This window comes from Aggregatibacter actinomycetemcomitans DSM 8324, from assembly GCF_000372365.1.
Taxonomy (GTDB): domain Bacteria; phylum Pseudomonadota; class Gammaproteobacteria; order Enterobacterales; family Pasteurellaceae; genus Aggregatibacter; species Aggregatibacter actinomycetemcomitans.
Window position 1 is genome coordinate 57672 of record NZ_AQUU01000004.1, and the last position, 57671, is coordinate 115342.

Below are 57671 nucleotides of genomic sequence, written 5' to 3' on the forward strand. Positions count from 1 at the left end.
GTAAAAACTGGTTGCAGGCAAAAGGTGACCAGGTGGATTTGGCGGTGTAAGAGTATATTCGATTATTTTTAATAATTTCAGCCCATTATTAAATTGATATCGGATTTCGCCCGATAGGCGACCTACTTTTTCTTTGCTCGTGCAAAGCAAAAGTAGGCAAAAAGAAAACACGCCCTGCTTAGCCTTGTTTCCCTTGTTCCACTGAATTTCCTACAAATTCAACTCCACAAGGGCGGCAAAGAAGGGAACCCAATAAATAGCTCTAAAAGTGCGGTCGATTTTAAAATCATTTTTTAAATAAAAAAACATGCGAAAAAAATCAACTGCACTTTTCAGAATAACGCTCGAAATAATGGGTCCCCGTATAAATTGCCCGAACGTGCGTTAATTTTTAGGAAAATTTTGCTTTGTTTGAACCACGTAGTGGCGAGTTCAAAATTTTCCGTGAAGAAAATTAATGCTAAGAGAGGAAAAGCAATTTATCCGGGGTCGCCTTTCTTTTGGTTACTTTTCTTTGGCGAAGCAAAGAAAAGTAACTCGCCCCATCAGGCGAAACCGATTAACACAACCAAAATATGAACTACAAATGACAACAGAATCCATCAACTACGAAGGCATCGAACAAATGCCACTCCGCCACTTCACTGAAAGTGCGTACCTCAACTATTCCATGTACGTCATCATGGATCGCGCGTTGCCGTTTATTGGTGACGGCTTAAAGCCGGTGCAGCGACGTATTATTTACGCCATGTCCGAACTCGGGCTGAACGCCACGGCGAAGTACAAAAAATCCGCCCGTACCGTGGGGGACGTGTTGGGTAAATTCCATCCGCACGGCGATAGCGCTTGTTATGAAGCCATGGTGCTGATGGCGCAACCGTTCTCTTACCGCTATCCGCTGGTTGACGGGCAAGGTAACTGGGGGGCGGTGGATGATCCGAAATCCTTCGCCGCCATGCGTTATACGGAGTCCCGTTTATCTAAAATTTCTGAGATTCTGTTAGCGGAACTTGGACAAGGCACAGTAGATTATCAGCCGAACTTCGACGGCACGCTGGAAGAGCCGCAATATTTACCGGCGCGCCTACCGCACATTTTACTCAACGGCACCACCGGCATTGCGGTGGGGATGGCGACGGATATTCCACCGCACAACATTAATGAAATCGCCGACGCGGCGGTGATGTTATTGGACAATCCGAAAACTACGCTGGACGAATTATTAACCGTAGTGCAAGGCCCCGATTTCCCGACGGAAGCAGAAATTATTTCGCCGAAAGAAGATATTCGGAAGATTTATCAACTGGGTCGCGGTTCCATTAAAATGCGCGCCACTTGGAAGAAAGAAGACGGTGAAATTGTTATCAGCGCCTTGCCGCATCAATCTTCACCGTCGAAAGTCATCGCGCAAATCGCCGAGCAGATGAATGCCAAAAAACTGCCGATGGTGGAAGATATTCGTGATGAAGCGGATCATGAAAATCCGGTGCGCATCGTGCTGGTGCCGCGTTCCAATCGGGTGGATATTGACGCCGTGATGGCACATTTGTTCGCCACCACCGATTTGGAAAAAAGTTATCGCGTAAACATGAACATGATCGGTCTTGATCACAAGCCGGCGGTGAAAAATCTGTTGGAAATTCTCACCGAATGGCTCAGCTTCCGCCGCACTACAGTCACCCGTCGTTTGCAATATCATCTGAACAAAGTGCTCGCCCGTTTGCATATTTTGCAAGGCTTAATGATCGCCTTTTTAAACATTGATGAAGTGATCCACATCATTCGCTACGAAGACGAACCGAAAGCGGAATTGATGGCGCGTTTTAATTTAAGCGACGAGCAGGCAGAAGCTATTTTGAACTTACGTTTGCGCCATTTAGCCAAGTTAGAAGAGCATGAGCTGCAAGCGGAACAAGCGGAGTTGGAAAAAGAGCGGTCATCTTTGGAAGAGATTTTAGGCTCCGAGCGCCGTTTGAATACGCTCCTGAAAAAAGAAATTCAACAGGATGCCAAAATCTACGCCAGTCCGCGCCGTTCGCCGTTAGTGGAACGTGCAGAAGCCAAAGCCATTGCGGAAAACGAAATGCTGCCGACAGAACCGGTCACCGTGATTTTGTCGGAAATGGGCTGGGTGCGTTGTGCCAAAGGACACGATATTGATCCACAAGGCTTGAGTTATAAAGCGGGCGATAAATATTTGGCGCACGCCTACGGCAAAAGCAATCAAGCAGCGGTGTTTATCGACAGCACGGGGCGCAGTTACGCGCTGGATCCGTTGACGTTGCCATCCGCCCGTTCACAAGGCGAACCGCTCACCGGCAAACTCACTTTACCGGCGGGGGCGACTATCGATCAGTTACTGATTGAAAATGAAGATCAGCCGTTGCTCATGGCATCTGACGCAGGCTACGGTTTTATTTGTAAATTTGCCGATTTAATTGCCCGCAATAAAGCCGGCAAAGCGCTGATTTCCCTGCCGGAAAATGCCAAAGTCTTGCCGCCGTTAACGCTGAAAAATTCCACCGCACTTTTGGTAGCGCTCACTTCCGCCGGTCGCATGCTCATTTTCCCCGCGCAGGATTTGCCGGAATTATCCAAAGGCAAAGGCAACAAAATCGTTACCATTCCGTCCGCCAACGCCAAAGCCCGTTCTGAGCTGTTGGTGCACTTATTGCTGATTGAAGAAAATTCGAGTCTAGTGTTCCATTCCGGCAGACGCAAAATTGTACTGAAACCGGAAGATCTGCAGAAATTCCGCGCCGAACGCGGTCGTAAAGGCACGCAATTGCCACGGGGTTTACACAGTAATGTGGAAATTGAAGTGGTAACACCACAGCAGTGAAAATCTTAAATTGCACTTAAAGGCTGCTATTCGCATTCTTTCATGAGGAACTGCGGTTATTTTTACCGGTGTTTTTTTCTCTTACAATAAACAAGATAGAAAGAATTTTATTCACTACTGAGTGTAACTAAGCCGGCACGTTGTATATATCCATAAATGGAAATATCAATAGATTCAATCAGGTGGGCATATTACACAAATCTGCTACAATGTCCCTGATGGTTATTTATACCATCATTAAGCAGGCAAAAATTGTAATTGTCATTTTATTCAAGGAGTTAATATGAAACTATATTTTAAACCGGGTGCATGCTCATTCGTACCGCATTTCGCATTGGAAAAAATCAATCAGCCTTATGAAGCCGAAGCAGTGACACAAGAGTATATGAAGAGCCCGGAATACTTAGAGCTCAATCCACAAGGTGCAGTTCCTCTACTCGTTGACGGTAATCTTGTACTTTCCCAAAACTTGGCGATTTTAACTTATTTAGACGATCTTTACCCACAGGCAAAACTCTTTGGCAGCGACTCAGCCAAAGGCAAAGCTATAGCATTTCGCTGGTTGGCATTCTTGAATTCTGACGTACACAAAGCCTTTGTCCCACTCTTCCATGTACCGCCTTACGTTCAAGATGAATCCTTAAAACAAGCGATTCAAAAAACAGCGAAAGAAAATATTCTGGGTATGCTGGCGCAAGCTAATCACTGCTTATCAAAGCAGAATTACCTAGGCGAAGATGTATCCGTCGCCGATATTTATCTATTTACAATTTTAGGCTGGTGTAAATTTATCGATCTTGATTTTTCATCCCTAACACATTTAACCGAATTTGCGCAACGCATTGCAGCATTGGACATTGTAAAACGTGTACAAAAAGCCGAAGGGTTGATTTAACTCTTGTATTAAATAAAAAAATCCGTCTTTATAGAGACGGATTTTTTTATTTAGTGATAGTTCAGAATCTCTAACCGTTCACGGGCGGCATCAGAAAAATAACTTTGTTGTGCAATAAGATCCTTGTAAATAGAAATAGCGAGCGGGCGATTGCGTCGAGTACCTTCGCCATGTTCATACATTAGTGCCAGACGAAAGATCGCTTCTTCGTTGCCTTGTCGTGCGCTTCTTTCCAACCACTGAAATGCTTTGTTGAAATTCTTAATTTTGTTCTCGTTGTAATACAGCATGCCTAAAATCAACATGGCTTGCGAATCGCTAACTTCGGCGGCCTGCTCCAATAAATTAATGCCATATTCCAGATTCTTTTTAACGCCGTAGCCGCCTGTATAAAGAATGCCCAAATTGGTGAGCGCTTTCACACTCCCCTTTTCTGCCGCCTCACTAAACCACCAATAGGCTTTTTCGTAATTTTTCTCTACGCCGTTACCGCCAAAATACAAACGCCCTAAATCCAGTTGCGCGTTACTATCACCACGTAGCGCCAAAATACGCATCACATTGAATGCCGAACGGACATCGTCATTTTGATAGAAATATCTTGCCAGATTTCTCAATTCATCATTATTCAATTTATTCTGTGCAAACGCCGACATTTCTTGTACACGTTCCGCGACCGAAAACGCCACATTTTCCGCCGCTTGTACAGAAAAACCCAATAATCCCAATACTATCGCAAAATGTTTTAACTGTTTTTTCATCATATTCATAACGTTGCATAAAGCAAATTGGCAAAAAACAGCAGCGAAACGCCCATTTCGGTCAGCCCCACTTGTTTTACCGACATTTTTTTGTGCGGTAGCCAAATTGCACGAATTAACGACGGAACAAACGCCAGCGCCATTAAATACTGTTGTAACAAGATAAATCCGAGCACACAAAGCGCATGAAAACCGATAGATAACTTCAAATATAACGGATTTTTTCGCTCACGCATGACGGATTTGACATATAAGGTGGTACCGATAAAAAACAAGCTCGGATACAGCGCTACCAGCCAGATTTTGCCATCAAAAGTGCGGTCGGAAAAATAGTAGGATCCCATGCCCGCAATGGCAAAAATAATGATTCCCACCAGATCATTTAAAAAAGCACGCTCATCCTTTTTTTTCACATAATAAATATTTACCAACACTAACGGCATCATGGCGACCACAAAAAGCACCGTTCGCCAGTTATGCAATAACACCGGAATGGCAAAAATCACCGTGGCAAAGAAATAAATCCACGACCATTTTATGTACAGTTCTAAATTTCTGCCTTTGAACAAATTCAGAAACGGGTAAGTCATTAAATATAATGAAAACCATGCCAATAAAAAGAAAAGGTGCTGCCAAATAGGGTGAGCAAGTAACATACCGTACAGAAATGGCATGAGTGCCATGACGATTGCGCCGTGCTGATTAGAAATCAATAGCGTCATAATTGAGACTAGTTATCAGTTGAAAAGTTTAAGAATTTTAGAGGTTTTTCTGGAAGATTGATATAATCCTTACGAATTATTTTCATTACGGAGAAGAAATCATGACACAAATTCAACGTATCGATACTCACGCCCGCCTTGCCGAACTGGTGATTTATCATGGTGTCGCTTATTTGGCAGGACAAGTTCCGGAAACCACCTTAGCACAGGATGCTTACGCCCAAACGCAAGAAGTGCTAAATCTCATCGACAAATTACTTGCCAAAGCCAATTCCCACAAAAGCCAAATTTTAAACGCGCAGATCTATCTTGCCGACATGCAGGATTATGCCCTGATGAATCAGGCATGGGACGAATGGGTTGATCCACAAAAGCCACCGGCGCGCGCCACTGTAGAAGCCAAACTGGCAGATCCTCGCTGGAAAGTGGAAATTGTGGTGACGTCGGCGGTTTAACAATGCTATTCGGACCTAATATTTAGCCTTCATATTACAATTTATAACGCTTCATTTTCTTTAATTTTTTTAAACAGTAACCAAATCCTGTTGCTGATTCTCTAAAATGAATGTTTTACATCGAGGGTTTTCTGCCAACCATGTCGAAATCATTGTTGGTGATTCTTTTGTTTTCATCAATAAATAATCATAATCCTTACAATTATCAAGGCTAATAATCCAATCTTTATTAACCACACCTGAACGACTTGATATATTTGGCATTTTATTAGGTTTGAATCTAACTATTTGCGGTGAATAAACGGCAAAATCAAAATCGGACCACCCATGTTTTTGCGCCTGATACCAGCTACCAAAATGTAAATATTCTGTACTTGAAGTAAGCAATCCACTGGTTTCTGAAGATTGACTAAATAAAGTTAATATTCTTTTTTGAGACTGCATAGACTCTATTATTTTCGAATATGCTCTCATATTTGGATCATTATTAAATTGAATATTATTATAATAGACTTTTCCCATTAATAAGAAAACAAATATAAAAAACATTAAATTAAAGAAAATTATGTTACCGTTATTCTTTTTGATTGACCTTTTTTCAAAAATTAAATAATAAAAAGGAAGCATAAAAATGGAAAATCGTTCATATATAAATGCTGTTTGATTAAGTGCATGAGGTAAACTAAACCAAAGAATGAGAAAACCGATAAAAGGAATATAACGTTTAATATCCTTAGTTAAGGTATAGCCCATATAACTCGGTAAAATAAAAAAAACTATCCAAGCAACATTATATAATACGGCATAGTCCATATTCCAAGGATAGTAAATCAGTGTAAATACTTTATACCAAAAAGGTAGGAATACATAATTTTCAGAATAATCTTTAAATTGTAGTAAATCTGTTTTACCCAAATACCGAATTAATATTATTGCAAATAGCAGATAAGGGAGAGTAAATATTACCCCCCCCCCCGCTTTATAAGATTCTTGTCTAAAATGAATAGCTAAAAAATATCCATATGAAATAAAACAGAAGAATGAAAAAATTAAAACATGGCTACAGTAAGATAAAATACCTAATAATACTATACCTATAAAATAACGATATTTCTTAGTTTCAAGCCAATTTTTATTTAGAAAGAAAAAATAAAATACCGATAGGTATTGCTAAAAGAAATGTAACAAATCCCCATTGGAAAGCAAATCCAAAAAAGCTTGTTATCGCAGCCCATTCCAGAATACTTTCAGCTTGAAAGCTTTTTCTCAAAAGAAAAACCGCCCAAACATTAAATAGGAATATAAAAACCACCAACAGTTTAGAAGATGTAACAATATCCGTGAATTGATATAGCAACCACCAAACAAAATAGCCCGTTAAATAAGGAGTATCCCAATTCAGCTGAACTAAATCAGACCATTTACTCTGTTGTTTAAACAGATCATCTAACATAACTACTTGGGCTGCATGCTGCGGCAAATCAACCATGGGTAAATATGGTGGATAAAATAAAAAAAGAACAGTAACAAGCAGAACCAGATAAAATAAATTTCTTTCATTATTAGTTAATAAGGTAAATATTTTCATTATTATAATTCTTTCTCTATTATATATTTAGGTCTATCTTTGACTTCATCGAATATTTTACTAATATAGATACCTATAATACCTAAAGTAAAAAGTTGCACACCGCCTAAAAAATACATAGGCACAACAGTAGACGCCCATCCGGGTACTATACCACTGCCAAAAATTTTTATAATTAGTGCCCATCCTCCCATTGCCAGTGAAATTAAACTAACAATAATACCTAACCATAATATAAATAATAAAGGAATTGCACTAAATCCACATATCCCATCTATGGCTAAACGCATCATACGAGGAATGCTATATTTACTAAATCCGGCGATCCTTTCTTCACGTGCATAATAAACTGTAGTACTTGAAAATCCTAAAAGTGGAACAATACCGCGAAGAAATAAATTACTTTCCCTAAAACATTCCAAAGCAAACAAAGCTCTAGCACTCATTAGACGATAATCTGCATGGTTAGGAACAACGTTAATATTCATCTTTTTTAAAATGTTATAATATAATAAAGCAAAATTCCGTTTTAATAAGCTGTCTTTTGCACGCCTATTTCTCACAGCATATACAATTTCATAACCAGAAAAATATTTTTCTAACATCTCCTCTAAAGTACCGGGATCATCTTGTAAATCGCAGTCCATAGTAATACAAATATCTGTTTTTAACTGTTTAGCTGAAAACATCATTCCTGCCAACAAGGCATTTTGGTGCCCAAAATTGCGGGTTAACTTTAATGCTTTGATTTGCTGATATTGCTTAACCAGCATTTCTATTTCCAGCCAGGTATTATCTTTTGAACCATCATCAATCAGCAATAACTTACTATTCTTATAATTCTCTTATTATTTATTAAATTTAATAAGTGATTAAGAATAATCGGTATGGATTTAGATAAAACAGACTGTTCGTTATAACAAGGCAAAACAATTGTAAGTATAGGTTCCGACATAAAAGCCTTCATCATTTGGAAAAAATATTTAAAAATTATGATATAAACAGATAGTAATTATATCTAATGACAGGATAAGTATAGAAGTGAATAACTGTAAAGTACAGTAAAACACCAAAGAAAGATAATAAATAGAATGGATTCTATTTATCTGCTATTAGCTCCGCCTCCAGCAACAACGGCGCATGGTCGGAGCTTTCCGTTGGTTCTGTAGTGGCGTTGATGACATTTAATCCGCGAATAAAAATATGATCCAGCGGGTTACCCAAAAAGCGCAGACGATGATCTTGCGGAAAAGTCACCTCTTGTAAACCATATTCCGTAATTAACTCATGAATACGCGACATACGGTAACTGCTCCAAGAATTAAAATCCCCGGCGAAAATTAACGGTCCCTGATGGTGGGAAATAAGTTGCATGAGCGTGCGTAGTTGCTCGCCGTATGCGGTGGGGTTTAATTCAAAATTAATTAAATGCACGTTGACTAATAAGAGATTTTTTCCTCCCGCCAGAGGCAGACTCATGGCGGCGCCGACTTTCGGAATGCGGATCCAGGGTTCCGGTTTTGAACCGGCGCAATAAAAGTGCGGTGGAAATTTTGAGAGAATTTCAACGCCCGATTGCTGCTGTAAATAAGCAAAGGCAGAGGCATAAAGTGCGGTCGGAAATTGCGCTGAATATTGCGTCGCCAGATGTTGCGTATTTAACACCTCTTGCAGCAACACAAAGTCGCGCCCTTTGGCAAAACGGGAAAGCGCCTGCTGCCAACCGGCATCCTGCCCTTTGTGCAAATTCCAAACGAGTAAACGGAATCTATTTTGTGTCATTTCTTGCGGTTTTTGCGCCGCTTGGTAACAGGTTAAATCTTCGTGTTTTGCGAGCGGTTGGTAAGTCAGCTTGGAAGCACCGGAAAAATGGATTTTGACCGGCAAAAAAATCTCGATGCTGTAAAAAAGATAGGCAGCAACGCCTACTGCGACTATGCCAAATAAAGCGAGAAATTTGCGAATAAAATGCGTCGTTTTCTTTGCCATCATTACACCGGACGAATACTTTTCACATCAACCTGACAATCAAATTCACGCTCCAATAGTTGCAACTTTTCATCTTGCAACAAATCCTGTTTCGCCTGCTCACGCAATTGAGCATAGGTTTTACGGCGATAATCCGTCGGCGTCAGATATTGTTCGTCGTCGTTAATTTCCACGGTCAGTGCAATTTCTTTCTGTAACACCACTGAAAGTGCCTGTTGTAACAGCTTCCGATGCTTATCATGATTTAAATGCCCGTGGCTGGAACGCACACCAAGTTTAAACTCCGCGTCATTTTCCTGCCAAATGAAGGTATTTAAGGCGAACTCTTTGGTGAGATTTTCTACACCGCTTTGCTCAATCAGCTGCGCCCAGCGATCTTGCGTTTGAGTTAAATTGACGATTTTTTGCTGTAATTCAGGAGTGATGTCCTGCAAAATGGCGGCTTTGATTTCGGAGGGCTTAGGGCCTTGCTCAATATTGGCAAGCTCGGGGTTGCTCCACTCCCAACGATAATCCTCGCCTAACAACACATCCGCATCAGTTTCGTCGCTATCAGATTCACTCTGATTTTCTACCGCACTTTGGGCGTCAGAATGCGTGGTTGCATGGGAAAGTGCGGTCAGTTTTTCCGATGAATGTTGTGCTAAGCGTTCAGACTTTTTTTTTTCTTGAGAGGGCGTACTCGGCATGGCATCCAGCTGCTCCAGCCCGTTTAAGGCGTCCAGCACGGGGGAATTGACTAACGCCTCTGTCGATTGCGCAGGTTGTGCTTTTTCCATTTGAGTCGGCGCATTATCCGCCACCGATTTTTTACGGCTTTGATAATTGGCTTTGATCGCCTGTGAAACCACCGGCATTTCAATCGCGGGGGCGGTAGATTGCAATGGAGATTTAACGGGATTTTCCACCGCACTTTGTTGGCTTAACGGAGGATTGAATTCGTTCTGTTCTGCATTCGCAAAATCCCCCATTAATTTCGGGTGAAACGCCAACGCACGCAATAACACCATTTCAGCGCCCATACGCGCCGTTGGTGCGGCACTTAATTCTTTACGACCGGTGACAACGACCTGGTAGAAAAATTGAACGTCCTGAGGCGCAATATGTTTGGCTAAAAAGCCGATTTGACTGCTTTCATCCAAGGCAGCCTGCGGCAAGAGTTGTTGCATGGCGATTTTGTGCAAGTTTTCCGCCACTTCACGTAACAATTCATCCCAATCGCCGGCTTTATCCGCCACAGCATTCACTGCCTGCATCAGTTTTTCGCCGTTACCTTGCTGTAACGCATAAATCATCTCAATGGCTTGACTTTCATCCAGTAAACCGAGCATATCGTTAACGATATTGAGCGTAACATTGCCGTTGCTCATGGCTATCGCTTGATCGGTGAGGCTTAAACTGTCGCGAATACTGCCCTGCGCGGCGTTGGCAAGTTTATCTAACGCCAAGGATTCAAAAGGGATCTGTTCCTGATTGAGAATATACGCCAAATAGTCAGCGATTTGTGATTGCTCCAGGGCTTTCAAATGGAACTGCATACAACGGGATAAAATCGTTACCGGCAATTTATGCGGATCCGTGGTGGCGAGCAGGAATTTGACGTATTCCGGCGGCTCTTCCAGGGTTTTCAGCAACGCATTGAAAGAATGGCGGGAAAGCATGTGTACTTCATCGATAAGATACACTTTATAGCGCCCCAACACCGGTTTATATTGCACGTTATCCAGCAATTCACGGGTGTCTTCCACTTTGGTTCGGGACGCCGCATCGATTTCGATCAAATCAATAAAGTTGCCTTTTTCGATGGCGTTGCAATGCTCGCACACGCCACAGGGTTCGGCGGTGACACCGCTGACACAATTAAGCCCTTTGGCGAATAAACGGGCGATGGAAGTTTTCCCCACGCCGCGCGTGCCAGAAAACAAATAGGCATGATGCAGACGATTTTCACGCAAACCGTTAGCAAGTGCGGTCAAAATATGTTGCTGCCCCACAACGTCAGCAAAGGTTTTCGGACGCCATTTTCTTGCTAATACCTGATAACTCATACTATATTTTCCCGCTTGCCTAATCTGAAAAATTAATGACCGGCGAAATTAACCAAGGTATAAGGTTCCACGCCCAATCCAAGTAAACGCTGTTCGCCACCCAATTCCGATAAATTAATCACGAACGCGGCGTGCTTCACTTCACCGCCAAGACGTTGCACTAATTTAACGGTGGCTTCAACAGTGCCGCCGGTCGCCAACAAATCATCAATCACTAAGACATTATCACGTTGTTGAATGGAATCCGTGTGAATTTCCAAAGTGTCTTGCCCATATTCCAATTCGTAAGATTGTGCGATGGTCTCACGGGGTAATTTGCCCGGCTTGCGCACCAACACGAAAGGCACATTTAACGCCAACGCCACCGGCGCGCCGAAAATAAAACCGCGGGATTCGGTACCGATCACTTTATTAATCCCTTTGTCTTTGCAATGTTGCACGATGAGATCGATAGCCGCATGAAATGCCGCCGGGTTTTCTACCAGGCTGGTAATGTCACGAAAAATGATGCCCGGTTTCGGATAATCGGGAATGGATTTAATTGAAGAAGCGATAAGTGCAAGTTGTTTTTCCATTTTTTTACCTAAAAGTGCGGTTGTTTTTTTGCACGGATTAAAATTATAAATCGGCGCGCATATTATCATAAATCGACGGATTGCCGAACATTAATCATAAAGATCTTCACCATTTTTTCGGGTGCGCAGCAGCTGTAAAATCCACACATATTGCGCCGGCGTTTCAGTGACAAAACTTTCAATTTCTGCATTCATGGCGCGTGCACATTGTTCCGGATCATCACTTAATGCCATGGCGAGATGAATTTCCATCTGGTATTTGCCGGCCTCTGCGTTGTAGCGCGGAAACATGGGAATCACCACCGCTTTTGCCAGTTTCGCCATTTTATTAATACCCGGCAATGTAGCTTTGTAGGTGGCGAAGAAATCCACATACACACTCTGCTCTTCGCCAAAATCTTCATCCGGCAAATAATAGCCCATTTGCCCCTGCTTAATGTGGTTCAAAAACGGTTTAATACCATTTTGGCGGGCGTGCATTTTGCCGCCGAAACGCTGTCGGGTGATAGTCCAAAGCCAGTCCACCAGAGGATTGCGGTGCGGGTTATACATGGACGTCATGGGAATGCCGTGGGTGTGCAAAATAATCCCCGACGCATCAATCGCCCAACCGTGCGGCACCAGCAAAATCACGTTTTTACCCTGTTCTTTTGCCTGTTTAATATGTTCAATGCCGATAAATTCACTGCGTTTTTGCAAATGTTTTTTTGAACGCACGGCAACTTCACCGATGCCCAACATCACTTGCGCCAACACGGCGAACATTTCATCAATCACCTTCTCACGATGCTGTTCCGACCATTGCGGAAAGCAACATTGCAAATTAATTTGCGCCCGTTTACGTTGTTTTTTCGCTTTATGCCCGATAAACACACCGAGTTTCGCCGCCAGCTTATCGCGCAAGCGAAAAGGGATAAAGCCGAGCAAAAGCAGTACCAAAATACCGCACCAAATGCCCCAGTATTTCGGCTTTAAATACGACCATGAGAAACGTGGCTCATAGCCGACACGCGCCGTTAAACGGACGTTTTGTTGAGAATCTGTCATTTATCGTTCTTCGTTCAGTTTTAAGAATTAGGACACGCGTTAGAAAACGCACGCCATCAGGACGCCATCGGAATTCATAAAAAAACAATCAAAAAATTGACCGCACTCTATGCCGTTAAAAGTCAAACCAACCTTGATCAAACGCCATTTTCACCGTCATGATAAAGGACATTACGACCACCATAGGGCGAATCAACGTTTTTCCTTTGGTCATCACCATTTTGGCGCCTAAGTTGGCGCCGATGAACTGCCCTGCCAGCATAATCAAGCCCACTGTCCATAAAATTTGTCCGCCGATTAAGAAGAAAATCAAGGAAGCCAGATTAGAGGTAAAATTCATCACTTTGGCATGGGCAGTGGCTTTTGCCAGATTAAAGCCAAGTAATGTCACGCAAGCCAAGCTCATGATGGAACCGGTACCGGGGCCGAAAAAGCCGTCATAAAAGCCCATAAACGTACCGATACAAAATGCAAAAATCGGGTAAGAAAGACGCTGTTTGCGATCTTCGTCGCCGAGTTTAGGGGTGACCAAAAAATAGATACCGATAGCCAAAATCAAAAACGGGAGAATTTTCTTGATCAAAGACGCGTCAATTAATTGAATTAAAATGGTGCCGGCAACAGATCCGAGGAAGATCATCAACAAAATCAACCAAACTTCCGAAAATTTAACCGCTCTTTGACGCAGAAAATAAAGGCTGGCAGAAAAGGAACCGCCACAGGCTTGTAGTTTATTGGTACCGAGCGCAACCGCCGGCGGAAGCCCTGTCATCAGTAACGCGGGGATGGTGATTAAACCGCCGCCACCGGCAATGGCGTCAATAAAACCGGCAATAAAGGCAACAGCAAATAAAATGGCTAAAATATCAAGTCCGAATTCCATACATCACTCCAGCCACTCGCTTCGATTCGGCGAGCTTAAGACTTGCTGACACAAAAACGGTTCGGGCGGTGTAACTTTCGGTTTGCTCGGGGCTGAACCCGGTTTTGCCGGTTTAAACCAAGAATAGAGTTCTTCCCCACAACCGTCGCCGGCGGGCACCGGCGCTTGATTCTCACAATACTGCGCCCCTTGCGGACAAGTCAGACGCACATGGAAATGGGAGTCATGCCCAAACCACGGGCGGATTTTGTGCAACCAGGCGCGATCGGCGCCCGCGGTTTCGCAGAGTTTTAATTTGATCGCCGGATTAACGAAAATACGCGTCACTTTCACATCTTCCGCCGCCAGTTTAATTAGTTTCGCGTGGTTGGCATTCCAAATACTGTCGTCCACCCGCTGCGCTTTGCGATTCACCACCAACAAACCTTTGCCGTCGGAATTCAGTGCGTCGCTGTCGGACATACTGCCCATGCGCAGCCAAATATCCGCATCCAGCCCCATTTGATGGCTGGCGTGTCCCGTCAGAAAACGTCCGCCGCCCGGCATAGCAATATCGCCCACCAACATGGTCGGCAAACCCGCCGCCTTGGCGCGTTGCCCCAAACGTTGCAAGTAGCTAATCATGTCAGGGTGTCCGTAATAGCGGTTTTTATTCATGCGAATCACTTGATAGCCGTCGCCTTTATAAGGCAAAGGCTGGGCGCCTATGATACAACCGTTGGAATAACTGCCGATAGCCTGCGATTTCCCGTCTTCTGCGGGAATCGGACGTTTAATTTGTTGCCAATCTTGCGGCGCGGCAAAAGCGTTGGCGGCGTAAAAAACGCTGCTGAAAACGACCGCACTTTTGATGAATTGGAGAAAGGTTTTATTCATGATGGCATCCGTTTTTCAGGTTTATCGGCATTGCGCTTTAAAACGCAACAAATGATCCAACAATACAATCGCCGTCATAGCTTCCGCAATCGGCACGGCGCGGATGCCGACACAAGGATCGTGGCGACCTTTAGTAACAACTTCGACAGATTCATTGTCGAGATTCACCGAGCGCCCCGGAATGGTAATGCTGGAAGTGGGTTTGAGGGCAATCGTGGCGATAATCGGTTGTCCTGAACTGATGCCGCCCAAAATCCCGCCGGCATAGTTGGAAAGAAATCCTTGCGGGATCATTTCGTCACGATGTTGGCTACCTTTTTGTTCTACCACAGCGAAACCGTCACCAATTTCCACGCCTTTTACCGCATTAATGCTCATTAATGCGTGGGCTAAATCCGCATCCAAACGATCAAACACCGGTTCGCCCAACCCGACGGGGACGTTTTCCGCCACCACGGTCAATTTAGCACCGATAGAATCCCCTTGTTTTTTCAGATCACGAATTAATTCATCGAATTTTTCCACCGCACTTTTATCGGGGCAGAAAAACAGATTGCTATTTACTTCTGCCCAATCAATATGTTCCACGGATTGCGGCGCAATTTTGACATCGCCGATTTGGCTTAAGAAACCACGCACTTCAATGCCGAATTGTTCGCGTAAATATTTTTTCGCGATGGCACCCGCCGCCACGCGCATGGCAGTTTCGCGGGCGGAAGAACGACCGCCGCCGCGATAATCACGAATGCCGTATTTTTGTTGATAAGTAAAATCTGCATGTCCCGGACGGAAGCGATCTTTAATTTCGCCATAGTCCTGCGAGCGTTGATCGCCGTTCTTAATGATTATGCCAATACTGGTGCCGGTGGTTTTTCCTTCAAAGACACCGGATAAAATCTGCACTTCATCGTCTTCGCGGCGCGGTGTGGTATAGCGCGAGGTGCCGGGTTTACGACGATCCAAATCCGGTTGAATATCCGCTTCCGATAATGCCATGTTCGGCGGTACGCCGTCCACAATGCAACCCAAGGCAATGCCGTGGGACTCGCCGAAGGTGGTGACGCGAAATAATTGTCCGATGGTATTTCCTGCCATGCTGTTCTCTCTTTAATGCAATTAAGATTTTACTTCAATCAGTGGCATGACTGCACCGGTATCTTGATTTTTAATAAACACATCAAGCTGATTAAAGGCAATATCAATGTTATTTTCTGTAAATAATTCATTAATTCGTCGATTGAGCGAGTCGATGGTATTTGTTCGCTCGGAAAGTTGCCCCACATAAACACGCAATTCATGATCTAATGTGCTTGCCCCAAAGGATAAAAATAATGCACGCGGTTCAGGATCTTTAAGCACAGCCGGCTGTTCATTTGCCGCTTGAAGCAATAATTTTTTCACCAATTCAAGATTGGAACCATAAGCAACTCCAACGCGAATTACCAAACGTGTCATCGTATTGGATAACGCCCAGTTGATCACCTGCCCGGTCACGAAGGATTTATTTGGCACAATCACTTCTTTACGATCAAAATCTATCAACGTAATAGCACGAATCCGAATTTTCGCTACGGTACCGCTCACATCATTAATAGTGACGGTATCGCCGACCCGAATCGGGCGTTCAAATAATAAAATAATCCCCGACACGAAGTTCGCAAAGATTTCCTGCATACCGAAACCAAGACCGACGGAAAGTGCGGCGAATAACCACTGCAATTTCGACCACGACATTCCCAGCGTCGCAAACGCCCAGGCGCCGCCGATAGCTACTAAAATATAGGTTAATAAGGTGTTGATGGTATAAGGCGTACCTTGCGACAATCTTACCCGAGAAAATACGATCACTTCCAAAATCCCCGGAATATTGCGCACCAGAATGTAGGTAATGCTGATGATAACCAACGCCACCAGCAAGTTAAATAACGAAATACTTTCCGTTACTACGCCCGCTTCCGTGGTAGAAATTTGCTGCCACAATGTAATGTCGCGCAAATAGCTTGCCACAGTGACCAAATCCGACCATACATAATAGAACATGGCAAACAGCGCCGTCCAAATGAATAAATCGGCAAAGCTCAATAACTGGCTGCGCACTTGATTTAACGCCAAACCTTCTTCCTGCTCAGTAATCATTACCACATCGTCAGAAGGAGAACCGTCGTTAGAATCCGCTTGTTTTTGCTGACGTTTTTCCTGTAAACGACGATACGCCAAACGGCGGGACGCCACGGTAATGGCACGATAGACGGTATGGCGGGCAAGCGACCACACCACCCAGGCAATGTAAGTATTAATAATGTGTGAAATCAGATTTAACGCGGTGTAATAGTAGCCTAACACGACCAATACGATTAATCCGACCGGCGCCAAACGTAGCAAAATGCGTACGATTTTCAGAATAATTTTATCGCGATTATCCTGCGTGTTTGCGCCAAACGCCGTCACCGCGCGATTAAAGCGCGGCGCAATAATGAGGATACAGAACCCTAACGCAATAATGGTATTAATTTCACCAAGCACATCATTGGCTAAACCGCTATCCATCACGCTGCTGAAAATCGAAGTATTCAACAATAAAACCACGGCGACAATAATCCGCTTGGTAATGGATTGGAATTTCTCCGCCGTTTCCTGTGAAAAGCCGAAGTGGCGCACTAAAATACCGTTCGGGCGCAATACCGCCAGCAGGAAACTAAAGAACCACCAATAGCCCGCCATACTCAGCGACCACTGCCAGAATTCCGCTGGGTTACGGAAGAAGAAAAAGCCGACAAGCTGACAAATTGCCAAAAACCATAACGTTCCTGACAGGGACAAAATTGCTGTGTAAAACAACGCAATCGGCGTATGCCACTGGCTGTCGGAGCGCAACGTATTGATTTCACCGTTCATTAACGCAAAGCGGTGTTTAATTGCCGGTTTGAATTTAAAAATAATCCCGCCAATGACTACCAGAATAAACACATAAGTCAATAAATACGGCAGATTGTCAAAATTACTCGGGAAACCTAATTTTTTAACGATGCCGTCAAATTGCGTGCTCAATGACATCGGCAAGGTTTTAATCCAATCCAGGTTGAGCGGGTTGTTACTTTTTACCCAGAAGCTTTGCTGATCCAGTTTAGCCTGAATTCGATCACTGATTTGCGTAATCTGCTGTTGGGTCAACTCTAAGGAAATCGCCAAATTCAGCTGATTATTTAATGATTTAATCACATCGGAAGCGATTTTACGGCGTTCCGTCAACAAATTAGTTAATTGCGTTTTTTCCGTATCGGTGAAGGTTTGATTTTCATCAGATTGTACCTTCGTAATATAAGCATCTAAATCGTACAACTCGTTACGGCGCTGGGTAATATCAAAAATCTGCACGCGCAAATCGGCAATTTGTTTTGATAAACCCTGAATATTTAGATTGGTAGGCAGTTTTTGTTTTTGTTGCTGGATAATTCGTGACAACACCAACGTGCCCTGCAAGGCGCTGATTTGCTCGTCAATGGTGCGCTGAGTTTGGGTTAAATTTTCCAACACGTTGCGCATACGCAATTCATCCTGAGTCAGCGTATTGGTTTTTTCCGTTTGTTCAAGTAAAAAGCGGCTCAACTGTGCATTACGCTCCAGTTCTTGCTGAATAAAATTATTTTTGACCGCACTTTGCTGTTGCTGCTGCGCCTGCTCCACCTGATTTTGCGATTGCACCAAATTCTTTTGGTTAATCACTTCTTGAATCAGCGCAAGCTGTTGCTGCTGCACTTGTACTCTTACGCTCAATAAATCGTAACGGTTTTTATACAATACGGTAAGTTGATCGCTGTTTTTCAACAAAAATTGATTGTTGGCATTGCGCAGTTCGATCAGTTGTAACTCTAACTGATATTGCTGTTTCAGCGTGCTGCTTGTAGAAGACTCGGCAAGTTTTTGATTGAGTTCCTGCGTGCGTTTTAAATTCGTCGCCAACGCCGTTTGCGCCCGTTCGGACACGGAACTTTGCCCCGCCAACAAGCCATTCGCTACATTTAATGCCGCTTGCGTGTCTTGTTGTTGTGCATTTAGCTTTTCAAAAGCGGATTGTAACGAGGTCAAGGTGGCGGATTTATAGTCATCGGCACTTGCCGTATTCAGTTGTTTTTTCAGATTTTGCAGATCCGTGCTATCTTTTTGAATTTCCGCATCGGCGCCGTTAATGGTTGCCTGTAGCTCATCATTGGCTTTTTGCTGTGCCTGAATTTGCTGTAACAAATCCAAAGACGTTTGCAGGTCGGCGACCAATGTTTTTTTCTCATCGCCATCGGGCAGTTTCTGCGCATTCGCCAAATCGGCTTTTAAGGATTTTTCCGTCGGTAACGCATTATTCTGATCGGCAAATGCACTTTGCGAAACGGCAACGTTTAGCAACAATGCCACACAAAGTGCGGTCAAAAAAGCGTTTATTTTCATACTTATCCTCATTGCTGCGCCAGCCAATCCGCCAACGTTTTCCGTGAAATCTTAATAGCGCCGTCGGTTAAATTTAACGGCAGATCATAACAGGCAACAGGCTGTTTAAATCGTTCCAACCGCCCTTGTAAAAATTCGCGCAGATTTTCCACCGCACTTTTGGATTTTTCCAACCACTCAATGATTGCAACCGGTCGCTGACCGAATTCCAAATCCGCCATAGGCAACACAAAAACCTGCTTAACTAAATCAGACTGCAATATCACCTTTTCAATCTCTTCCGGCTGAATATTTTCCCCACCGGAAATGAACATATTATCAATTCGCCCCGAAATCACAAGCTCGCCATTCTGCCATTGCCCTTTATCTTTGGTAGCAAACCAACCCTGTTCATTCAGTAGCGAAACAATTCTCCCCTGCTGCCAATAACCGAGTGCCAATCCCGCGCCACGTAGCCAAATTTCGCCATTTTGCAGGCAATATTCACGCCCGGCTAAGACGTTTCCCACACCATTTTTTTCGTCACTCTCTTTGGCAAACACTGTGGATGCCATTTCCGTCATACCGTAACCGCAATAGCTTTTAATACCCAACTGTTGCAACGCCCGGGTAAGCGTTAAGGAAATATGCGCGCCGCCAAGCAGCACCGCCTTGATTTGTAACGGCGCCGGGTTTTCCTGCAAATATTGCAACCAACGTTGAACCTGCGTCGGCACCAACGAGACATGGGTCACTTGATTCACTGCCGCATAAAAATCTTCACCGGGTAACACCAAGGTGGCGCCGCCGGTCAACCAACGCCACACAATCCCCTGTCCGGAGACATGGTATAAGGGCAAGGAAAGCAGCCACGAATCCGCTGCGTCAAAGTTCATTAACTCACACACGCCTCGGGCGTTATCCAAATGGGCTTGTACATTGTGCACTACGGCTTTCGGTAAGCCTGTGGAACCGGAAGTGAGCGTCATGGTGACGGGTTGAGAAAAATCAATATCAACATCCGAGTAAGCGTGAATTTGATTTGCCTGTGCCATGGCGTCGTTCAGGGTTAAAAAACACTTGAAAATTGGACCGCACTTTTGTTGCTCGCTAGCAAATGCCTTCTGCTCTGCCGTAAAGTAAAAATCCGCATGATTAGATTGACAAAGAGCAATGCGTTTTTCCAACGGGAACATCGGATTAAGCATTAACACCCGCGCCCCCGTCTGAATCGCCGCCAAATAAAATAGCAGCAGTTCAAGACTATTTTTTCCGCATAGCGCGACACCACATTGTTTTTCTACGCCCAATTGCTGCAGATATGCGGAAATTTGTAGCGTTTTTTCAACCAGTTGGCGCCATGTAAAAGCGTCGCCTTGCAATACTTGCAAGGCGATTCGTTCGGAGAATAAAGAAGATTGTGCGAATTTGCTACCAAGAGCCATGAGATTTAATTTGCCGTAAAAAATAACCGCACTTGATCAATTAACGATTCCGGCAAGTGCATGGATTGCATCGCACCTTCCAGCATGAGCATTTTACGACCGCTGTTGGTATTGGTGATCACCCAATACGGCGTATCGGGAATTTGTTTCGGTTTGGTGTGATTGCCCGCCATCAGCAATGTGCCTTCATCTCTGGCAAAATACACGCGGGTGCGCCCTTGTAACGATTCGGTGGCAAGCGCAAATCCTTCCGGATTGGTGCGATACAAAATGGTCAAAATCGCTAAAAAACGAATAACCGCTTTGTTTTCCTGTTTGAATTCTTCGGAATGTAACAAGGTTTCCAATTTACTGATGGTTTTCTGCATCACTTCATCAGATTGTTTTCTCGTCACCGGCTTATTGATTTCTTCTTCAAAAATCGTGGTTTGTTCCGTTGCTTCTGCTTTGGCGTCTGATGGAGAGGTGACGATCGTCGGTTGATTTTCCGGTAAACTGAAATATGTGTTGTGCGGGGAAAGGTTTAATAAGCGCCGTAAAATATCGGATGCACTTTCGCCAATAGATTGCGTGTTACCGGCAATATATTGATAAAGTTCTTCGTCCACTTCGATAATTTTCATTTTCTCTCTCCACTTGCTTGATCTATTTAATCTTTTGGCACATTATAGCGAGCTATTAATAAATTCTCTAGCCAAAAATTTACCCGATGCAAAAATTACTCAAATTTCAATTTAATGAATTAAAACAAGCAATTAACAAGCCGACTTTGGTTTTTATTCACGGTTTATTCGGCGATATGAATAATTTGGGTATTATTGCCCGCGCATTTAGTGAAGATTATGCCATTTTACGGGTAGATTTGCGCAATCACGGCGCGAGCTTTCACAGTGAAGAAATGAACTATGATTTGATGGCGGAAGATGTGTTTCATGTCATTCAATCCTTATCACTGCGCGAAGTGATTTTGGTGGGTCATTCTATGGGCGGCAAAACCGCCATGGTACTGGCGGCGAATTCTCCTGATTTGGTAAAAGGACTGGTGGTGATTGATATTGCGCCCATTGCCTACGGCGAACATGGGCATGATGCGGTTTTCAACGGGTTATTTGCGGTGAAAAACACGCAGCCTCATACCCGTCAGGAAGCCAAACCAATTTTGGCACAACATATTTACGATGAAAGCGTGCAACAGTTTATGCTGAAGTCTTTTGATGCCACAAGCGTCGATTATTTTCGTTTTAATTTGACCGCACTTAAACGCAATTACCCTAACCTGATGGGATGGCAAACCCGCCACATTCAACAACCCTGCCTGTTCATTAAAGGTGGCAATTCGTCCTATATTCTGCCGGAATATGCCGATCGCATTTTGGCCCAATGCCCGCAGGCAAGTTCCTTCACCATTAACGGCAGCGATCACTGGGTACACGCCGAGAAACCACAATTTGTAATTCGTGCTATCACGAACTTTTTAAATAAAATTAATAGCGAATACAAGTCTAAATAGAGTTTCATTTAGTGCCAAATTTATGGTATAGTTCGACGCGGGTTTCACTGTGGCTTATCATTATCACTTTAATTATCACTTTACAAATAATTCTCTTTATTGAAATGTGAATTGACAAACCAATAATCCACAATATAGCAAAACAAGATTCCGACTGTATTACTTTAGATTTATTTAGCGAGATCCGTAAAGTTAAGCATGCAAAAACCAATCTATTTTAGGCGGGAAAAATCAATTCGAAGTAATAAATGCTCTCAGTTAAAATGCGGTAAATCCTGTGGGTAAAAACGTGTGAAGCTAGAGTTGCACACGGGTTTGGTTCAGCAGTTATGAGGATGTGTGCCAACACGAAACCTAAACCGTTTCGAGTTAATCGTAACAGTTTTACAAGATGATTTTAGTGTTAAGAAGTTAAGAAAATAGGGAACAAAATGGCTGTTGTCGGCTTATTTTATGGTAGTGACACAGGCAATACGGAAAATATTGCCAAAATGATTCAAAAACAATTAGGTAGTGAATTAGTCGATATTCGCGACATCGCAAAAAGCAGCAAAGAAGATATTGAAGCTTACGACTTTCTGCTATTCGGTATCCCGACTTGGTATTATGGTGAAGCGCAATGCGACTGGGATGATTTCTTCCCGACATTGGAACAAATTGATTTTACGGATAAACTCGTAGCAATTTTCGGTTGTGGCGACCAAGAGGATTACGCAGATTATTTCTGTGATGCCATGGGAACAGTGCGCAACATTATTGAACCGCACGGCGCCATTATCGTAGGCAACTGGTCAACCGAGGGCTATAGTTTTGAATCTTCACAAGCATTAATCGACAATGATACCTTTGTCGGCTTGTGCATTGATGAAGATCGCCAGCCTGAATTAACATCCGAACGTGTAAATAAATGGGTTAAACAAGTCTATGAAGAGATGTGCTTAGCCGAATTAGCTTAATAGCAAAAAGGAGCTGTTATGTCTGAAGAAAATATTAAATTATTAAAAAAAGTAGGATTAAAAATTACCGAACCCCGTTTAACCATTCTCGCTTTAATGCAAAAACACAGAGAACACCATTTTTCTGCTGAAGACGTTTACAAAATGTTATTGGAAAATGGCGAAGACATCGGTCTAGCAACAGTATACCGTGTATTAAACCAGTTTGATGAAGCAAAGATTCTTATTCGCCATAACTTTGAAGGCAATAAATCAGTTTTCGAACTGGCGCCAACCCAACATCATGACCACATTATCTGCACCGATTGCGGCAAAGTCTTTGAATTCAATGACGAGTTAATCGAAAGTCGCCAAAAAGAAATCAGTAAACAACACGGTATTGAGCTTTCCAGTCACAACCTGTACCTTTACGGCAAGTGTAGCGACATTAATCATTGCGCAGAAAATAACAAAAAATAACCATGCAAAAGGCGGTCTCAAAACCGCCCTTTCTATCTCTGAAAACATCTGAAAAATCAACCGCACTTTTCGCCTATAAACCGAGATTTTTCTTAGGGAAAAGTACCTCTCCGTGCTATAATCACGCCAATTTTTCACTATTAAATTCAATCATTAGGAAATTCTAAATGTCTGATTTAATCCAAGATATTACGCCGGTAAGCCTTGAAGAAGAATTGAAATCTTCATACCTTGATTACGCCATGTCCGTTATTGTGGGGCGCGCCCTGCCCGATGTGCGTGACGGCTTAAAACCGGTACACCGCCGCGTGTTATTTGCGATGCATGAAGGGGGCAATCTCTACAACAAACCTTATCGTAAATCCGCCCGTATCGTCGGTGACGTGATCGGTAAATACCACCCGCACGGCGACAGCGCGGTATATGACACGTTAGTACGTATGGCGCAGCCGTTCTCCTTACGTTATATGTTGGTGGACGGGCAAGGTAACTTTGGTTCGGTGGACGGCGACGCGCCGGCGGCAATGCGTTATACGGAAGCCCGTATGACCAAAATCGCCCACGAATTATTGGCTGATTTAGACAAAGAAACCGTCAATTTCGTGCCAAACTACGATGGTTCCGAAATGATTCCCGAAGTGCTGCCGACCAAAGTCCCGGCGCTATTGGTAAACGGTTCCTCCGGGATTGCAGTGGGGATGGCAACCAACATTCCGCCACACAACTTGGGCGAAGTGTTGGACGGCTGTCTGGCTTATATCGAAAATAACGACATTACCATTGATGAATTAATGAGCCACATTCCCGGCCCGGATTTCCCGACGGCGGCATTGATCAACGGACGTAAAGGCATTGAAGAAGCCTATAAAACCGGACGCGGAAAAATTTACGTACGCGCCCGCGCAGAAATCGAAACCGATGAAAAAGGCCGTGAAAGCATCATCGTGAACGAAATTCCGTATCAAGTGAACAAAGCGAAACTCATCGAAAAAATTGCCGATTTCGTCAAAGACAAAAAAATTGAGGGGATCAGCGGGTTGCGCGATGAATCCGACAAAGACGGTATGCGCATCGTCATCGAAATCAAACGTGATGCGGTCGGCGAAGTGGTGTTAAATAACCTGTATGCGTTGACACAAATGCAAGTCACTTTCGGGATTAATATTGTCGCACTTGACCACGGTCAGCCCAAACTATTGAATTTAAAACAGCTCATTGAGGCGTTCGTATTACACCGCCGCGAAGTGGTGACCCGTCGTACGATTTTTGAATTACGCAAAGCCCGTGAACGTACGCACATCTTAGAAGGCTTGGCGATTGCCTTGGCAAACGTCGATCCGATTATCGAATTAATCCGCAAAGCACCAAATCCGGAAAACGCCAAACGTGAATTGCTCACCCATCCATGGCAGCTGGGTCATGTCGCCGATATGTTGGCGGCAAGCGGTGTCGATGCCGCTCGTCCGGAAGATTTGGACGAACAATATGGCATTCGTGACGGTTTATATTATTTAACCGAAGTGCAAGCACAAGCCATTTTAGATTTACGTTTGCAAAAATTAACCAATTTAGGTCACGATGAAATCCTGGACGAATACAAAAAATTATTGGATGCCATCGGTAAATTATTGTACATCTTGCGTAGCCCTGAGCGTTTAATGGAAGTGATTCGTGAAGAATTGGAGCAAATCCGCGAGCAATTTAACGATCCGCGCAGAACCGAAATCACGGCGGCTTCCGGCGATATAAATCTGGAAGATTTGATTGCCCAAGAAGATGTGGTGGTGACCCTTTCCCACGAAGGTTATGTGAAATATCAACCGATTACCGACTACGAAGCACAGCGTCGTGGTGGTAAAGGTAAATCCGCAACCAAAATGAAAGAAGAAGATTTTATCGAAAAATTACTGGTTGCCAACACCCACGATACCATTCTCTGCTTCTCCAGCCGCGGACGTTTATACTGGCTGAAAGTATATCAACTACCGCAAGCCAGCCGTGGCGCGCGCGGACGACCAATCGTGAATATTTTGCCGTTAAATGAAAATGAACGGATCACCGCTATTCTACCGGTCGCCGCCTACGAGGAAGACAAATTCGTCGTCATGGCAACCGCCGGTGGGATTGTGAAGAAAATCGCATTAACAGAATTCAGCCGTCCGCGTTCCAGCGGGATTATCGCCCTTAACTTGCGTGATGAAGATGAGTTAATCGGCGTGGATATTACCGACGGCAGCAATGAAATCATGTTGTTCTCCTCTCAAGGTCGCGTGGTGCGCTTCAGCGAATCCGCCGTGCGTGCTATGGGGCGCTTGGCAACGGGTGTGCGCGGGATCAAACTCGCCTTAACCAATGATCTGAATGACGACGAAAGTGCGGTGGAAATTGAAGACGTTTCTGATGATAACGCAGAAGAAACCTTGGATTTAAATATCGACAAAGTCGTTTCTTTAGTCATTCCGAAAAACAACGGCGAAATTCTCACCGCAACGCAGAATGGCTACGGTAAACGGACGAAACTGGATGAGTATCCAACCAAATCCCGCAACACCAAAGGGGTAATTTCCATTAAAGTGAGTGAGCGTAACGGCAAAGTCGTGGCGGCGGCACAAGTGGAAGAAAACGACCAAATCATGTTAATCACCGATGCAGGCACCCTTGTTCGCACCCGCGTAAGCGAAGTCAGCATCGTTGGACGTAACACCCAAGGCGTTCGCTTAATCCGCACCAGCGAAGCAGAACACGTTGTGAGTTTAGAACGTATCTGCGAAGTGGATGACGAAGAAAGTGAAAATCCGACAGAAAGTGCGGTAGAAAATAGCGAAGAATAACAAGTTTAGGTTATTTCTATTTTAAGGCAGTAGTGTTTTACTACTGCCTTTACTATTGGAGTGAAAAATGGGTATTTATCTGGTTTATTTGCACATTGTTTGTGCTTTTCTAAGTTTAGGGTTGTTAATTGTGCGTGGGGCAATGCAGTTAACACAGAAAAACTGGCGCGCGGTAAAACTCTTGAAAATCCTACCGCACTTAACGGACACCCTGCTTATTTTGAGCGGTGTCGCCATGTTATTTGTGTTCAACTACGGATTACCAATTTGGATCATAATGAAAATTTTACTGCTTGCAGGCTACATTGTCTTCTCGGCAAAATTCTTCAGTAAAAAACAATCTCAAATTCGACCGCACTTTTTCTTCTTCGCCCTTGCGGCACTGACTGCCACGATGTTATTAGGCTATTTTCACTAGAAACAAAAAGTGGGCTCAAACCCACTTTTTGTTTTAACCTCCCGCCAACTTTACTTTAAAGCCTTTTTGCTCCAGTAGTTGTTTCAGCAAATCACGTTTTTCGCCTTGAATTTCAATGGTATGATTTTTCACCGCACCACCGCAGCCACAGCGTTTTTTTAATTCCGCCGCCAAGGCTTTCAACTCAGGCTCAGCCAGTCCAAGCCCGTTAATAATACTTACACCACTTCCTTTACGTCCAGTTTTTTGCAGCTGAATACGCACAATACCGTCGCCCTGCAGAATTGGTTCCTGCGGTTTGTCGGCTTTAATGCGCCCGACGTCGGTGGAATACACTAAATGACTTGTCATACGTATCACGCAATAGACGCATTAATGGCGTTTAACACTTCTGCCGGGTTTTCCGCCTGGGTAATTGGACGACCAATCACCAAATAATCGGAACCGGAACGAATTGCTGCCGCCGGTGTCATCACGCGGCGTTGATCACCCAAATCGGTACCAATCGGACGAATTCCCGGTGTCACCAGCAGGAAGTTCTCACCGCAATTACGACGCAAAATTTCCACTTCTTGCGGTGAACAAACCACGCCGTCCAGACCGGCTCGTTGGGTCAAATGCGCCAAACGAATAACTTGTTCCATGGGTGAGGCGTTAATGCCGATTTGCAATAAATCCAAATCTTCCATGCTGGTCAGCACGGTAACGCCAATTAGCAACGGAGCATCTTTGCCATAAGGCTCGAGGATTTTCTTGGCTTCTTCCATCATACGCAAACCGCCGCTGGCATGTAAATCCACCATCCAAACGCCTAAATCGGCCGCAGAACGCACCGCTCTTGCTACCGTGTTCGGAATATCATGGAATTTTAAATCAAGGAAAACATCAAAATGACGCTTATGTAACTGCTTTACAAAATTCGTGCCAAGCGTCGTAAACATTTCCTTTCCGACTTTTAAACGGCATGAATTCGGATCCAGTTGGTCAACCAAAGCCAAGGCTTCAGCTTCCCTTTCATAATCCAATGCAATAATGACTTTATTCGTCATATTTTTCTCCTTATAAAGCAAAGTCACGGTTAATTATGTTCAATCGCATTAACCGGTTTAATGGTTTCCCATTGACGACAGGAAGGACAGCACCACATTAATTTATGGGTTTGAAAGCCGCAATTGCTACAGCGGTAATCAAAAGTCTGTTTAATCCGCTCACCTACCATTTTATGCAATAAAATCAAGCTGTCTTTGCCTCTGCCCTGCTCTGCATCATCAATTTGATATTGGATAAACCGATGAAAAATCGGCGTGCTCGGATTTTGTTGCAATTGTTGGTATAACTTCAATTGGGCGGCAGAATAACCGTCTTTTTCTTCAATCAGTTCTGCAAGCATTAACACCACTGCGCTGTTGTTATTTTGGCGGCTGGCTTTGATTAAGAATAGCTCAAAATTATCTAACAGATTTAATTTTTGATAACAATGTTTCAACGCCGGCAAGGCTTCACTAATATACGCCGGGCTCTGATTTAAAATTTCTTCTAAAAAACCGACCGCACTTTTATAGTTTTCTTGTTGAATTGCCAAGTCCGCCAACATCATTGAAGCACGAACGCAATTCGGAGAGACTTTAAGCGCTTGCAATAAGATTTGCTGCCGATTTTCTTTACTGTCTGCCGGCAAATGTTGCACATATTCACAATAATACTGCGCCAGTTCCACATTATTGGCTTTCGGTGCTATTTTTGCCAGTTTCTCCGCCACATTAATGGCTTTTTTCCACTCTTTGGTTTTCTGGTAGATCACCGTCAGTTGTTGTAACGCGCCTTCGGCAAACTCCGGCTCATCTACCATTAAAATATACAGATTTTCCGCCCGATCAAAAAAACCGACGGTCATAAAATCTTTGGCTAATTGTTGTTTGGCTAACAGTTTTTGTTCAAAAGAATAATGAGGGCTGTTATCGAGGGCTTGATGGATACGCAACGCACGATCCACTTCGCCACGGGAGCGAAATAAATTCCCTAAAGTTAATTCCGCTTCAAATTGTGAGGTGCTATCGATTTCATTCTCAGTTTCCTGCTTTTGCAGCATATCCAAAAATAAATCAACAGCTTTTTCCGTTTGATTGGCAAGTAAAAAATTCACCCCGGTGACATAATCCCGAGAAAGCTTGTTGCTGACATCATCCTGATCTTTTTTAGCACTACGGTGCCCCATATACCAACCGTACGCGGCGGCTATCGGCAAAAGAAGGAAGAGGAGTTCAAGCATTATTGAGAAACCTTATCTCTGCTGGTCGTTAATTCGTTGATTTGTTGCGTTTGGCGTTTGATTTGGCGATTCAGCGCAATATTTTTTAACTTTAATTTGAGATAGAAGAATCCGGTGATAAACCACCCTAGAATTAATCCCAGGCCGAATAAAATAGCAACTAAGGTAGAAAGCTGGAATTGGCTTTGCGCCACAATATAATTAAAGGTAATGATTTGATCATTGTTGGTACCAATGGTAACGGCAACCAGCACAATGGCTAAGGTAATGATCAATCCCAAAATATATTTAATCATTTGTTTCTCCTTTAGATAAATGTGTGAGCATTATGCCAAAAATACATATAAAAAACGACACTTAGAAGTGCCGTTATGAAAAGTTAGTTAGTAAAAAATTATGCTGCATAAACGTCGACACGTTCTCTTAATTCTTTGCCTGCCTTAAAATATGGCACACATTTGGCATCCAATTTTACTTGTTCGCCGGTTTTAGGATTACGTCCGATGCGCGGTTGGCGACAATGCAAAGAAAAACTACCGAAACCACGCACTTCTATACGTTCGCCATGTTCTAACACATATGACATTTGCTCTAAAATTGCTTTTACCGCTTCTTCAACATGCTTAACAGGAATGTTGCTGTTTTTTTGCACCAGAAGTTCAATAAGTTCTGACTTTGTCATATATTCTCCTAACTCTTTATGACCGGCATATTGCTATGCCGGTTTATTAGTAAAAAGTGAATTATTCACCTTTAGCGGCTTTGAAAGCTTCTGCCATTGCATTTGGAATAGCAACATCTTCTTGCTTATTCACGCTTGCAACTGCCGCGGCTTCTTCAGCTTGATCTTTCGCACGAACAGATAAATGAACGATACGGGCTTTACGATCTACGCCTGTGTATTTCGCTTCAACAACATCGCCGGCAACCACTTCGTTAGTTAAATCAGCCGCGCGGATATAACCTTCAACACCGCCGTCTAATTCAACTTTAGCGCCTTTAGCGTCTGCTTCAACAACTTTAGCGTTTAATACTGCGCCTTTTTTGTTGATTGCAACGAAGTTATTGAACGGATCTTCTTCAAGTTGTTTGATACCTAAAGAAATACGTTCTTTCACTGCGTCCACTTGCAATACAACGGCAGCGACTTCGTCACCTTTCTTGTAGTTGCGTACGGCTTCTTCGCCTTGAACATTCCAAGAAATATCGGACAAGTGAACCAAACCGTCGATACCGCCTTCTAAGCCGATGAAGATACCGAAGTCGGTGATGGATTTGATTTTACCGACAACTTTGTCACCTTTGTTGTGGGTTTCGGCGAATTGTGTCCATGGGTTAGGTTTGCATTGTTTTAAACCTAAAGAAATACGACGACGTTCTTCATCGATTTCCAGTACCATCACTTCAACAACATCACCTAAGCTAACCACTTTAGATGGGTGAATGTTTTTGTTAGTCCAATCCATTTCGGAAACGTGAACCAAACCTTCAACACCGTCTAAAATTTCAACGAAACAGCCGTAGTCGGTTAAGTTAGTCACTTTACCGGTTAATTTGCTGTTTACCGGGTGATTTTCAGCGATTGCCGCCCAAGGATCTTGACCTAATTGTTTTAAGCCTAAAGATACACGGGTACGATCTTTGTCGAATTTCAATACCTTAACAGTGATTTCATCACCAACATTAACGATTTCACTTGGGTGTTTAACACGTTTCCAAGCCATGTCGGTAATGTGTAATAAACCGTCAACACCGCCTAAATCAACGAACGCACCGTAGTCGGTTAAGTTTTTAACGGTACCTTTAACTTCTGCACCTTCAGACAAGTTCGCCAATACTTCTTCGCGATCTTGGCTGCTTTCGGATTCGATAACGGCACGGCGGGAAACAACAACGTTGTTACGTTTTTGATCAAGTTTGATTACTTTGAATTCTAATTCTTTGCCAAGTAAGTGATCTGCATCACGAACAGGACGGGTATCAACCAATGAACCCGGTAAGAATGCGCGAACACCGTTTAACTCAACTGTGAAGCCACCTTTAACTTTACCGTTAACCAAACCAAGAACAGTCGCTTGTTCGTCGTATGCTTTTTCCAATACAATCCAAGCTTCGTTGCGTTTTGCATCAGCACGGGAAGCTACAGTTTCACCGAAACCGTCATCCACCGCTTTAAGCACGACATCAACAACATCACCCACTTGAACTTCCAATTCACCTTGTGCATTAAAAAATTCTTCGGCAGGAATAGCTGATTCGGATTTAGATCCAGTATCTACAAGTACGAAGCCTTTTTGGATAGCAACGATGGTACCTTTAACGACCGCACCTTGACGGGTTTCAAGGTCTTTCAATGATTCTTCAAAGAGTTGAGCAAAAGATTCTGTCATAATTAATCTTCAATTTTAAGTAAATAACGTCCACTTCTAATCCATAAAAAGTGGGGCTGATAATAAAGTTCATTCATCCATGAACAAACCGTGAAATTTAAGCTTTAATATCAATACGTTGCTGAATATAATCGAGCGCCTGACGAATCACTTCATCAATACTCAATGCGGTGCTATCAAGTAAAAACGCATCATCAGCAGGTTTTAAAGGGGCGACGGCACGATTTCTATCGCGCAAATCACGCGCTTTTATCTCGGCTAAAATCTGTGCAAAGTTACCACTAATCCCTTTATTTTGCAACTGGTTATAACGTCTTTTTGCACGTTCCTCCGCGCTGGCGTCTAAAAATAATTTGACTTGCGCTTCGGGGAACACCACCGTGCCCATATCCCGACCGTCCGCAATCAAGCCTTTTCCCGTTGCAAAATCGCGCTGACGTTGCAGTAACGCCGCCCGTACCTGCGGGAAAACCGCGACTTTTGAGGCGGCATCGGCAACCTCCTGCGTACGAATCTGGCCGCTGACATTTTCACCATTGAGCAAAATTTGTACTTCACCGTCTTGCGCCACAAATTCAATGTGTAAATGTTGTGCCAACTCGGCAAGCGCAGATTCATCCGCCAAATCCACCGCACTTTTTAGCGCCGCTAACGCCGTCACCCGATAAATCGCACCGGAATCCAACAAGGCAAAGCCCAGTTTTTCCGCCAACGCATAACATAATGTGCCTTTACCGGCGCCGCTCGGGCCGTCCACCGTAATAATTTTATTCATGATTTTCTCTATTAAAAAGGGATTGAATTTCTGTCATCATTTTGTCGAACATATCGTAACGTTTGCGATACATGGAACGTTTTTTACTCTGAATTTCTTCTAACGGACGACGTTCAAGTGCGGTCGAAATTTGCCAATAATTTTCCGCTAATTTGCCCTCGTTTTCCTGCCAAAATTCATCATAGTTAAACAACAATTTCGCCGAATCGTTCCAACGGTATTTCGCCTGACGCTTATGCGGAATGCCTTGCAAGCGACAATGTAATACTTCCGCCAATACCTTAAACGCATTCACCAACATAAACATCGGGCGCACGCCATGCAATGCTTTTGTTGCCTGACGCACCAAATCCTGCGCTTCATCGCCTTTTGGTCCCTGAATGGAAGCGATCAATACGCGATTATTCGCTAAAAAGGTAAAACCGGCAGAATAAATGCTGCGTTGATTTGCATCTGTTAAACCCATGGCAAAAAAACCTTCGTAAGGGTCGATATGATTCAGCGTTAAATTTAACGCTAACTCATCGGTTAACTGTGATAGCAATACCGGCTGTTGCGCGATTAACGTTTCGCATAACGCCTTACCGAATTGTTTTTCCGCCACGGCAAAATTGGTTTCAATCGCCTGTAAGCGCTGAGTTACGTTAAAACCTTTATCGCAATATTGGCTCAATAACGTATTCACCCGATAAGGATGCTGCGTAAAAATCGGCTGCCACAAGGGATTGTCGTGAATAAACTTGACCAACGCCGAACATTGCCCGACAAAAAACAAACGACGCGCCCCATAGCGCAACCCTTCCCGCAATAATTTTAATTTACGTTTTTCAACGGGAAACATTTCATGAAATGTCGGAAAATGGAACGTTGCCACCATAAACCCCATAAAAATCGATTCAATAAATTAAGCGCCGGATTATAGCAAAAAGCCTTGTTATTTTAAATGCGCCCATGCGCCGTAAAAACACGAGGAAAAACCACCGCACTTAATCTGTCACTTCACTAAAACATGAACCCAATTAATTAACTAAAAAGCTACCCTGGATATTTCGCTACGGAAGGTAGTCAAAGTTACAAAATTTTGTATCAAATATTTTATAAATTTATTCTTTACATTAAACCAAACAAAAATATAATGCGAATCGTTTTTATCTATGGTCAGAATCTGAGGAAATACTATGTATAAAAAAACCAAGATCGCATTTTTCATTTGTACGGCGCTGTATGCACAGCATGTTCTTTCGGAAGAAAAATCAACAAATAAATCCAATATGTTACCGGAAATTATAGTATACGGAGATAGTAATAAATCCCTTTCCTCCACCCAGGCTGTTACTTCCAATGAGATGGAAAAAATACCGACAACCAATAATAACATCACCGATTATCTACGTTCCAATCCGCACATTCGTTATGAAGACAGCGACCAAGATGGTTTTCAGCGTGGCGAAATTAAGCCGCAAAATATCTCAATTAATGGAGCCGATGCAAACCAAACTGCTTACTTTGTCGATAACGTAAACGTAAATAATGATTTAACCGTCGATAACGAAATCTTTGATGGAGCCATGCAGGTTGTTCCGGGTATTAGTAATACGCAAGCTTATTTTTTTGATGCATCTATGCTATCAAAAGTCGAAGTTCACGATAGCAACATTTCCGCAAGTTTAGGTGGTTTCATGGGAGGTGCAGTCGTAGCTAAAACCAAACAATATAATGGTAAAGACGGTGTTTCACTAAAATATCGCACCACCAACTCCGGTTGGGCAAAAATTAATGCAGATAGCTCAGCAAAAACTCTTTTAGATAAAATTAGGCCTGATGCAGGCGGTGTTGCCGAATTTCAACCTAAATACCATAAACAGACGTTCAGCATCATGGCAGAAAAAGGCTTAACGGAAAATTTGGGCATGGTGATCGGTTACAGTAAACGCCACGCCCGCATTCAACAGAATAGATTAATTGGTTATGCTCCCGACGCTAAATTAGACAAACAAAATCATAAACGCGATTCAGATAATTTATTGTTGAACTTCAATTTGGCGGCAAGTGAAAAAGATCGTTTTGAACTGGGCTTCCGTTATTCTAATTATAAAGAACAAAAATATTATGCTACTAATATTGATAGTAACGTCAGTGATTATCATCAAGCCCTCGGTTCAACATTAGCTTGGGTACATTCTTTTAATTCAGGCATTTTGACAAATACACTTGCTTACGATCACTTTAAAGACAAGCGGAAATCCTCCTCTGCCAATGTTGAAATCGTTTCTGTTTTCGATGAAAACTTTGATCCGCTTTATGATTATGAAAAAGGTGGTTATGGTAATAGTTCTCTTACGCAAGACAACATTCATTTCTCCACAGAATTTGCCGTAGATCCCTTTAATTTAGGTTTTGCCAACCATTCTATTTCTATAGGTGGAATTTATCAGGCAACCCATTATAAATTTAATCGCCCGCAGGATGTACATTCCAAAATTATTCAAAAATATCCTAACCTTAGCCCAATTGAGACAACAAATATTACCCACCAAGGTAATGCCCAAACCCGTTATCAAAACTTTGTTTTTTATACCGAAGATTTAATTAAGTGGAAAAAATTGGAGCTACGCCCGGGTGTACGTATTGAACGTGATGACTATCTGCAAAACAATAATATCGCCCCGCGTTTTGTTGCACGCTATAAACCGTGGGAGGAAACCGGATTCACATTAGGTTTAAACCGCTATTATGGACGCTCTTTCGCTTCATTAAAACTAACGAATGAGATTTTAAAAATAAACCGTGATACCAGTCGTAAATACCAAGAATTTCATTCCTTAAAAACCCCTTACGCTGATGAACTTAGTATCGGTTTTGATCAAGAATTCAATAATCTGGTATTTAAACTTAATTATATTCATCGCAAAAATAAAAATCGTATTGTGCTAAAACGTGATGCCAATAAAGTTAATTTTTATCATAACGGCAGTGACTTCAGCGTCGACGTTTACACTTTCCAAATGAATAATATTGAACCTTGGCAATTGGGTAAAAGCTACTGGACAAGCTCTCTGGGATTTGATTGGTTAAAAACCAAACGGGCGGATATAGGTCGAGATCTTGATCCCAATGAATTAGTTTATCTCGATGGTAAATTACTTACCCGCAGAGAAATGCTGAACAAAGTCAATAGTTCTACAGAAGACTGGATTGCCCGCTTCGGCTTGGATATGGCAATCCCCGATTACAACATCACTTGGTCAAACAAATTGTATATAAAAGCACCGATTCGCAGTTATGACGTTTTGGAAGGTGATTTTAACGACGGAATTTCCCGTTATCGTTCTTATCACTACGGCCGACACACCCAATGGGACAGTAGTATTCGTTGGCAACCGACCATTACCGGTAATCACAGTATTTATTTGCAAGTTGACATACTAAATGTATTAAATAAAACCCGTAAATCAAAAACCGTAAAACCAATTTCAAGTAACGATGAATACGGTATTTACACGCCCGGCCGCGAGTTTTGGCTGGAAGTCGGCTACAAATTCTAGTTCATAATAATTACTTCATACTTCTACGCTAATGTGAATTAGCGTAGGTTTTCTTTGTTACGTCCAATCAAAAAACGATGAAAAAACTGACCGCACTTTTCGTACTGCTCTGCTCTTTTCACTTACTCATTGCTTGTCAAGCCGGAATAGATCCTGATGCCTTAGCTTTCGATCCCGATATTAAACACGGCAAACTGACAAACGGATTGCAATATTACATCTTGAATAATCGTGATCCCAAAGATCGGGTGTATATTCGTTTAGTGGTAAATGCCGGTTCAATGCACGAAGATGATGATCAAAAAGGCATCGCCCATTTAGTAGAACACATGGCGTTTAACGGTTCGAAAAAATATCCTGAAAATACCATCATTAATGCTCTTGAAAAATTGGGTATGAAATTTGCCCGCGATATTAATGCATTCACTGATTTTGAAAATACCGTTTATACTCTGAATTTAGACGGTAATAGCCCGCAAAAACTATCCCTTGCTTTTGATGTTATCAATGAATGGATGAATCATCTCACAATTTTACCCAAAGACCTTGATGGTGAACGCGGCGTGGTACAAGAAGAATGGCGACGTCGATTAAGCCCAATGTTACGTCTCGGAGATAAAAAAAGTGCAATTGAAATGGCAGGTTCGCGCTATGTGTTACGTGACCCGATTGGCGATATGAATATTATTCGTCACATCTCCCGTGATCGCGTAACCGATTTTTATCATAAATGGTATAGACCGGATAATATGTCCCTTATTGTCGTCGGTGATATCGATGCGCACAAAATTGCACAGTTAATATCACAACAACTAGATAAACCGAGTTCTCGCACACAACGCCCGTTAGATAAAATTGATTTTAGCATTCCGCTGATTCATCATTGGCGGGTAGCAAGTATTGCCGAACAAGGCACCAATATCCCGGCACTGGAGTTGAGCTTTTTTGAAGAAGATAAACAAAAAGAAACGGTCATTGGCTACAAACAAGATCTCATTCAACAAATTGTGACCCGTTTAGTCAATTTACGTCTGCAAAAATGGGAAAAAAGCCAAAACAACTGGTTGGATTCGGCGAATTTCTATCGTTCTCATCTTGGTAAACAAACCCTGCAAAGTGTCTTTTCCTTGCAATTAATCGATACCAATTATTTAAAAAATATCACCGCACTTTTTGCTTTTATCGCCGAAATTAAACAACATGGATTTACCGCCGACGAGCTTAACGGCGAAATTGCACGACTACATAATCTCAATGAAAAACAACAAAATATTCGTCCTGGCAGCTTAAAAATTGCTAATGATTTGATTGCAATCGCGGCAAATCATCAAATCATGTTAAGCGCTAAAGAACGCTATAATCTAAATCGACGTTTTTTGAATGAAATTAAAGTAACTGACTTAAATGCAACATTTAATCAAATGTTAGCGTTAAACGCTAAGCTATTACTGATAACACAACCGCTACCGGAGAAAAAACTTCCTTTTGATGCAGATTATATAGAACAGCGTTGGAACCAAGCAATGCATTCCGGTCAAAATCAATGGGAAAACAAAAAACACATCGTAAAACAACCGCACTTTGAATTCAAAGACGGTTCATTAGTATTAGAAAAACACTGGGATAAAGGCGATATTGATGAATTTCGCCTCAGTAACGGGGCAAAATTAATTTATCACTACAGCAATAAAACACCGAACCAAGTCCATTTTCGAGCAGTAACAAGCGGTGGATTACGATCTGTACCAAACCAAGATTATCATTTATTGCGAACGGCGATTACCTTAGTTGATGATACCGGCACAGGTGAACTAACGCAGGCAGATGTCAACAACCTCTTTGGTCAAAGCCCACTTGTGTTGGCAACGGTTATTGATGACGATAAGCAAGGTTTTACCGGTGTGGCAAAACCGCAAGATCTCAGTAGTTTGCTGACACTTTTCCGTCTGAAACTCCAATCCGCTCCCGTTTCAGATAATGTGTTACAAAAATATCATCGGGAAACACAGGATTATTTTAAACAAATTGATGCCGAAACAAAGTTTATGCAATCTATTTCCTATTTGCGCCGACCTAACACTGCTACAGTTTATACCCAAAATCAAAATGAACAGCTTAGCTTTACAGCTGCACAATTAAGTCAAATTTATCAAGAAAAGATTTTAGGTAAAACGGATTTCACTTATTTCATTATTGGTGATATTTCCCGATCCGAGGTCGAAAAATTGGCAAAGCGATATTTAGCGACAGTGGAAATAAAAACACAGGCCCGTGCTTATCAGCCCGGTTATATTCATACTCCTAAAAAAGCATTCATTATGCGCGGATTAAGTGAACCACGTGCTGATGTGGAAATTTATCTTACCGCTGAAAATCAATGGCATCCGGAACAGAAATATGCCTTAGAAATCCTTGCTGAAATTGTACAAGAAAAACTTCGCCTTGTTTTACGTGAAAAAGTATCGGGCATTTATTCCGTCAATAGTTGGTTCAGCCAAGATCCGCATACGCCGCAAATTGAAGGGAAAATTGCGTTCAGTTGCGCACCTAATCGTGCTGAAGAATTAATCAAATTGACCCATCAAATTTTGGATGAAATTATTGAAAACGGTATAGATGAAACACTACTTCGCAAAAAACAAGCTGAGCAACAGCAATACATCAAACGTCAGTTTGATTCACTCGTCTCTGTGGCAGGCATGATTGAGGACAGTTATTGGCAGCAAAGCAACCCACAGTCGGTTTATTTGTATCAACGATTGGAACAGATTGCCGACAAACCTCACCTTGAGGCATTAGCAAGAAAAGTTTTAGTCAAAGCTGCCCGTTTTGAAGCAATTTTACGTCAATAAAAAACACCTAAAAAAATAACCGCACTTATCATGTCAGAAAAAGTGCGGTTATCTCGAAGAACGTTTTTATGTCACGAAAACCTGTTGCACCAGCAACATATACAGCATGGTGCCGGCAGCGATAGAAAGGAACATATTGCGTTTCCAAAAATGCAGCGCCAACACCACCGCACCGGCGATAAATTCCGGCAAGCCGTGAAAACCGATCAATACGTCAATATTCTTATAGCAATACACCACCAGCATACCAAACATGGCGGCAGGTAACACTCTGCCCAAATAACGGATATATTCGGGAATCGGGCGGTTGGCGGGGAAAATCCAGAACGGCAGCCAACGGGTAAACTGCACCGCCAATACTGCGATAGCAATGGTGAGAATCTGTTCGGTTAAGCTCATTTATTTCACCCTCTCCAATTTTGATTTCGGTTTCGGGCGACGGAGTGTCAGCACCGTCCAAATACCGATTAGCGTCGGCAGCAGGAAGTAATCTTTGCCGAAAATTAACAACGCAATAAACGCAATTGCCAGCCCCAACACAGAACTTTCATGGGATTTTTCCCGCGACCAGTTTTCGGCAAAAATCACTAAGAATAATGCCGTCATAGCAAATTCAATGCCCTTTAAATCAAAAGGAATAATGTTGCCGAACAAATTGCCGAGTACCGCGCCTGCCACCCAATAAACTTGTAAATAAAAGCTGACGAAAAACATATACCAGCCGCGATCCAAGTGCGGTGGAATTTTTACCATATAATTGAGAGAGAAGGATTCATCCACTAGGGCAGCGATGAGATATGGACGTTTCTTGCCCAAATATTTACCGTATTTTTCCAACATGGAAATGCTGTAAAAAAGTTGTCGTCCGCTGACCATCAGTGTAATCAATAACACATTAAGCGGAGCGAACGGTAAGGTGAGCGCGCCGGCAATAATAAATTCCACCGAACCACCGTAGATCAACAGTGCCATAAAAAACGGATACCACGCACCAAATCCCAGGGATTTCATATAAATGCCATATGCCATACCAAGGAATAAAAACCGGCAATCATCGGTGAACTGTACGGTAACGCTGCTTTGGCGGCAGCAAATATAGGATGAGGAGTTGTCTTAACATCAGACATATGGCTAGCTCTCTTCTAATATAGATAATTCAGGTAAAGTTGAAAAACTTTGTACTTTAACGGTTTCATAAAAATCATCAACAAAGGCGATATGCGCGTCTGTTTCACGAAAGGCCGCATAGAGATTACTGTGCAAACCTTGATGAGTGATTTTGCGCGCCACAATATAACCGCGATCCAAATAAGGTTTTGCCGCCCAAAACGGCAAAGCCGCCACGCCACGTTTACTTGCCACCAGTTGAATAATCGCAATGGTGAGTTCGCTGGTGCGACGGGTCGGGTTAATGCCTTTCGGATACAACACTTTACGCAGTAAATCCAGCATATCGTCCGGCACAGGATAGGTAATCAGAGTTTGATCGGAAAAATCTTCCGCCTGCCAAATATCTTTCGTCGCCAGGGGATGATCTTTCGCGCATAAGCCGACCATTTCATACGAAAACAATGGTTTATATACAATACCCGAATTTTCTTCCACTTCTTGAACCACCGCCCAATCGGCGCGATGGTTCAGCAATAAGCCGACGGCATCGGTGTGGAATCCGGACACAATATCCAGTTCCACCAATGGCCAGTGCTTGCGGAAAGAATCCATTGCCGGCATCAGCCAGTCAAAACAGGTATGACACTCCACGGCAATCCGCAACTCGCCCGCATCGCCCTGCTTCACCCGCGCCAGATCGCGCTCCGCTTCAATCACTTTCGGCAGAATCTCATTGGCAAGCTGAATCAAGCGCTCCCCGGCCGCGGTGAAATGCAACGGTTGGGTTTTCCGCTCAAATAACGGCAAGCCGTATTGTTCTTCCAATAATTTAATTTGATGGGACAGCGCCGATTGGGTGAGATAAACCCGCTTTGCCGCTAAGGAAACGCTACCGGTTTCTTTCAGGGCAAGTAAAGTTTTGAGATGTCTGAGTTCAAGGAAGATCGGTTTCATGAGAAAGATTCATCTAAATTCGAAAAAGAATGAAGCCGTATCATACACGAAAACGGCCCGCACTTTAACGTTACATAGAAGAAATCCATAAAATCCATAAAGAAATCGATGAAAAAGTGCGGTCGTTTTTAAAAGCGTTTTTTATAATTACCACCGCAAACTAATAAAATACAGGATCATTAATTTCTTTCATAAACTTTTAGAAAATTATTAATTTGCATAATACCCCCGTTTTCGTCATTCTAGCCCACGTATAGACGTTTAGCCGTCTAAATCATTTAACACATTGAGGAATTAGTATGACAACTTTTCATTTATCCGGCTTTCCGCGCGTGGGCGCAAAACGTGAACTTAAATTTGCACAAGAACGTTATTGGCGCGGTGAAATCGCAGAAGCCGATTTATTAGACATCGCCAAAGCCTTACGCGAAATCAACTGGAAACACCAAGCGGCAGCGAATGCGGATTACGTCGCCGTGGCGGATTTCACCTTCTACGATCACATTTTAGACTTGCAAGTGGCAACAGGCGCGATTCCGGCTCGTTTCGGCTTTGACAGCCAACATTTAACCCTTGATCAATATTTCCAACTGGCGCGCGGTAACAAAGCACAATTTGCCATTGAAATGACCAAATGGTTTGACACCAACTATCATTACCTCGTGCCGGAATTCCACGCGGATACCCAATTCAAAGCTAATCCGGCGCATTACGTGCAACAAATTCGCGAAGCCAAAGCCCTTGGCTTGAATGTTAAACCCACTATTGTTGGTCCATTAACGTTCTTGTGGTTAGGCAAAGAAAAAGGTGCGGCATTTAATCGCTTTGATTTATTAAATAAACTCATACCGGTTTATGTAGAAATCTTAAACGCATTGGCAGCAGAAGGCGTGGATTATATTCAAATTGACGAACCTGCTTTAACTGTCGATTTGCCGGCTAAATGGGTTGCGGCTTATAAAGACGTGTACGCCACATTAAGCACACAAGTAAACGCAAAATTACTGTTAGCCACTTATTTCGGTTCTGTCGCGGAACACGCTGCGTTATTAAAAGCCTTGCCGGTTGCGGGCTTACACATTGATTTAGTGCGTGCGCCTGACCAACTTTCCGCCTTTGCTGATTACGACAAGATTTTGTCTGTGGGCGTGATTGATGGTCGTAACATTTGGCGTGCGAACCTGAACCAAGTGTTGGATGTGGTGGAACCGTTAAAAGCGAAACTGGGCGATCGTTTGTGGATTGCGCCAAGCTGTTCTCTGCTTCACACCCCTTATGATTTATCGGTGGAAACACAGTTACAAGTAAACAAACCTGAACTTTACAGCTGGCTTGCATTCTGTTTACAAAAAATTCAAGAATTACGCGTCATTAAGACCGCACTTGAGCAAGGCAGAGCCGCCGTACAAGCGGAACTGGATGCCAGCCAAGTTGCCGCCGATGCCCGTGCGACCTCAAAAGATATTCATCGCCCTGAAGTGGCGGAACGTTTGGCGAACTTGCCAAAAGGCGCGGATCAACGTAAATCCCCGTTTGCGGAACGTATCAAATTACAAAATGCCTGGTTAAATCTACCGTTATTGCCAACCACGAATATCGGTTCTTTCCCGCAAACTACTGAAATTCGACACGCGCGCGCCGCCTTCAAAAAAGGCACATTGTCCCTTGCGGATTATGAAGCGGCAATGAAAAAAGAAATCGAATTGGTGGTGCGTGAGCAAGAAAAATTGGATTTAGACGTGCTGGTTCACGGCGAAGCGGAACGTAACGACATGGTGGAATATTTCGGCGAATTATTAGACGGTTTTGCCTTCACCAAATTCGGTTGGGTACAAAGCTACGGTTCCCGTTGTGTAAAACCGCCGGTGATTTACGGCGATGTGGTTCGCCCTGAGCCAATGACGGTACGCTGGTCGCAATATGCCCAAAGTTTAACGCAAAAAGTGATGAAAGGCATGTTGACCGGCCCGGTAACGATTTTACAATGGTCTTTCGTGCGCAATGATATTCCGCGTTCAACCGTATGTAAACAAATCGCCGTGGCACTTTCCGATGAAGTGTTGGATTTGGAAAAAGCCGGCATTAAAGTGATTCAAATTGACGAACCGGCAATTCGCGAAGGCTTACCGCTCAAACGCGCCGATTGGGACGCTTATTTACAATGGGCAGGAGAAGCATTCCGTTTAAGTTCAATGGGTTGCCAAGATGATACGCAAATTCACACCCACATGTGTTATTCCGAATTTAACGACATTTTACCGGCAATCGCAGGCTTGGACGCAGATGTGATCACCATCGAAACCTCTCGTTCCGACATGGAATTATTAACGGCATTCGGCGATTTCAAATACCCGAACGACATTGGCCCGGGCGTGTACGACATCCACAGCCCACGCGTCCCAACCGCCGCCGAAATCGAACACTTGCTACGCAAAGCGTTACAAGTGGTACCGAAAGAACGCTTATGGGTCAACCCGGACTGTGGTTTAAAAACCCGCGGTTGGCCGGAAACCATCGCCGCATTAAAAGTGATGGTGGATGTAACGAAAAAATTACGCGTGGAATTAGCGTAATAAATAGATAAAAAAAGCTGGATCTAGAGAGATTCAGCTTTTGTTTTATGAAAGGAAAAGTGCGGTTGATTTTTAAGGTGTTTTTTTGAATTACCAATATGTTGAATAAGATTAAAAAAGGATTGTATAAAATCGTGCAGGGTAATAAATCGTGAGCTTGGCGAGTATCGAAGTCGCACAGAGCATTTTGTTAAACGCTGCCCCACCATTAGGCAACAAGCTCACATATTTTTAATCGGTTAAATACCCATAAAAGCGTATGTCAAGTAGTTTCAGCACATAGTCACCCGAAGATGGCTGCTACCTAGACCGTCTGGTATATTAATTGACTTCTATATTTCAACACACAGCCACCTGAAGGTGGCTGCTTTATACTGATAACCTATCAATTTTAGTTTCAATCCACGCACTTTACGGATGCGAACCGTTTTCAGACGATCTTTTTCTCAAATCTTAAAAAATCCGCCAATCTTTTCGATTCGTTGACTTCATCATGCGGAATCAAAACATAACGCCAAGGCTTGCCGCCGTGTTTTAAAGCATATTCGGAGGCGTGTTAGCAACAAGACGTTATGCCCCCACGGCAATTGTGCAACAAGCTGTTGCACAATTTCAAAATCCAGCCAAGCCTCAGCAAAAGCACGCATATATTTTAGATTGCGGGTAGAAAACCCTTTCATTTCGGGAAACGCTTCGCGCAAATCACGCCCCAAGCGGTCAATGACTTTGCTACCCCAGCCCTGTGTCGCCTGACGCTGCAAAATATCGCGCCCGATATGCCAATACAGTGAAACCAGTTCGGCATTCACCGCCAATGCCGCTTTTTGTCGCGCTGTCAAAATTCTGCTTTTAATGTCCACCAACCATTGCGCGTAGTCGGCAGGTATAGTGGCTTGTTTATCCAAACATATCTCCTGACTTATTCGATGCCTTACTCACGACAACCATTAATCCACTTCGGACGCTTTTAACCACTTGCAACACAATGACGCTGCTAATTATTGCTGCAACTAATAAGCCAATTCCGATTTCTGGAGAATTAAAATAGTTTGGACTTGTCAAATCTATTTGTTTAATTGCCATAATCACCATTAATGGAGAATATGCACTAATAAAAAGAATTAACGAGACCCATGGTCTTAATCTTAAAGATGAATCAGCCATATTTATTTTTCCTTTCAATTTGACTCATATCACACCATCTCCCACTCAATAAAAAACAATTCTTCCTCTTCAACCTCTTGTTTCAACTGTTCTTCCAGCTCTTCAATCAATCGGTTGCGCTGTTCTTCGATTTCGTCTTGTCTGTCAAAAAGCTCGCGGCGTTGGCGGCTGCGTTTGTTTTCCAGTTCGCGCTGTTTTTTCTGCCAGCTTAGTTTTTCTTCCAAGGTGGCGGAAGTGGCGGCGGTGCGGCGAGCCTCTTTGATTTCGCGATCGGTTTCTTTGATTTCTTGTTCCAAACCTTGTTTTAAATCATCGACCCAATCATCCAGTTTTTGCACTTCCTGCTCGAAGTAGCCGAGGTTGCGTTCGGTGGTTTGGTTGAGCAGGGTTTGAAGACGTTGCGCCATATCGTTGGTCAAAGTCGTCTGAAAATTGGGATTGACGGCGGATTCGGCGATATGGGCGGGCAGGCGCAGGAGTTTTTCGGGGTCGTTATCTTGCCGGGTTTCGCCGTTTGAGGTGACGGCGGAAATAAGGACGTGCTGCTCCATGCCGCCCAGAGCGCTGACGCTGATGAGTTTGGCGGCAAGCTGTCCGCTTTGTCCGCGATAGGGTTCCAGCGTGCTGATTCTGCCGTTGCCTACTTGGTAATCGAAAATCAAGCGTACAGGCGGGCAATCTCGATGTTTGGCGTGTTCGATGATGGCTTGCGCTAATGGGTGGGTGATGCGGTAGAGGTAGGCTTCGCCGCTTTTTCTCGGCAGTTCGTAGCGTCCGATTGGGATGCTAAGGTCGTCTGAAAGATTTTCAGGTAGCCCTTTTAGCGTGAAGCCGCCGTTGTCGAAATCGGCGTAGCTGCCCAATTCGCTTCGGGTCAAGTCCAGTAGGATTTTTTCGTATTTGTCGAGCACAGCCTGGCTTTCTTCGGCGCGAATCCGTAGTCTTTCGCGGACTTCTTCGTCGAAATTATCCAGCAGGGTTTGTCGGGCTTTCATCATGTTTTGGTTGATTTCGTCCGATAATTCGCTTTGCAGGCTGTCAAAGGCGGTTTTGATGTCTTCGGGTTGGCGGCATCGGCGGTAGATGTCGGCAATGCGCCGTTCGATGTCCACGCCACTACCGATGGCGCCCAATACTTCGTCGCTGGCGCCTAAGACGCCGTTGAAGAGTTGGAATTTTTGTTCGAGCAGTTCGTAAACGCGCTGGTCGGCTTCGTTGGTTTCATCGACAAAGTTCACGACGACTACATCGTGTTTTTGCCCGTAACGGTGGCAGCGTCCGATGCGCTGTTCGACGCGCTGCGGGTTCCACGGCAAATCGTAGTTGATGATGAGCGAACAGAATTGCAGGTTGATGCCTTCGGCGCCCGCTTCGGTGGCAATCATGATGCAACCGCGATCTTTGAAATGCTCGACCAGGGCGGCGCGGGTATCGGCGGTTTTGGAGCCGGTGATTTTGTCGCTGCCTTCGTGTCGCTTGAGCCAGTCTTTGTAGATTTTTTGCGCTTGTGCGTCGTTGTTGGTGCCGTTGAATAATACGATGCCGTCGCCGTTTTCACCGGCATAAAGGGTTTGGGTAAGGCATTCTAAGAGGTAATCTTGGGTGCGTTTGGATTCGGTGAAGATGATGGCTTTTTGTGCGGCGCCGAGTTCTTTTAATTTGTCGAATGCGGTGGAAAGTGCGGTCAATAATGCGCAGCTTTTTGCGTCTTCACGGATATTTTCCGCCAATGTTTTGAAATGTTTAAGCTCGTCGATTTCATCGGCAATGGCGTGATATTCGTCGGTGGTCAGAAGATTGGGTTCGTTTTCTTCTTCCCATTCTTCGGCGGTTTCATCCAGGCTTTCATAATCTTCGTCCAGCGTTTCAACCAAGTCTTGCGGCGCAGATTCCTCCAACACACCTTGCAGACGTTTGGTCATGGTCTCCAATGCGCCGGCAATGGCGCGGCTACTGGAAGCAAGCAGTTTCCACAATACCAATGAAATCAACTGCCGCTGCCCTTCGGGCAGGGCTTGCAGATTCGGACGGCGCAGATATTCGGCAACCAAAAAAGAAAACTCCCGCTCCTGGTCGGACGGGGTGAATTTTTGCACAATGGCGAGACGCTTGGTATAGGGAACATATGCCTGAACTTGTCGGCGCAAGGTGCGCTGGCAGACGGCACTTAGCCGTTGGCGTAGATGAAGTAAAGTTTGTTCGGTCGCTTTTGCACCGAATTGGGTGCGAAAACTGTCCAAGTCGCCGAAAACGCGCTCGTCTATCATGCTGACCAAGCCATAGAGTTCCAACAGGGAATTTTGTAAAGGCGTGGCGGTGGGCAGGACTTTGCTGGAAACGTTTGCCAGGGCTTCTTTTAGGGTTTTACCTATGACGTTGTTTTTCTTATAGACATTGCGTAGGCGGTGCGCCTCGTCCAATACGACCAAATCCCAGCCGATTTGTTTGATGTCGTCCGCTTTGGATTTGGCGAACTGGTAAGAACAAATAACGGGGCTTTCTTGACGGAATGGGTTTTTGCCCGTTTTCTTGTCAGCGTTGTAGCTTTTGGCTTCCAAAATCATGCCTTGCAAACCGAATTTTTCTTGCAATTCCTGATGCCATTGTTTGCGCAGGTTGGCAGGCGTAATAATCAGAATTTTGCGTTTGCGCTCCGCCCAACGCTGCAAAATCACCAAGCCCGCTTCAATAGTTTTACCCAAACCGACCTCATCCGCCAGAATCACGCCTTTTGACAGGGGATTTTGGCAGGCAAACAAAGCTGCATCCACTTGGTGCGGATTCAAATCGACTTGGGCATCGACTAAGGTGCTTGCTAAAGATTCGACGTTGCTCCCCTCGGCTTGACGGGTAAGTAACCAGGAGTAGTATCGGGCTTGATAGGGAGTAAGCTGGTGATGGGGCATGGGTCTTGGTTTTCTCCGAATATGTTTTTAAATCAGACTGATGATATGCGCTCTAAAAGAAAAATGCAAACTTTCATCGTAAAAATAATAAGTTAGCTAAAACACCAAGTTTTCTTTCTTCAAAAACTCCGTATCTTCCGAAGAAAGCTCCGCCACCTCGTCATACAAATCCAGCCCAATCAGTGTATAAAATTGTCTACCGAAGGTTTTCTCGTTTATCGGCTCAATGCGTCCTGCCTTATATAAAGCCTCAAACGCTTTTTCAGGGATTTGCACGGTGTAGGGCTGGAGTTTACGTAGCAGTCCGTCGATTTAATCAGCGTGGTGCAGGCTGTCGATAAAGGTTTCAGTGTCACTGCCAAACAGGATAGTCAATAGCTGCGTAGCTTTCTATCATTCCGAAACAGTAGGCAATAGTTTAATTGGATAAAAAACAGCACTAAAAAGTAGCGAACGCTAAGGTTCATAACAGGAGAATTGACATAATAAGGATCATTTTCTAAACAAGACATGATAGCTTCCCTTAGATTTTAACACCGAAGATGATCTTCGGATAAGTAGATAGCATTATTGTCATTCATTTTTTTGAATAATTTACCCGTCCATCTTCCATAGTCAATAGCAGAAAATTATTTAATCTACTGAAATTATTAAATTTATTTAATCTTCTTATTGAAGCATAAAAACACCTACTTTTTAGACCGCACTTTTCACTCCGCAAGCGCATCCATAAAAAATATTTACTGCCAAGAATTGACTTTTCCCTTCTCAACCCTTACCTTACACAAAGGTTTTAACCTGTTATTTTCTTTAATTTAAAGGAGCTTTTATGCAATCTCGTATTATTGTTAGCACGCAGGAAGAATCGTTGCTGAGCACACATAAAGTGTTGCGTAACACCTATTTCCTATTGGCTTTGACGTTAGCATTTTCTGCTGTGGTGGCCTATGTTTCCATGGCGATGAATTTACCAAGACCGGGGTTAATTCTGATGCTTGTGGGTTTCTACGGTTTACTTTTCTTAACCAATGCGTTGGCAAACAGTGCGTTGGGGATTTTGTCCGCTTTCGCCTTTACCGGCTTCTTGGGTTATACCGTCGGACCGATTTTAAATGCGTATGTGAGTGCCGGTTTGGGTGATGCTATCGTGTTGGCATTGGCGGGTACTGCGGCGACCTTCTTCGCATGCTCTGCCTATGTATTGACCACGAAGAAAGATATGTCTTTCTTGTCCGGCACCATTTTAGCCTTATTCGTGGTGTTGTTACTTGGCATGATCGCCAGTTTCTTCTTCCAATTCCCGGCGCTTTATGTAGGTATCAGTGCGTTGTTCGTGATTTTCTCCACCATGGGAATTCTGTATGAAACCAGCAACATCATTCACGGCGGCGAAACCAACTATATTCGTGCCACAGTAAGTTTATTCGTATCAATCTATAACTTATTTATCAGCTTGTTAAACTTACTTTCATTCTTCTCTTCCCGAGATTAATTATTAATTTAATAGATAAATGCAGCGCCCCTTTTTTGGGGCGTTTTTATATAACCAAATCCGTATAAATCATGAGGTCTTGCCGATGCTCGAAGTCAATAAAAAACGCATTGAAACCGATGCGTCGGGGTATTTACTAAATATAAATGATTGGACACCGGACGTCGCCTTAGCGATTGCAAAGTTAGAAAATCTGGAATTAACGGATGCCCATTGGGAAATTATCCATTTTGTGCGTGATTTTTATCAAGAATATAAAACCTCTCCTGCCATTCGTATGTTGGTGAAAGCCACCGCGCAAAAGCTGGGAGAAGATAAAGGCAATAGCCGTTATTTGCAACGTTTATTTCCCGATGGTCCGGCAAAACAGGCAACCAAGCTGGCGGGTCTCCCCAAACCGGTAAAATGTCTATAATTTTTTTGAGAATCATTTGCATTTAGAAATAGAAAGAATATAATGTCCGCGCAGCTTATGTTGTTATTTTATAGTTAAAAAGCCAAGGAGAAAAAATATGCGTTTATTAGCCACATTAGTCAGCGTACTTGCGTTAAGCTTAAGCAGTAGTCTTGCTTATGCGAAATTTAAAGTTGTCACTACGTTCACTATTATTCAAGATATGGCACAAAATGTCGCCGGTGATGCGGCAACCGTAGAGTCCATCACCAAGCCCGGAGCAGAAATCCATGATTACGAGCCAACCCCGAAAGATATTGTCAAGGCACAATCTGCCGATTTAGTGTTATGGAATGGTTTGAACCTTGAGCGTTGGTTTGAAAAATTCTTCCAAAACGTCAAAGATAAACCGGCGGTCGTTGTAACCGAAGGCATTGAGCCGATGTCAATTCATGAAGGTCCGTACACCGGCAACCCGAACCCGCATGCCTGGATGTCACCTTCCAATGCGTTAATCTATGTTGAAAATATTAAAAATGCGTTGATTAAATACGATCCGCAAAATAAAGAAACATACGAAAAAAATACCGCACTTTATATCCAAAAAATCAAAGAACTTGATCAACCGTTGCGTGAAAAATTAGCACAAGTGCCGGAAGCACAGCGTTGGTTGGTGACCAGCGAAGGCGCATTCAGTTATTTAGCACGTGATTACGGTTTTAAAGAGGCTTATTTGTGGCCGATTAACGCTGAGCAACAAGGCACGCCGCAACAAGTGCGTAAAGTAATTGAAACCGTCAAAGCCAACAATATTCCGGTCGTATTCAGTGAAAGCACCATCTCCCCGAAACCGGCAAAACAAGTAGCAAAAGAAACCGGTGCAAAATACGGTGGCGTGCTTTATGTTGACTCTCTTTCCGGTGCCAAGGGTCCTGTGCCGACTTATATTGATTTATTAAAAGTGACTGTTTCTACCATTGCTAAAGGATTTGAAAAATAATGTCATCAAATATTGCCTCTATTTGCGTTGAAGACGTAGTCGTTCGTTACAACAATGGTCATACCGCCATTCATGATGTTTCTTTTAAACTAGAAGGCGGTACGACCTGCGCTTTAGTCGGCGTGAACGGGAGCGGTAAGTCAACCCTGTTTAAAAGTCTGATGGGGTTAATTACACCGCAACGAGGTAATATTTCTCTTTGCAATCTCACAATTAAACAAGCCTTAAAACAAAATTTAGTGTCTTATGTGCCACAATCGGAAGACGTGGACTGGCAATTTCCGGTCTCTGTTTACGATGTGGTGCTGATGGGGCGCTATGGTTACATGAACTTCCTGCGCCGTCCGAGTGAAACGGACAAACAAAAGGTGCAGGAAGCCATGCAACGGGTGAACATTGAACACCTTGCCCATCGCCAAATCGGCGAGCTTTCCGGTGGGCAAAAAAAACGGGCATTTCTTGCTCGCGCGCTCGCACAACAAAGTAAGATTATTTTATTGGACGAACCTTTCACCGGCGTAGATGTACAAACGGAAAACGCCATTATTGATTTATTAGGTCAGTTACGCAGTGAAGGGCATTTAATTCTGGTTTCCACGCACAATTTAGGTTCCGTGCCGGATTTTTGTGATCGCGTGGTAATGATTAACCGCACGGTAATCGCTGCAGGTTTGACCGAAACTACTTTTAACCAGCATAACTTGGAATTGGTTTTTGGCGGTGTGTTGCGCCACATTAAGCTATTAGGCGAAGACTTGCATGATGACGAGGACCCACGCGCCGTTACGGTATTAACCGATGATGAGCGGGCAGCGGTATTCTATGGTAAAACTAAAATTGATCCACCGGCACCTACTGTCAGATATACCAAACCGAAGGAAGACGCATAATGTGGGACCTGTTATTAGAACCCTTTTCCTACGATTACATGGTGAAAGCCATTTTAATCAGCTCGGCGGTGGGTGGCATTTGTGCGTTTTTATCCGCTTATTTAATGCTGAAAGGTTGGTCACTGATTGGTGATGCCCTTTCTCATTCCGTCGTACCCGGCGTTGCCATTGCTTATGCCCTCTCCCTGCCCTACGCGCTTGGTGCATTTTTTTCCGGTATCCTCGCCGCCATCGCCATTCTTTGGATAAAATCCATTACCAAACTCCGTGAAGACGCAGTCATCGGCTTTATTTTTACCACTTTCTTTGCCCTTGGCCTACTGATTATTTCCCTTAACCCGACGTCGATTAACGTACAAGACATTATCTTAGGCAACATTCTGGGCATTGCCGATGAAGATATTCTGCAAGTCGGCATTATCATCGGCGTTTGTTTAGTATTACTGCTGATCTTTTGGAAAGATCTTTTGCTGATTTTCTTTGATGAAGTGCACGCCACTTCCGTCGGCTTTTCACCGATTTACTACAAAATCCTGTTTTTCACCTTGCTCAGCGCCTGCGTGGTTGCCGCGTTACAAACCGTCGGTGCCATTTTGGTTATCGCCATGGTTATCACACCGGGCGCAACCGCTTACCTGCTCACCGATCGTTTTAAAACTTTGGTCCTTATTGCCGTAGTTTTAGGCATTTCTTCCAGTTCCGTAGGCGTTTATATAAGCTATTTCTTAGACGGTGCAACAGGTGGCGTTATTGTTTGTATTCAGACCGCTCTTTTCTTGCTGGCATTCATTTTTTCACCGAAGTACGGTTTGCTCCATCAACATAAACCCATCGCACAAGAAGAGGTGCAAAAATGAACGCCATTTATCTTTGGATTACCGAACCTTTCAGCTACCCTTTCATGCAAAACGCGTTAATTACCGCGCTGTTGGTGTCCGTTATTTGTGCTATGCTGTCCTGCTATTTAGTGTTAAAAGGCTGGTCGTTAATGGGCGATGCCATTTCACACGCCGTGTTACCGGGAATTGTGGTCGCATTCTGGTTGGGATTACCGTTAAGTATCGGCGCTTTTATCGCGGGCTTGGTTTGTTCTATTAGTGTGGGCTATTTAAAAGAAAACAGCCGAATTAAAGAAGATACTGCAATGGGTATTGTATTTTCAGGGATGTTTGCCTTAGGGATTGTACTGTTTACCAAAATTGAAACAGAACAACATTTAACCCATATTTTATTCGGTAATTTACTTGGTGTCAGTGATGCCGAGGTTTGGCAAACCTTCTTTATGACTGCGCTGATTTTTCTTGTCATCTTTCTCCGTCGAAAAGATTTCCTACTTTATTGTTTCGATCCCAACCAAACCAAAATTGTTGGTTTATCGCCGCGTCTGCTACATTACAGCTTATTGATTTTACTTGCCTTAACCATCATTAGCGCCATGCAGGTGGTGGGGGTTATTTTAGTAGTCGCCATGCTCATTTCACCGGGTATTACCGCCTTTATTTTAACCAAGCGATTTGATTATATGATCGCCATTGCCCTAATAACTTCAGTCAGCACGAGCATTTTAGGCACGATCATCAGCTATTATATCGACGGCGCAACCGGTCCTTGCATTATCTTGCTACAAGCGACCGCATTTTTGACCGCACTTATTTACAGCAAAATCCGCCTGCGCTTTAATGCAACACTTGAAACGTCGTAAATACTTTACTGCTGAGATAATCTTCCGCAAAAACCTGTTGCACCGTCGCCGTGCGCGGACCATGGTGCAGCCAGTCACTTAACGCCTGAATTTGCACCTCAGAACCGATGGCTACCACTTCCACGGAGCCATCAGCAAGGTTGCGTACAAAGCCCGTCACGCCGATTTTTGTTGCCTGTTGCCAAGTGAAATAACGGAAGCCGACACCCTGCACGCAACCATAAACCAAAAAACGTTTTTTCAGCATTTTCGTCTCCTAAAATCGAATAAAAACAAAAAACCAGCCATTAAATACAATTTTCTATTTGCATTTCCGCGAATTTGGAATAGCATACAGCCAACGCTTTATGCTATAAAGTGTCACTTAATTTTACTCAAAACAGGAGCAAATATGAAATTTCGTTTAGCTGCATTAGCTGCAACACTTTTAGCCAGTACCGCCAGCTTTGCAGGTATGATCACCAGTTCATCCAACATCGACTTCCTCGCCTTTGACGGTCAAAAACCGTCAAAATCCTTATTGAAGGAAGCCCGCAGTTTCAATATTAATGACACCCAAAAGCACCAAGTGGTAGTGCGCGTATCCGAGATTATAAAAACCAGTTCCGACAGCGCCTTACTTGAAACCGATCCAATTGTCGTTACCTTCCAAGGTTCAACACAAGACATCATCATTTCCGCCCCGAAATTATCTAACGAGCGTGATTTCAATGCCTTTAAAAAGGCCCCGGTGATCAGCGTAAAAACCGCTTCCGGCGCGAACATACAAACTCAACAAGAATACTTAAAACAGGAAGGTTTCTTCCCAACCGTTAGCCTGATTAAAGACTTAGGCGAATACAACGCTTCCGGTGCAGCCGCCGCCGTGCCTGCCTTTGCAACCGCTTCAACTGCCACGCCGACCACTACCGTGGTAGCCGGTGGTGCGGCCACAGGTAAAGTAGCAAAAGGCAAAGTCACCTTACAAGGCGAGAATGTTGCCGAGCAAATGCTCCAATACTGGTATCAACAAGCCGACAAAGAAACGCAAACCCGTTTCATTAATTGGGTGAAAAAACAAAAATAAAATTAATTTTAGATACATTTGAAAAGTGAGCTTCCCGCTCACTTTTTGTTTAAGGAGAATTTATGCAAACCACTTATCGTGCGCTACCTAAAAATAAACATATCACGTTAGTGGCACATGATCACTGTAAACAGGACCTCATAAACTGGTGTAAAAACCACCGCACTTTATTGGCAAATCACACCCTGTACGGCACGGGTACGACCGGCAATCTGATTCATCGGGAAACGGGCTTAACGGTAAACAACCTATTGAGCGGTCCGATGGGCGGCGATCAGCAACTAGGCGGATTGATCGCCGAAAACAAAATTGATTTAATGATTTTCTTTTGGGATCCGATGAATGCCGTGCCCCATGATCCGGACGTCAAAGCCTTAATGCGTATCGCAACGGTGTGGAATATTCCGGTAGCCATGAATATCGCCAGTGCAGACTTTTTAGTCACTTCTCCGTTATTTAATGAAACTGCCGACATTCGCATTCCAGATTACCAAGGCTATTTAACCGAGCGACTGAAATAATGAACGGAAATAACGCAACACTTGCACTCGTTTTAAATATTCTGAATTTTGTCCTGGGTGGCTTCGCCGTCACCTTGGCATGGCTTTTGGCCACCGTGATGAGCGCCGTTTTGATCGTCACCTTGCCATACACCCGCAGCTGTTGGGAAATCACCAAAATGACATTCGTGCCTTTCGGCAATGACATTATTCATGTTAAGTATTTAGAACCGAAAAGTGCGGTGGAAAATTCCATCGGATCCGTACTTAACATTGTCTGGTTCATTTTGTTCGGCTGGTGGCTTTGTCTCAGCAATGTGTTTTGCGGTATCTCTCAATGTCTGACCATCATCGGTATTCCGACCGGCTTGGCGCATTTCAAAATCGCCGCCATCGCATTATATCCGGTGGGACAACGCGTGTTGCCGAAAGACACTGCCGCCTTAATCCGCCAACAATTCACCGAACAACAATACAAGCAGTTTTATAAATAAGGTTAAACATGAATCGCTGGTTTAACGCCAAAGTTATTGCGTCCATTCCGATTTTTACCGCTGTAAATCTCGCGGTGCTGGCAATTTGGTATTTTAATATTTCCGAACAAAGCATGCCTTTGGTGCTGGGCATTATTGCCGGCGGATTAGTGGATTTGGATAACCGGTTAACCGGCCGTATTAAAAACGTATTTTACACCCTGCTCGCTTTCTCCGTTTCAACCCTAAGCGTGCAACTGAGCATTGGGCATAACCTGCAATTTATGCTGTTAATGACGCTCATGACCTTTGCCTTCACCATGATCGGCGCTTTGGGGCAGCGTTACAGCACCATCGCTTTCGGCACCTTAGTAGTAGCGTTATACACCACGCTGGCCTATTTGCCCGATACCCTTTGGTACATCAATCCGCTGATGATCCTCTGCGGTACGCTGCTTTATAGCGTCACTACCCTATGCGTGCATTTATTTTTCCCTAATCGCCCGGTGCAGGAAAGCGTTGCCAAATCCTTTTTGGCATTAGCCAATTATCTGGATGCCAAATCCATGTTTTTCGATCCTGATGAAATCGATCAAATCGAAAATAAACACATTGCCATGGCGATGAAAAACAGCGAACTCATCAATGCCTTCAACGGCTCCCGCACCGCACTTTTTTACCGTATTCGCGGGCAACATCGCCACAGCCACACCACCCAAATGATTCGTTATTATTTTGCCGCACAGGACATTCACGAGCGCATCAGTTCCAGCCATTTTAACTATCAAAAATTAGCGGAACATTTAAAAAACACCGATTTAATTTTCCGCATTCAACGTTTATTGGAACTGCAAGCCCAAGCCTGTCGCGACATTGCTTTAAGTTTACAGCGCAATAAAACCTATCACTACGACACTCGGGTAGAAAAAGCCATTCACGGTTTAAACCAATCCTTTGAGTTTTACAGCGCCGCTCATAGGGAAGAAAGCGAAACTCTGCTCAATCTGCAAACCTTACTGGATAACCTGAAAAGCGTGGATTATCAGCTACGCCACATTGATCAGGAAGCGGACAATACGGAACAAACTGAACGGGCACAAATTTACACAGAGCAAATCACCGGGTTAAAAAATATCCTATTGGCAATTCGTAGCCATTGTAGCTTTGAATCCCAACTCTTCCGCCATGCGGTGCGTCTGTCTATTGTAGTGTTTGTTTGTTGTGTAATCGGCGAATTTTTACCGTTAGATCGTGGTTATTGGGTTTTGCTTACTGCCGTGTTCGTCTGCCAGCCGAACTACACCGCCACCAAATTACGTCTCAAACAACGAATTATCGGCACCATTCTCGGTGTGGTTATCGGTTCATTATTGCCATACACCAACCCGACACTGGAATTGCAACTGGGCTTAATTGTGCTGACCAGCACCCTGTTCTTCTTTTTCCGCACCAATAATTACAGTTTCTCCACCTTTTTTATTACTTTACAAGTGATTTTCAGTTTTGATGTCATGGGGTTTGATGTGGAACAGGCGCTTTATTCGCGGGTCATTGATACCCTTATCGGCGCTACGATCTCTTGGTTTGCGGTGTCTTATTTTTGGCCGGACTGGAAATATTTACAACTGGATAAAGTAAGCCGACAGGCAGTAAAAAGCGATGCGCAATATTTGCTTTATGTGGTCAGCCAACTGCAATTCGGCAAAGGGGATAATCTGAAATACCGTATCGTGCGTCGTTACGCCCACGAATATGCGGCGGCGCTAAGTGCCACCATTTCCAATATGAATCATGAACCGAAGAAATATCAGGCGTATTTGCAAACAGGATTCGAGCTGCTAAAAATCAATTATTCTCTGCTCAGTTATATTTCGGCGCTCGGCGCGTATCGCAGTAAAATGAAAAAAATACAGCAAAGCACGGCATTTTTAGCGGAATTTTATCCGGCGGCGAAAAAGATTATTTATATTTTGGAACACCTGGAAAAACTGCCACCGGATATTTTTGAAAAGCTGCACGAGAACATTGAATTACGTTTAAAACAGGTGCAAGTCAATCTAAATACTAACGCCCAACCGGAACAGGTACAATTTAACATTCCGATTCAGCAGTTAAGCATGATCAGCCAAATTCTGCCGTCCCTTTACGGTGCATTTCAGAAAACCGTCTAAACGTCGATTAAAATCAAGATTGCCGCATCACCGCCCCATTCTTTCGGGGCTTGGTGTAAGGCGCGCACTTTAGGGTGTTGCACCAACCAACGGGGAATTTGACGTTTTAAGGTGTAAGTGCCGTAACCGGTCATAATACTTGCGCAATAAATATGTTCTTTCTCACAGGCTTGAATCAGTGCCGCCAATTCCAGCTTTGCTTGCTCGCGGGTTAAGCCGTGCAAATCCAAAAAAATTTCCGGCGAAAAATCCCCGCGCCGCAATTGTTTCAGCAAATGGGAATCCTCATTTTCACGTAAATATTTGACCGCACTTTCGTCGTTCAACAACGGTTCATATTCGTCAGAAAAATAAAATAACGTGTCCCGCTGCTCGCGCACCTCTTTGACCGCTATCTGATTTTTCTTCTTCGTGGCGCGCGGCGGCACGAATCTGTCCTGCTTTAACGGCTTCACACCTTTGATTTCGGCACGGAACAGCGAAATCGCTTCATCATCTAACATTTCGTTTCCTATCTCAAATATGGTATAACTACGCGCAATTCTAACATTGATAAGAGCAAACCATGAACCAAATTACCTTTAATCAGGAATTGATCGACGATATTTATTCCGCCAACGTACATGACGAACTGCACAGTATCAAAGATTTTCTGCGCTGGACCTACAGCACCTTTAATCGCGCCGAATTATTTTACGGGCATGGCTATGACAATGCCTGGGACGA

54 protein-coding genes and 1 pseudogene (2 of these 55 cut by a window edge) are annotated in these 57671 nt (G+C 43.6%); 23 read left to right on the top strand and 32 right to left on the bottom strand.

What is annotated here, in order from left to right; all coding sequences use genetic code 11:
• From parE to A3CS_RS0103130, 3 genes are all read left to right on the top strand, one after another.
• On the top strand, positions 1-50 hold the final stretch of the coding sequence (gene parE / locus A3CS_RS0103120; RefSeq protein WP_005544641.1) for a DNA topoisomerase IV subunit B. It extends 1849 nt beyond the left edge of the window; 50 of the gene's 1899 nt are visible here — the last part of the coding sequence; its start codon lies off the left edge, out of view; its stop codon occupies positions 48-50.
• Between the two features lie 536 nt (positions 51-586).
• The gene (gene parC / locus A3CS_RS0103125) at positions 587-2842 is read left to right on the top strand and encodes a DNA topoisomerase IV subunit A (RefSeq protein ID WP_005544645.1); all 2256 of its coding nucleotides are present in this window, start codon (positions 587-589) and stop codon (positions 2840-2842) included.
• A 283-nt stretch (positions 2843-3125) separates the two neighbouring features.
• On the top strand, positions 3126-3737 hold the full coding sequence (locus A3CS_RS0103130; protein WP_005544647.1) for a glutathione S-transferase family protein: 612 nt from the start codon (positions 3126-3128) through the stop codon (positions 3735-3737).
• 50 nt (positions 3738-3787) lie between these two features.
• On the opposite strand, the gene A3CS_RS0103135 is transcribed toward A3CS_RS0103130, so the two are convergent.
• Entirely contained in the window at positions 3788-4507 is a 720-nt protein-coding gene (locus A3CS_RS0103135; protein WP_005547895.1) for a tetratricopeptide repeat protein, read from the bottom strand.
• Positions 4504-5220 carry a YwiC-like family protein gene (locus A3CS_RS0103140; RefSeq protein WP_005547897.1) on the bottom strand — a complete coding sequence of 239 codons (717 nt, stop codon included), beginning with the start codon at positions 5218-5220 and terminating at the stop codon, positions 4504-4506. The genes A3CS_RS0103135 and A3CS_RS0103140 overlap by 4 nt, the downstream gene beginning before the upstream one ends.
• Before the next feature lie 101 nt (positions 5221-5321).
• Between A3CS_RS0103140 and A3CS_RS0103145 the strand changes: the two genes are divergently transcribed.
• Positions 5322-5675 carry a RidA family protein gene (locus A3CS_RS0103145; RefSeq protein WP_005547899.1) on the top strand — a complete coding sequence of 118 codons (354 nt, stop codon included), beginning with the start codon at positions 5322-5324 and terminating at the stop codon, positions 5673-5675.
• A gap of 69 nt (positions 5676-5744) precedes the next feature.
• Here A3CS_RS0103145 and A3CS_RS1000000111170 read toward each other — a convergent pair whose 3' ends face one another.
• The 13 genes from A3CS_RS1000000111170 to seqA form a co-directional block, all read right to left on the bottom strand.
• Positions 5745-6590: a hypothetical protein gene (locus tag A3CS_RS1000000111170; RefSeq protein WP_012821056.1), complete on the bottom strand. Its 846-nt coding sequence runs from the start codon at positions 6588-6590 to the stop codon at positions 5745-5747.
• A gap of 217 nt (positions 6591-6807) precedes the next feature.
• A complete protein-coding gene (locus A3CS_RS1000000111175) occupies positions 6808-7263 on the bottom strand; it encodes a hypothetical protein (protein WP_005589126.1) in 456 nt (151 codons plus the stop codon).
• A gap of 2 nt (positions 7264-7265) precedes the next feature.
• A complete protein-coding gene (locus A3CS_RS0103155) occupies positions 7266-8084 on the bottom strand; it encodes a glycosyltransferase family 2 protein (protein ID WP_026161170.1) in 819 nt (272 codons plus the stop codon).
• A 277-nt stretch (positions 8085-8361) separates the two neighbouring features.
• Entirely contained in the window at positions 8362-9255 is an 894-nt protein-coding gene (locus A3CS_RS0103160; RefSeq protein ID WP_005589124.1) for an endonuclease/exonuclease/phosphatase family protein, read from the bottom strand.
• Complete coding sequence (gene dnaX, locus A3CS_RS0103165) at positions 9255-11300, bottom strand: DNA polymerase III subunit gamma/tau (RefSeq protein ID WP_019518234.1); 2046 nt, start codon at positions 11298-11300, stop codon at positions 9255-9257. Before dnaX ends, A3CS_RS0103160 begins: the two co-directional genes overlap by 1 nt.
• 32 nt (positions 11301-11332) lie before the next feature.
• A complete protein-coding gene (gene apt / locus A3CS_RS0103170; RefSeq protein WP_005543085.1) occupies positions 11333-11944 on the bottom strand; it encodes an adenine phosphoribosyltransferase in 612 nt (203 codons plus the stop codon).
• Between the two features lie 21 nt (positions 11945-11965).
• The gene (gene lpxM, locus A3CS_RS0103175; protein ID WP_005547918.1) at positions 11966-12922 is read right to left on the bottom strand and encodes a lauroyl-Kdo(2)-lipid IV(A) myristoyltransferase; all 957 of its coding nucleotides are present in this window, start codon (positions 12920-12922) and stop codon (positions 11966-11968) included.
• A gap of 115 nt (positions 12923-13037) precedes the next feature.
• Positions 13038-13805, bottom strand: a complete 768-nt coding sequence (locus A3CS_RS0103180; protein WP_005547920.1) for a TSUP family transporter — start codon at positions 13803-13805, stop codon at positions 13038-13040.
• A gap of 3 nt (positions 13806-13808) precedes the next feature.
• Positions 13809-14681, bottom strand: coding sequence for a penicillin-insensitive murein endopeptidase (mepA, locus tag A3CS_RS0103185; protein WP_005547922.1), 873 nt, complete (start codon positions 14679-14681; stop codon positions 13809-13811).
• A gap of 21 nt (positions 14682-14702) precedes the next feature.
• Positions 14703-15776, bottom strand: a complete 1074-nt coding sequence (aroC, locus tag A3CS_RS0103190; protein WP_005547924.1) for a chorismate synthase — start codon at positions 15774-15776, stop codon at positions 14703-14705.
• 21 nt (positions 15777-15797) lie between these two features.
• Entirely contained in the window at positions 15798-19121 is a 3324-nt protein-coding gene (gene mscK / locus A3CS_RS0103195) for a mechanosensitive channel MscK (RefSeq protein WP_012821059.1), read from the bottom strand.
• Positions 19122-19129: 8 nt separating this feature from the next.
• Entirely contained in the window at positions 19130-20545 is a 1416-nt protein-coding gene (gene menE / locus A3CS_RS0103200; protein WP_005547927.1) for an o-succinylbenzoate--CoA ligase, read from the bottom strand.
• A 5-nt stretch (positions 20546-20550) separates the two neighbouring features.
• Positions 20551-21168 carry a replication initiation negative regulator SeqA gene (seqA, locus tag A3CS_RS0103205; protein ID WP_005547928.1) on the bottom strand — a complete coding sequence of 206 codons (618 nt, stop codon included), beginning with the start codon at positions 21166-21168 and terminating at the stop codon, positions 20551-20553.
• An 86-nt stretch (positions 21169-21254) separates the two neighbouring features.
• On the opposite strand from seqA, the gene A3CS_RS0103210 reads away from it, so the two are divergent.
• The 5 genes from A3CS_RS0103210 (at position 21255) to A3CS_RS0103230 (ending at position 26719) form a co-directional block, all read left to right on the top strand.
• Positions 21255-22055 carry an alpha/beta fold hydrolase gene (locus A3CS_RS0103210; protein ID WP_005568364.1) on the top strand — a complete coding sequence of 267 codons (801 nt, stop codon included), beginning with the start codon at positions 21255-21257 and terminating at the stop codon, positions 22053-22055.
• Between the two features lie 431 nt (positions 22056-22486).
• Complete coding sequence (fldA, locus tag A3CS_RS0103215; RefSeq protein WP_005547930.1) at positions 22487-23011, top strand: flavodoxin FldA; 525 nt, start codon at positions 22487-22489, stop codon at positions 23009-23011.
• 18 nt (positions 23012-23029) lie between these two features.
• Entirely contained in the window at positions 23030-23470 is a 441-nt protein-coding gene (gene fur / locus A3CS_RS0103220; RefSeq protein ID WP_005540878.1) for a ferric iron uptake transcriptional regulator, read from the top strand.
• 167 nt (positions 23471-23637) lie between these two features.
• On the top strand, positions 23638-26301 hold the full coding sequence (gene gyrA / locus A3CS_RS0103225) for a DNA topoisomerase (ATP-hydrolyzing) subunit A (protein ID WP_005547932.1): 2664 nt from the start codon (positions 23638-23640) through the stop codon (positions 26299-26301).
• Positions 26302-26368: 67 nt separating this feature from the next.
• A complete protein-coding gene (locus tag A3CS_RS0103230; protein ID WP_005547933.1) occupies positions 26369-26719 on the top strand; it encodes a SirB2 family protein in 351 nt (116 codons plus the stop codon).
• A 33-nt stretch (positions 26720-26752) separates the two neighbouring features.
• Here A3CS_RS0103230 and yciH read toward each other — a convergent pair whose 3' ends face one another.
• The 8 genes from yciH to A3CS_RS0103270 form a co-directional block, all read right to left on the bottom strand.
• Complete coding sequence (gene yciH / locus A3CS_RS0103235) at positions 26753-27070, bottom strand: stress response translation initiation inhibitor YciH (RefSeq protein ID WP_005547934.1); 318 nt, start codon at positions 27068-27070, stop codon at positions 26753-26755.
• Positions 27071-27075: 5 nt separating this feature from the next.
• Positions 27076-27768, bottom strand: coding sequence for an orotidine-5'-phosphate decarboxylase (gene pyrF, locus A3CS_RS0103240; protein WP_005547935.1), 693 nt, complete (start codon positions 27766-27768; stop codon positions 27076-27078).
• Positions 27769-27797: 29 nt separating this feature from the next.
• Positions 27798-28988, bottom strand: a complete 1191-nt coding sequence (gene lapB / locus A3CS_RS0103245; protein ID WP_005547936.1) for a lipopolysaccharide assembly protein LapB — start codon at positions 28986-28988, stop codon at positions 27798-27800.
• Positions 28988-29284, bottom strand: a complete 297-nt coding sequence (locus A3CS_RS0103250) for a LapA family protein (protein WP_005547937.1) — start codon at positions 29282-29284, stop codon at positions 28988-28990. Before A3CS_RS0103250 ends, lapB begins: the two co-directional genes overlap by 1 nt.
• Before the next feature lie 98 nt (positions 29285-29382).
• Positions 29383-29670: an integration host factor subunit beta gene (locus A3CS_RS0103255; RefSeq protein ID WP_005540862.1), complete on the bottom strand. Its 288-nt coding sequence runs from the start codon at positions 29668-29670 to the stop codon at positions 29383-29385.
• Between the two features lie 61 nt (positions 29671-29731).
• Positions 29732-31378 carry a 30S ribosomal protein S1 gene (gene rpsA, locus A3CS_RS0103260; protein ID WP_005547938.1) on the bottom strand — a complete coding sequence of 549 codons (1647 nt, stop codon included), beginning with the start codon at positions 31376-31378 and terminating at the stop codon, positions 29732-29734.
• A 97-nt stretch (positions 31379-31475) separates the two neighbouring features.
• Positions 31476-32156: a (d)CMP kinase gene (gene cmk, locus A3CS_RS0103265; protein WP_181893446.1), complete on the bottom strand. Its 681-nt coding sequence runs from the start codon at positions 32154-32156 to the stop codon at positions 31476-31478.
• Positions 32146-33039 carry a VirK/YbjX family protein gene (locus tag A3CS_RS0103270; protein WP_005547940.1) on the bottom strand — a complete coding sequence of 298 codons (894 nt, stop codon included), beginning with the start codon at positions 33037-33039 and terminating at the stop codon, positions 32146-32148. Before A3CS_RS0103270 ends, cmk begins: the two co-directional genes overlap by 11 nt.
• Before the next feature lie 292 nt (positions 33040-33331).
• Between A3CS_RS0103270 and A3CS_RS0103275 the strand changes: the two genes are divergently transcribed.
• Both A3CS_RS0103275 and A3CS_RS0103280 read left to right on the top strand, forming a co-directional pair.
• Positions 33332-35698 carry a TonB-dependent receptor plug domain-containing protein gene (locus A3CS_RS0103275; RefSeq protein ID WP_019518235.1) on the top strand — a complete coding sequence of 789 codons (2367 nt, stop codon included), beginning with the start codon at positions 33332-33334 and terminating at the stop codon, positions 35696-35698.
• Between the two features lie 77 nt (positions 35699-35775).
• The gene (locus tag A3CS_RS0103280; RefSeq protein WP_005547942.1) at positions 35776-38550 is read left to right on the top strand and encodes a M16 family metallopeptidase; all 2775 of its coding nucleotides are present in this window, start codon (positions 35776-35778) and stop codon (positions 38548-38550) included.
• Positions 38551-38616: 66 nt separating this feature from the next.
• Here A3CS_RS0103280 and A3CS_RS0103285 read toward each other — a convergent pair whose 3' ends face one another.
• The 3 genes and pseudogenes from A3CS_RS0103285 to A3CS_RS0103295 all read right to left on the bottom strand — a co-directional run bounded on the left by A3CS_RS0103285 (position 38617) and on the right by A3CS_RS0103295 (position 40614).
• Positions 38617-38949: a branched-chain amino acid transporter permease gene (locus tag A3CS_RS0103285; RefSeq protein ID WP_005540849.1), complete on the bottom strand. Its 333-nt coding sequence runs from the start codon at positions 38947-38949 to the stop codon at positions 38617-38619.
• Positions 38950-39677 (bottom strand): annotated as a pseudogene (locus A3CS_RS0103290) (AzlC family ABC transporter permease).
• A 4-nt stretch (positions 39678-39681) separates the two neighbouring features.
• Positions 39682-40614 carry a LysR family transcriptional regulator gene (locus tag A3CS_RS0103295; RefSeq protein ID WP_005547945.1) on the bottom strand — a complete coding sequence of 311 codons (933 nt, stop codon included), beginning with the start codon at positions 40612-40614 and terminating at the stop codon, positions 39682-39684.
• Positions 40615-40913: 299 nt separating this feature from the next.
• On the opposite strand from A3CS_RS0103295, the gene metE reads away from it, so the two are divergent.
• Positions 40914-43187, top strand: coding sequence for a 5-methyltetrahydropteroyltriglutamate--homocysteine S-methyltransferase (metE, locus tag A3CS_RS0103300; protein WP_005547946.1), 2274 nt, complete (start codon positions 40914-40916; stop codon positions 43185-43187).
• Between the two features lie 491 nt (positions 43188-43678).
• Here metE and A3CS_RS1000000112570 read toward each other — a convergent pair whose 3' ends face one another.
• The 4 genes from A3CS_RS1000000112570 to A3CS_RS1000000112575 form a co-directional block, all read right to left on the bottom strand.
• Entirely contained in the window at positions 43679-44092 is a 414-nt protein-coding gene (locus A3CS_RS1000000112570; protein ID WP_019518236.1) for a DUF1016 N-terminal domain-containing protein, read from the bottom strand.
• Complete coding sequence (locus A3CS_RS01000000110815) at positions 44085-44351, bottom strand: hypothetical protein (protein ID WP_019518237.1); 267 nt, start codon at positions 44349-44351, stop codon at positions 44085-44087. Before A3CS_RS01000000110815 ends, A3CS_RS1000000112570 begins: the two co-directional genes overlap by 8 nt.
• A 29-nt stretch (positions 44352-44380) precedes the next feature.
• Complete coding sequence (locus A3CS_RS0103315; RefSeq protein ID WP_019518238.1) at positions 44381-47257, bottom strand: SNF2-related protein; 2877 nt, start codon at positions 47255-47257, stop codon at positions 44381-44383.
• 96 nt (positions 47258-47353) lie between these two features.
• Positions 47354-47533 carry a hypothetical protein gene (locus tag A3CS_RS1000000112575; protein ID WP_005547948.1) on the bottom strand — a complete coding sequence of 60 codons (180 nt, stop codon included), beginning with the start codon at positions 47531-47533 and terminating at the stop codon, positions 47354-47356.
• Positions 47534-48086: 553 nt separating this feature from the next.
• Between A3CS_RS1000000112575 and A3CS_RS0103325 the strand changes: the two genes are divergently transcribed.
• The 6 genes from A3CS_RS0103325 to afeD all read left to right on the top strand — a co-directional run bounded on the left by A3CS_RS0103325 (position 48087) and on the right by afeD (position 52735).
• Positions 48087-48749, top strand: a complete 663-nt coding sequence (locus A3CS_RS0103325) for a Bax inhibitor-1 family protein (protein WP_005547949.1) — start codon at positions 48087-48089, stop codon at positions 48747-48749.
• Between the two features lie 85 nt (positions 48750-48834).
• The gene (locus A3CS_RS0103330) at positions 48835-49164 is read left to right on the top strand and encodes a TusE/DsrC/DsvC family sulfur relay protein (protein ID WP_005574103.1); all 330 of its coding nucleotides are present in this window, start codon (positions 48835-48837) and stop codon (positions 49162-49164) included.
• Positions 49165-49261: 97 nt separating this feature from the next.
• On the top strand, positions 49262-50143 hold the full coding sequence (afeA, locus tag A3CS_RS0103335; RefSeq protein ID WP_005547951.1) for an iron ABC transporter substrate-binding protein AfeA: 882 nt from the start codon (positions 49262-49264) through the stop codon (positions 50141-50143).
• Entirely contained in the window at positions 50143-51033 is an 891-nt protein-coding gene (gene afeB / locus A3CS_RS0103340) for an ironABC transporter ATP-binding protein AfeB (protein WP_005547952.1), read from the top strand. Before afeA ends, afeB begins: the two co-directional genes overlap by 1 nt.
• The gene (gene afeC, locus A3CS_RS0103345; protein ID WP_005540332.1) at positions 51033-51890 is read left to right on the top strand and encodes an iron ABC transporter permease subunit AfeC; all 858 of its coding nucleotides are present in this window, start codon (positions 51033-51035) and stop codon (positions 51888-51890) included. The genes afeB and afeC overlap by 1 nt, the downstream gene beginning before the upstream one ends.
• Complete coding sequence (afeD, locus tag A3CS_RS0103350) at positions 51887-52735, top strand: iron ABC transporter permease subunit AfeD (RefSeq protein ID WP_005540335.1); 849 nt, start codon at positions 51887-51889, stop codon at positions 52733-52735. The genes afeC and afeD overlap by 4 nt, the downstream gene beginning before the upstream one ends.
• On the opposite strand, the gene A3CS_RS0103355 is transcribed toward afeD, so the two are convergent.
• Positions 52710-52982: an acylphosphatase gene (locus A3CS_RS0103355; protein ID WP_005540337.1), complete on the bottom strand. Its 273-nt coding sequence runs from the start codon at positions 52980-52982 to the stop codon at positions 52710-52712. The two genes, afeD and A3CS_RS0103355, sit on opposite strands and share 26 nt — an antisense overlap.
• A 144-nt stretch (positions 52983-53126) precedes the next feature.
• Here A3CS_RS0103355 and A3CS_RS0103360 point away from each other — a divergent pair, with 144 nt between their 5' ends.
• The 4 genes from A3CS_RS0103360 to yccS all read left to right on the top strand — a co-directional run bounded on the left by A3CS_RS0103360 (position 53127) and on the right by yccS (position 56945).
• A complete protein-coding gene (locus A3CS_RS0103360) occupies positions 53127-53801 on the top strand; it encodes a curli polymerization inhibitor CsgI-related protein (RefSeq protein WP_005547953.1) in 675 nt (224 codons plus the stop codon).
• Positions 53802-53863: 62 nt separating this feature from the next.
• Positions 53864-54322, top strand: a complete 459-nt coding sequence (gene mgsA, locus A3CS_RS0103365; protein ID WP_005547954.1) for a methylglyoxal synthase — start codon at positions 53864-53866, stop codon at positions 54320-54322.
• Positions 54322-54795, top strand: coding sequence for a YccF domain-containing protein (locus A3CS_RS0103370; RefSeq protein WP_005540343.1), 474 nt, complete (start codon positions 54322-54324; stop codon positions 54793-54795). Before mgsA ends, A3CS_RS0103370 begins: the two co-directional genes overlap by 1 nt.
• An 8-nt stretch (positions 54796-54803) precedes the next feature.
• Positions 54804-56945: a YccS family putative transporter gene (yccS, locus tag A3CS_RS0103375; protein ID WP_019518239.1), complete on the top strand. Its 2142-nt coding sequence runs from the start codon at positions 54804-54806 to the stop codon at positions 56943-56945.
• On the opposite strand, the gene smrB is transcribed toward yccS, so the two are convergent.
• The gene (gene smrB / locus A3CS_RS0103380; protein ID WP_005567535.1) at positions 56942-57448 is read right to left on the bottom strand and encodes an endonuclease SmrB; all 507 of its coding nucleotides are present in this window, start codon (positions 57446-57448) and stop codon (positions 56942-56944) included. The genes yccS and smrB overlap by 4 nt on opposite strands.
• Positions 57449-57510: 62 nt before the next feature.
• On the opposite strand from smrB, the gene prmB reads away from it, so the two are divergent.
• Positions 57511-57671, top strand: partial view of a 50S ribosomal protein L3 N(5)-glutamine methyltransferase gene (prmB, locus tag A3CS_RS0103385; RefSeq protein ID WP_005547958.1) — the beginning only. 790 nt of this gene lie beyond the right edge of the window; 161 of the gene's 951 nt are visible here — the first part of the coding sequence; its start codon is at positions 57511-57513; the stop codon falls past the right edge of the window.

What these genes read in the sequence shown, in the direction of transcription:
- seqA (WP_005547928.1), bottom strand. Translation starts at nt 21,168, where the DNA reads ATGAAAATTATCGAAGTGGACGAAGAACTTTATCAATATATTGCCGGT.
- A3CS_RS0103360 (WP_005547953.1), top strand. Translation starts at nt 53,127, where the DNA reads ATGAAATTTCGTTTAGCTGCATTAGCTGCAACACTTTTAGCCAGTACC.
- afeB (WP_005547952.1), top strand. Translation starts at nt 50,143, where the DNA reads ATGTCATCAAATATTGCCTCTATTTGCGTTGAAGACGTAGTCGTTCGT.
- A3CS_RS0103210 (WP_005568364.1), top strand. Translation starts at nt 21,255, where the DNA reads ATGCAAAAATTACTCAAATTTCAATTTAATGAATTAAAACAAGCAATT.
- yccS (WP_019518239.1), top strand. Translation starts at nt 54,804, where the DNA reads ATGAATCGCTGGTTTAACGCCAAAGTTATTGCGTCCATTCCGATTTTT.
- fur (WP_005540878.1), top strand. Translation starts at nt 23,030, where the DNA reads ATGTCTGAAGAAAATATTAAATTATTAAAAAAAGTAGGATTAAAAATT.
- rpsA (WP_005547938.1), bottom strand. Translation starts at nt 31,378, where the DNA reads ATGACAGAATCTTTTGCTCAACTCTTTGAAGAATCATTGAAAGACCTT.
- A3CS_RS0103140 (WP_005547897.1), bottom strand. Translation starts at nt 5,220, where the DNA reads ATGACGCTATTGATTTCTAATCAGCACGGCGCAATCGTCATGGCACTC.
- mscK (WP_012821059.1), bottom strand. Translation starts at nt 19,121, where the DNA reads ATGAAAATAAACGCTTTTTTGACCGCACTTTGTGTGGCATTGTTGCTA.
- aroC (WP_005547924.1), bottom strand. Translation starts at nt 15,776, where the DNA reads ATGGCAGGAAATACCATCGGACAATTATTTCGCGTCACCACCTTCGGC.
- A3CS_RS0103255 (WP_005540862.1), bottom strand. Translation starts at nt 29,670, where the DNA reads ATGACAAAGTCAGAACTTATTGAACTTCTGGTGCAAAAAAACAGCAAC.
- A3CS_RS0103295 (WP_005547945.1), bottom strand. Translation starts at nt 40,614, where the DNA reads ATGAAACCGATCTTCCTTGAACTCAGACATCTCAAAACTTTACTTGCC.
- afeC (WP_005540332.1), top strand. Translation starts at nt 51,033, where the DNA reads ATGTGGGACCTGTTATTAGAACCCTTTTCCTACGATTACATGGTGAAA.
- lpxM (WP_005547918.1), bottom strand. Translation starts at nt 12,922, where the DNA reads ATGACAGATTCTCAACAAAACGTCCGTTTAACGGCGCGTGTCGGCTAT.
- A3CS_RS0103370 (WP_005540343.1), top strand. Translation starts at nt 54,322, where the DNA reads ATGAACGGAAATAACGCAACACTTGCACTCGTTTTAAATATTCTGAAT.
- A3CS_RS0103355 (WP_005540337.1), bottom strand. Translation starts at nt 52,982, where the DNA reads ATGCTGAAAAAACGTTTTTTGGTTTATGGTTGCGTGCAGGGTGTCGGC.
- A3CS_RS0103285 (WP_005540849.1), bottom strand. Translation starts at nt 38,949, where the DNA reads ATGAGCTTAACCGAACAGATTCTCACCATTGCTATCGCAGTATTGGCG.
- A3CS_RS0103325 (WP_005547949.1), top strand. Translation starts at nt 48,087, where the DNA reads ATGCAATCTCGTATTATTGTTAGCACGCAGGAAGAATCGTTGCTGAGC.
- A3CS_RS0103270 (WP_005547940.1), bottom strand. Translation starts at nt 33,039, where the DNA reads ATGGGGTTTATGGTGGCAACGTTCCATTTTCCGACATTTCATGAAATG.
- yciH (WP_005547934.1), bottom strand. Translation starts at nt 27,070, where the DNA reads ATGACAAGTCATTTAGTGTATTCCACCGACGTCGGGCGCATTAAAGCC.
- smrB (WP_005567535.1), bottom strand. Translation starts at nt 57,448, where the DNA reads ATGTTAGATGATGAAGCGATTTCGCTGTTCCGTGCCGAAATCAAAGGT.
- A3CS_RS0103250 (WP_005547937.1), bottom strand. Translation starts at nt 29,284, where the DNA reads ATGATTAAATATATTTTGGGATTGATCATTACCTTAGCCATTGTGCTG.
- fldA (WP_005547930.1), top strand. Translation starts at nt 22,487, where the DNA reads ATGGCTGTTGTCGGCTTATTTTATGGTAGTGACACAGGCAATACGGAA.
- lapB (WP_005547936.1), bottom strand. Translation starts at nt 28,988, where the DNA reads ATGCTTGAACTCCTCTTCCTTCTTTTGCCGATAGCCGCCGCGTACGGT.
- mgsA (WP_005547954.1), top strand. Translation starts at nt 53,864, where the DNA reads ATGCAAACCACTTATCGTGCGCTACCTAAAAATAAACATATCACGTTA.
- A3CS_RS0103135 (WP_005547895.1), bottom strand. Translation starts at nt 4,507, where the DNA reads ATGAATATGATGAAAAAACAGTTAAAACATTTTGCGATAGTATTGGGA.
- A3CS_RS0103330 (WP_005574103.1), top strand. Translation starts at nt 48,835, where the DNA reads ATGCTCGAAGTCAATAAAAAACGCATTGAAACCGATGCGTCGGGGTAT.
- dnaX (WP_019518234.1), bottom strand. Translation starts at nt 11,300, where the DNA reads ATGAGTTATCAGGTATTAGCAAGAAAATGGCGTCCGAAAACCTTTGCT.
- gyrA (WP_005547932.1), top strand. Translation starts at nt 23,638, where the DNA reads ATGTCTGATTTAATCCAAGATATTACGCCGGTAAGCCTTGAAGAAGAA.
- A3CS_RS0103160 (WP_005589124.1), bottom strand. Translation starts at nt 9,255, where the DNA reads ATGATGGCAAAGAAAACGACGCATTTTATTCGCAAATTTCTCGCTTTA.
- A3CS_RS0103180 (WP_005547920.1), bottom strand. Translation starts at nt 13,805, where the DNA reads ATGGAATTCGGACTTGATATTTTAGCCATTTTATTTGCTGTTGCCTTT.
- metE (WP_005547946.1), top strand. Translation starts at nt 40,914, where the DNA reads ATGACAACTTTTCATTTATCCGGCTTTCCGCGCGTGGGCGCAAAACGT.
- pyrF (WP_005547935.1), bottom strand. Translation starts at nt 27,768, where the DNA reads ATGACGAATAAAGTCATTATTGCATTGGATTATGAAAGGGAAGCTGAA.
- parC (WP_005544645.1), top strand. Translation starts at nt 587, where the DNA reads ATGACAACAGAATCCATCAACTACGAAGGCATCGAACAAATGCCACTC.
- A3CS_RS0103130 (WP_005544647.1), top strand. Translation starts at nt 3,126, where the DNA reads ATGAAACTATATTTTAAACCGGGTGCATGCTCATTCGTACCGCATTTC.
- mepA (WP_005547922.1), bottom strand. Translation starts at nt 14,681, where the DNA reads ATGAATAAAACCTTTCTCCAATTCATCAAAAGTGCGGTCGTTTTCAGC.
- apt (WP_005543085.1), bottom strand. Translation starts at nt 11,944, where the DNA reads ATGATAATATGCGCGCCGATTTATAATTTTAATCCGTGCAAAAAAACA.
- A3CS_RS0103275 (WP_019518235.1), top strand. Translation starts at nt 33,332, where the DNA reads ATGTATAAAAAAACCAAGATCGCATTTTTCATTTGTACGGCGCTGTAT.
- afeD (WP_005540335.1), top strand. Translation starts at nt 51,887, where the DNA reads ATGAACGCCATTTATCTTTGGATTACCGAACCTTTCAGCTACCCTTTC.
- A3CS_RS1000000111175 (WP_005589126.1), bottom strand. Translation starts at nt 7,263, where the DNA reads ATGAAAATATTTACCTTATTAACTAATAATGAAAGAAATTTATTTTAT.
- menE (WP_005547927.1), bottom strand. Translation starts at nt 20,545, where the DNA reads ATGGCTCTTGGTAGCAAATTCGCACAATCTTCTTTATTCTCCGAACGA.
- A3CS_RS0103230 (WP_005547933.1), top strand. Translation starts at nt 26,369, where the DNA reads ATGGGTATTTATCTGGTTTATTTGCACATTGTTTGTGCTTTTCTAAGT.
- A3CS_RS0103280 (WP_005547942.1), top strand. Translation starts at nt 35,776, where the DNA reads ATGAAAAAACTGACCGCACTTTTCGTACTGCTCTGCTCTTTTCACTTA.
- A3CS_RS0103145 (WP_005547899.1), top strand. Translation starts at nt 5,322, where the DNA reads ATGACACAAATTCAACGTATCGATACTCACGCCCGCCTTGCCGAACTG.
- A3CS_RS0103315 (WP_019518238.1), bottom strand. Translation starts at nt 47,257, where the DNA reads ATGCCCCATCACCAGCTTACTCCCTATCAAGCCCGATACTACTCCTGG.
- afeA (WP_005547951.1), top strand. Translation starts at nt 49,262, where the DNA reads ATGCGTTTATTAGCCACATTAGTCAGCGTACTTGCGTTAAGCTTAAGC.
- A3CS_RS01000000110815 (WP_019518237.1), bottom strand. Translation starts at nt 44,351, where the DNA reads ATGGCTGATTCATCTTTAAGATTAAGACCATGGGTCTCGTTAATTCTT.